Annotated in this window: 50 protein-coding genes, 1 tRNA gene and 4 pseudogenes (1 of these 55 running past the window's edge); 4 read left to right on the top strand and 51 right to left on the bottom strand. The window is 28.6% G+C overall.

Going from position 1 to position 57,671, the window contains the following annotated elements:
* The 46 genes and pseudogenes from rlmD to HCG70_RS04870 form a co-directional block, all read right to left on the bottom strand.
* Positions 1 to 270: the start of a 23S rRNA (uracil(1939)-C(5))-methyltransferase RlmD gene (rlmD, locus tag HCG70_RS05095; RefSeq protein ID WP_055291573.1), read on the bottom strand. The gene continues 1,101 nt to the left of window position 1, outside the view; the window shows 270 of its 1,371 coding nt (coding positions 1-270); it begins with the start codon at positions 268 to 270; the stop codon falls past the left edge of the window.
* A 414-nt stretch (positions 271 to 684) separates the two neighbouring features.
* Positions 685 to 2,097 carry a pyruvate kinase gene (gene pyk, locus HCG70_RS05090; RefSeq protein ID WP_055275256.1) on the bottom strand — a complete coding sequence of 471 codons (1,413 nt, stop codon included), beginning with the start codon at positions 2,095 to 2,097 and terminating at the stop codon, positions 685 to 687.
* A 67-nt stretch (positions 2,098 to 2,164) separates the two neighbouring features.
* Positions 2,165 to 3,124 (bottom strand): 6-phosphofructokinase, encoded by a 960-nt coding sequence (gene pfkA / locus HCG70_RS05085; RefSeq protein WP_042397640.1) that lies wholly within the window; start codon positions 3,122 to 3,124, stop codon positions 2,165 to 2,167.
* A 475-nt stretch (positions 3,125 to 3,599) separates the two neighbouring features.
* Positions 3,600 to 4,829 (bottom strand): annotated as a pseudogene (locus HCG70_RS05080) (OB-fold nucleic acid binding domain-containing protein); the annotation flags it as partial.
* A 294-nt stretch (positions 4,830 to 5,123) separates the two neighbouring features.
* Positions 5,124 to 5,993 (bottom strand): LAGLIDADG family homing endonuclease, encoded by an 870-nt coding sequence (locus HCG70_RS05075; protein ID WP_221697528.1) that lies wholly within the window; start codon positions 5,991 to 5,993, stop codon positions 5,124 to 5,126.
* Between the two features lie 69 nt (positions 5,994 to 6,062).
* Positions 6,063 to 6,308, bottom strand: a pseudogene (locus HCG70_RS05070) (hypothetical protein); the annotation flags it as partial.
* A 98-nt stretch (positions 6,309 to 6,406) separates the two neighbouring features.
* The gene (locus HCG70_RS05065; RefSeq protein ID WP_055275249.1) at positions 6,407 to 6,946 is read right to left on the bottom strand and encodes a helix-turn-helix domain-containing protein; all 540 of its coding nucleotides are present in this window, start codon (positions 6,944 to 6,946) and stop codon (positions 6,407 to 6,409) included.
* Positions 6,947 to 7,609: 663 nt separating this feature from the next.
* A pseudogene (locus HCG70_RS05060) lies at positions 7,610 to 8,428 on the bottom strand (DNA polymerase III subunit alpha); the annotation flags it as partial.
* A gap of 430 nt (positions 8,429 to 8,858) precedes the next feature.
* Positions 8,859 to 9,320 (bottom strand): helix-turn-helix domain-containing protein, encoded by a 462-nt coding sequence (locus HCG70_RS05055; RefSeq protein ID WP_055275247.1) that lies wholly within the window; start codon positions 9,318 to 9,320, stop codon positions 8,859 to 8,861.
* Positions 9,321 to 9,371: 51 nt separating this feature from the next.
* A pseudogene (dnaE, locus tag HCG70_RS05050) lies at positions 9,372 to 10,634 on the bottom strand (DNA polymerase III subunit alpha); the annotation flags it as partial.
* 98 nt (positions 10,635 to 10,732) lie between these two features.
* Positions 10,733 to 11,683, bottom strand: a complete 951-nt coding sequence (gene whiA, locus HCG70_RS05045) for a DNA-binding protein WhiA (RefSeq protein WP_042397649.1) — start codon at positions 11,681 to 11,683, stop codon at positions 10,733 to 10,735.
* Positions 11,684 to 11,811: 128 nt separating this feature from the next.
* The gene (gene yvcK / locus HCG70_RS05040; protein WP_042397651.1) at positions 11,812 to 13,143 is read right to left on the bottom strand and encodes a YvcK family protein; all 1,332 of its coding nucleotides are present in this window, start codon (positions 13,141 to 13,143) and stop codon (positions 11,812 to 11,814) included.
* Positions 13,140 to 14,024: an RNase adapter RapZ gene (gene rapZ / locus HCG70_RS05035; protein ID WP_195955675.1), complete on the bottom strand. Its 885-nt coding sequence runs from the start codon at positions 14,022 to 14,024 to the stop codon at positions 13,140 to 13,142. The genes yvcK and rapZ overlap by 4 nt, the downstream gene beginning before the upstream one ends.
* A 458-nt stretch (positions 14,025 to 14,482) precedes the next feature.
* Entirely contained in the window at positions 14,483 to 15,397 is a 915-nt protein-coding gene (gene murB / locus HCG70_RS05030) for a UDP-N-acetylmuramate dehydrogenase (protein WP_042397657.1), read from the bottom strand.
* Between the two features lie 79 nt (positions 15,398 to 15,476).
* Positions 15,477 to 17,342, bottom strand: a complete 1,866-nt coding sequence (gene uvrC, locus HCG70_RS05025) for an excinuclease ABC subunit UvrC (protein WP_195948915.1) — start codon at positions 17,340 to 17,342, stop codon at positions 15,477 to 15,479.
* Between the two features lie 140 nt (positions 17,343 to 17,482).
* A complete protein-coding gene (locus HCG70_RS05020) occupies positions 17,483 to 19,036 on the bottom strand; it encodes a penicillin-binding protein 2 (protein WP_221697527.1) in 1,554 nt (517 codons plus the stop codon).
* Positions 19,037 to 19,039: 3 nt separating this feature from the next.
* A complete protein-coding gene (locus tag HCG70_RS05015) occupies positions 19,040 to 20,260 on the bottom strand; it encodes an FtsW/RodA/SpoVE family cell cycle protein (protein WP_042397666.1) in 1,221 nt (406 codons plus the stop codon).
* Positions 20,261 to 20,273: 13 nt separating this feature from the next.
* Positions 20,274 to 20,723, bottom strand: coding sequence for an FHA domain-containing protein (locus HCG70_RS05010; RefSeq protein ID WP_042397669.1), 450 nt, complete (start codon positions 20,721 to 20,723; stop codon positions 20,274 to 20,276).
* Positions 20,724 to 20,798: 75 nt separating this feature from the next.
* Entirely contained in the window at positions 20,799 to 23,624 is a 2,826-nt protein-coding gene (uvrA, locus tag HCG70_RS05005) for an excinuclease ABC subunit UvrA (RefSeq protein ID WP_221697526.1), read from the bottom strand.
* A gap of 292 nt (positions 23,625 to 23,916) precedes the next feature.
* Positions 23,917 to 24,855 carry a sensor histidine kinase KdpD gene (locus HCG70_RS05000; protein WP_242833235.1) on the bottom strand — a complete coding sequence of 313 codons (939 nt, stop codon included), beginning with the start codon at positions 24,853 to 24,855 and terminating at the stop codon, positions 23,917 to 23,919.
* A gap of 185 nt (positions 24,856 to 25,040) precedes the next feature.
* Positions 25,041 to 26,657 (bottom strand): ABC transporter permease, encoded by a 1,617-nt coding sequence (locus HCG70_RS04995; protein WP_042397674.1) that lies wholly within the window; start codon positions 26,655 to 26,657, stop codon positions 25,041 to 25,043.
* Entirely contained in the window at positions 26,650 to 27,363 is a 714-nt protein-coding gene (locus HCG70_RS04990) for an ABC transporter ATP-binding protein (protein WP_042397677.1), read from the bottom strand. The genes HCG70_RS04995 and HCG70_RS04990 overlap by 8 nt, the downstream gene beginning before the upstream one ends.
* A 42-nt stretch (positions 27,364 to 27,405) precedes the next feature.
* Complete coding sequence (locus HCG70_RS04985) at positions 27,406 to 27,699, bottom strand: hypothetical protein (protein ID WP_055291757.1); 294 nt, start codon at positions 27,697 to 27,699, stop codon at positions 27,406 to 27,408.
* Between the two features lie 20 nt (positions 27,700 to 27,719).
* The gene (locus tag HCG70_RS04980) at positions 27,720 to 28,601 is read right to left on the bottom strand and encodes an ABC transporter permease (protein WP_042397683.1); all 882 of its coding nucleotides are present in this window, start codon (positions 28,599 to 28,601) and stop codon (positions 27,720 to 27,722) included.
* The gene (locus tag HCG70_RS04975) at positions 28,594 to 29,517 is read right to left on the bottom strand and encodes an ABC transporter ATP-binding protein (protein WP_055275234.1); all 924 of its coding nucleotides are present in this window, start codon (positions 29,515 to 29,517) and stop codon (positions 28,594 to 28,596) included. The genes HCG70_RS04980 and HCG70_RS04975 overlap by 8 nt, the downstream gene beginning before the upstream one ends.
* A gap of 261 nt (positions 29,518 to 29,778) precedes the next feature.
* Positions 29,779 to 30,480 (bottom strand): response regulator transcription factor, encoded by a 702-nt coding sequence (locus HCG70_RS04970; protein ID WP_042397689.1) that lies wholly within the window; start codon positions 30,478 to 30,480, stop codon positions 29,779 to 29,781.
* A 122-nt stretch (positions 30,481 to 30,602) separates the two neighbouring features.
* A complete protein-coding gene (locus HCG70_RS04965) occupies positions 30,603 to 31,547 on the bottom strand; it encodes a choice-of-anchor A family protein (RefSeq protein ID WP_302537889.1) in 945 nt (314 codons plus the stop codon).
* 72 nt (positions 31,548 to 31,619) lie between these two features.
* Entirely contained in the window at positions 31,620 to 32,423 is an 804-nt protein-coding gene (locus HCG70_RS04960) for a hypothetical protein (protein ID WP_221697525.1), read from the bottom strand.
* Between the two features lie 325 nt (positions 32,424 to 32,748).
* The gene (gene uvrB, locus HCG70_RS04955) at positions 32,749 to 34,722 is read right to left on the bottom strand and encodes an excinuclease ABC subunit UvrB (protein WP_055275227.1); all 1,974 of its coding nucleotides are present in this window, start codon (positions 34,720 to 34,722) and stop codon (positions 32,749 to 32,751) included.
* 108 nt (positions 34,723 to 34,830) lie between these two features.
* A complete protein-coding gene (locus tag HCG70_RS04950) occupies positions 34,831 to 36,099 on the bottom strand; it encodes a PDZ domain-containing protein (protein WP_221697524.1) in 1,269 nt (422 codons plus the stop codon).
* A gap of 15 nt (positions 36,100 to 36,114) precedes the next feature.
* Positions 36,115 to 37,380 carry a S41 family peptidase gene (locus HCG70_RS04945; RefSeq protein ID WP_055275223.1) on the bottom strand — a complete coding sequence of 422 codons (1,266 nt, stop codon included), beginning with the start codon at positions 37,378 to 37,380 and terminating at the stop codon, positions 36,115 to 36,117.
* A gap of 151 nt (positions 37,381 to 37,531) precedes the next feature.
* Positions 37,532 to 38,422, bottom strand: a complete 891-nt coding sequence (gene ftsX, locus HCG70_RS04940) for a permease-like cell division protein FtsX (RefSeq protein ID WP_221697523.1) — start codon at positions 38,420 to 38,422, stop codon at positions 37,532 to 37,534.
* Complete coding sequence (gene ftsE, locus HCG70_RS04935) at positions 38,412 to 39,098, bottom strand: cell division ATP-binding protein FtsE (protein ID WP_042401965.1); 687 nt, start codon at positions 39,096 to 39,098, stop codon at positions 38,412 to 38,414. Before ftsE ends, ftsX begins: the two co-directional genes overlap by 11 nt.
* Before the next feature lie 191 nt (positions 39,099 to 39,289).
* Positions 39,290 to 40,129, bottom strand: coding sequence for a YitT family protein (locus tag HCG70_RS04930; RefSeq protein WP_042401963.1), 840 nt, complete (start codon positions 40,127 to 40,129; stop codon positions 39,290 to 39,292).
* Positions 40,130 to 40,148: 19 nt separating this feature from the next.
* A complete protein-coding gene (locus tag HCG70_RS04925) occupies positions 40,149 to 41,000 on the bottom strand; it encodes a YitT family protein (RefSeq protein ID WP_042401961.1) in 852 nt (283 codons plus the stop codon).
* Positions 41,001 to 41,279: 279 nt separating this feature from the next.
* Positions 41,280 to 42,224: a transketolase family protein gene (locus tag HCG70_RS04920; RefSeq protein WP_221697522.1), complete on the bottom strand. Its 945-nt coding sequence runs from the start codon at positions 42,222 to 42,224 to the stop codon at positions 41,280 to 41,282.
* Positions 42,224 to 43,048: a transketolase gene (locus HCG70_RS04915; RefSeq protein ID WP_042401956.1), complete on the bottom strand. Its 825-nt coding sequence runs from the start codon at positions 43,046 to 43,048 to the stop codon at positions 42,224 to 42,226. The genes HCG70_RS04920 and HCG70_RS04915 overlap by 1 nt, the downstream gene beginning before the upstream one ends.
* A 259-nt stretch (positions 43,049 to 43,307) precedes the next feature.
* Positions 43,308 to 43,661 (bottom strand): type II toxin-antitoxin system PemK/MazF family toxin, encoded by a 354-nt coding sequence (locus HCG70_RS04910; protein ID WP_042401953.1) that lies wholly within the window; start codon positions 43,659 to 43,661, stop codon positions 43,308 to 43,310.
* Between the two features lie 8 nt (positions 43,662 to 43,669).
* Positions 43,670 to 43,930, bottom strand: coding sequence for a hypothetical protein (locus tag HCG70_RS04905; protein ID WP_042401949.1), 261 nt, complete (start codon positions 43,928 to 43,930; stop codon positions 43,670 to 43,672).
* Positions 43,931 to 44,272: 342 nt separating this feature from the next.
* Positions 44,273 to 44,884 (bottom strand): germination lipoprotein GerS-related protein, encoded by a 612-nt coding sequence (locus HCG70_RS04900; protein WP_052330754.1) that lies wholly within the window; start codon positions 44,882 to 44,884, stop codon positions 44,273 to 44,275.
* A gap of 98 nt (positions 44,885 to 44,982) precedes the next feature.
* The gene (acpS, locus tag HCG70_RS04895; RefSeq protein ID WP_055277898.1) at positions 44,983 to 45,363 is read right to left on the bottom strand and encodes a holo-ACP synthase; all 381 of its coding nucleotides are present in this window, start codon (positions 45,361 to 45,363) and stop codon (positions 44,983 to 44,985) included.
* 50 nt (positions 45,364 to 45,413) lie between these two features.
* Positions 45,414 to 45,719: a DUF6514 family protein gene (locus HCG70_RS04890; RefSeq protein WP_055277897.1), complete on the bottom strand. Its 306-nt coding sequence runs from the start codon at positions 45,717 to 45,719 to the stop codon at positions 45,414 to 45,416.
* 455 nt (positions 45,720 to 46,174) lie between these two features.
* Positions 46,175 to 46,534: a single-stranded DNA-binding protein gene (locus tag HCG70_RS04885; protein ID WP_042401942.1), complete on the bottom strand. Its 360-nt coding sequence runs from the start codon at positions 46,532 to 46,534 to the stop codon at positions 46,175 to 46,177.
* An 89-nt stretch (positions 46,535 to 46,623) separates the two neighbouring features.
* Positions 46,624 to 47,478: a YihY/virulence factor BrkB family protein gene (locus HCG70_RS04880; RefSeq protein WP_055277896.1), complete on the bottom strand. Its 855-nt coding sequence runs from the start codon at positions 47,476 to 47,478 to the stop codon at positions 46,624 to 46,626.
* 77 nt (positions 47,479 to 47,555) lie between these two features.
* On the bottom strand, positions 47,556 to 49,856 hold the full coding sequence (locus HCG70_RS04875) for an ATP-dependent DNA helicase (protein WP_221697521.1): 2,301 nt from the start codon (positions 49,854 to 49,856) through the stop codon (positions 47,556 to 47,558).
* Between the two features lie 171 nt (positions 49,857 to 50,027).
* Entirely contained in the window at positions 50,028 to 50,615 is a 588-nt protein-coding gene (locus HCG70_RS04870; protein WP_042401935.1) for a DUF1836 domain-containing protein, read from the bottom strand.
* A 445-nt stretch (positions 50,616 to 51,060) separates the two neighbouring features.
* Between HCG70_RS04870 and HCG70_RS04865 the strand changes: the two genes are divergently transcribed.
* A complete protein-coding gene (locus tag HCG70_RS04865) occupies positions 51,061 to 51,306 on the top strand; it encodes an AbrB/MazE/SpoVT family DNA-binding domain-containing protein (protein ID WP_042401932.1) in 246 nt (81 codons plus the stop codon).
* A gap of 73 nt (positions 51,307 to 51,379) precedes the next feature.
* Here HCG70_RS04865 and rsmI read toward each other — a convergent pair whose 3' ends face one another.
* The 4 genes from rsmI to HCG70_RS04845 all read right to left on the bottom strand — a co-directional run bounded on the left by rsmI (position 51,380) and on the right by HCG70_RS04845 (position 54,981).
* The gene (rsmI, locus tag HCG70_RS04860; protein ID WP_042401975.1) at positions 51,380 to 52,225 is read right to left on the bottom strand and encodes a 16S rRNA (cytidine(1402)-2'-O)-methyltransferase; all 846 of its coding nucleotides are present in this window, start codon (positions 52,223 to 52,225) and stop codon (positions 51,380 to 51,382) included.
* A 5-nt stretch (positions 52,226 to 52,230) separates the two neighbouring features.
* Entirely contained in the window at positions 52,231 to 52,971 is a 741-nt protein-coding gene (locus HCG70_RS04855; protein ID WP_042401929.1) for a tRNA1(Val) (adenine(37)-N6)-methyltransferase, read from the bottom strand.
* Positions 52,972 to 53,233: 262 nt separating this feature from the next.
* On the bottom strand, positions 53,234 to 54,457 hold the full coding sequence (locus HCG70_RS04850) for an NlpC/P60 family protein (RefSeq protein ID WP_042401926.1): 1,224 nt from the start codon (positions 54,455 to 54,457) through the stop codon (positions 53,234 to 53,236).
* Positions 54,458 to 54,678: 221 nt separating this feature from the next.
* Complete coding sequence (locus HCG70_RS04845; protein ID WP_042401923.1) at positions 54,679 to 54,981, bottom strand: hypothetical protein; 303 nt, start codon at positions 54,979 to 54,981, stop codon at positions 54,679 to 54,681.
* A 143-nt stretch (positions 54,982 to 55,124) separates the two neighbouring features.
* On the opposite strand from HCG70_RS04845, the gene HCG70_RS04840 reads away from it, so the two are divergent.
* Positions 55,125 to 55,200 (top strand) — tRNA-Pro (locus tag HCG70_RS04840).
* Between the two features lie 60 nt (positions 55,201 to 55,260).
* Positions 55,261 to 55,902 carry an HAD family phosphatase gene (locus tag HCG70_RS04835; RefSeq protein ID WP_074431767.1) on the top strand — a complete coding sequence of 214 codons (642 nt, stop codon included), beginning with the start codon at positions 55,261 to 55,263 and terminating at the stop codon, positions 55,900 to 55,902.
* A gap of 114 nt (positions 55,903 to 56,016) precedes the next feature.
* Here HCG70_RS04835 and HCG70_RS04830 read toward each other — a convergent pair whose 3' ends face one another.
* Positions 56,017 to 56,763 (bottom strand): peptidylprolyl isomerase, encoded by a 747-nt coding sequence (locus HCG70_RS04830; protein WP_042401920.1) that lies wholly within the window; start codon positions 56,761 to 56,763, stop codon positions 56,017 to 56,019.
* A gap of 139 nt (positions 56,764 to 56,902) precedes the next feature.
* Between HCG70_RS04830 and HCG70_RS04825 the strand changes: the two genes are divergently transcribed.
* Positions 56,903 to 57,364, top strand: a complete 462-nt coding sequence (locus HCG70_RS04825; protein ID WP_042401918.1) for a peroxiredoxin — start codon at positions 56,903 to 56,905, stop codon at positions 57,362 to 57,364.
* The last annotated feature ends 307 nt before the right edge of the window (positions 57,365 to 57,671 follow it).

Genomic DNA, 57,671 nt, shown 5'->3' with positions numbered 1-57,671 from the left:
ATTATATGTAGAATGCTGTAATTTGCATCCTCCACATCTTTTATGTATGTTACACTTTGCTTCACATCTTTCTGATGATGGCTCTATTATGTCTACTAATTTACCATATGCAAAATTCTTTTTAACTTTTACTATCCTTGCATTAACTCTTTCTCCTTTTAATGCGCCTTCTACAAATACAGGAAAAGTATCATTTACTTTTGCTATTCCTTCTCCTTCATATCCTTGTGAAATAATATCAAGTATATATTCCTTATTTTTTTCTATCAAATCTATCACCTATCAATCTTCTTATGTTATTCTAACAAACTATTAATATTATATACCAAACTACTAATGTAATAAACATACCATATCTTTTTTATGTAAAAAAAAGACACCTTTCGGTGCCAAATAATGAAATCAGTTGCCTTTACCATTTTAATTCTTTCGAACTTACTCTGATATTATCAATTATACCCTAATTTATCAAGTCTATTTGTAAACTTTTTGTTAACTTTTTATAAAAAATAGTATTTTTGATATGATATCTTGCAGTTTTTAAGCATTTTATATTTGCTTATGAATAATTTTATGCATTTTTTCTTTCTAGAATAACTTAAATAATAAAATTTTCTTTGATAATACTTTATAAAGAACAAAAAAATAAGAAGTGCAAATTTACACTTCTTATTTTATGTTAAATTATTCTACTACACTTACTTTTAAAAGGTTAGTTGATCCAACTTGATCTAATCCAGCAGCTATTACAACTGTGTCTCCAGCTTTAGCAAATCCATTTTCAACTGCTATCTTAGTAGCGTTAGCCATCATAGCATCTGTTGAATTTTGGTCTTCAGCAACTACTGGGTAAACTCCGAAGCAGAATGCTAAGCTCTTAGCAACTTTTTCACATGGAGTTACAGCTACGATTGGGCATTCTGGTCTGCATTGAGAAATTCTTCTTGCAGTTGCTCCACTCTTAGTTGAAGAAACTATTGCAGCAGCGTTTAATTCGTTAGCAGCATTGCAAGCAGCTCTTGAAATAACTCCTGATACAGCTGGAATGTGAGATTTAGCTGTTGAAACAGCTGTTTCATAGTTTAATTTAGTTTCAGCTTCAACAGCTATTTTAGCCATTGTTTGAACTGATTCTACTGGCCAATCTCCGTTAGCTGATTCCCCAGATAACATGATTGCATCTGTTCCATCTAATATAGCATTAGCTACGTCAGAAACTTCTGCTCTTGTTGGTCTTGGGTTTCTCATCATAGAATCTAACATTTGAGTTGCAGTTACAACTGGCTTTCCAGCAGCGTTACATTTTTCGATCATCATCTTTTGAACAGCTGGTAACTTTTCAAATGGAATTTCAACTCCTAGGTCTCCTCTAGCAACCATTAATCCGTCAGAAACTGCTAATATTGAATCTATGTTATCAACACCTTCTTGGTTTTCGATCTTAGAGATGATTTGGATGTGTTCTCCACCATTTTCATTTAATATTTGTCTGATTGTTTCAACGTCTGAAGCTTTTCTTATGAATGAAGCAGCTACAGCATTTACTCCGATTTCACAACCGAATTTTAAGTCAGCTATATCTTTTTCAGTTAAAGCTGGTAACTTAATTGAAACTCCAGGAACGTTAACTCCTTTGTGAGTTGCAACAAATCCAGTGTTTTGAACTGTACAGTGGATTTTGTTTCCTTCGATTGATTCAACTGTTAATCCTACTAAACCGTCATCGATAAGGATAGTGTCTCCTGGTTTAACATCATTAGCTAATCCAGCATATGTTACTGAACACTCTTCAGTGTTACCAACTACGTCTCCACCTGCATGTACAGTGAATTTAGCCCCTGCTTGTAATTCAACTTTCTTAGGTTCAAATTTACCAGTTCTTATTTCTGGTCCTTTTGTATCTAACATAACAGCGATTTCTTTGTTGTACTTCTTAGCTAATTCTTTAACTAAGTTAATTCTTGCTGCATGTTCTTCGTGATCTCCATGAGAGAAGTTATGTCTTGAAACGTTCATTCCTGCTTCAATTATTTGTGATAATATTTCTGGGTTTTCACTAGCTGGACCGATAGTGCAAATGATTTTAGTCTTTCTCATTTAAAACTCTCCTTTTAATCTCTAATTTAATGTATTTTAAAATAAAATATTGGCAATATTAATTAAATTATTTAGAAATCTCTTCTGAAATTTCATATAATTTTTCATCAAATGTTCTGTTTAAAGCTAAAGCTTCATCTATATCTTGGTCAAAGATTTGATTGTTCTTTATACCAACAACTTTTGAAGTTTTACCTTCCATTAAAAGTTCAATTGCTTTTGAACCCATTCTTGAAGCTAATACTCTATCAAAAGCACTTGGAGCTCCACCTCTTTGGATGTGTCCTAATACAGTTGCTCTTGTTTCAATTCCAGTTTGAGCTTCAATATACTTAGCTAATTCAGAAGCTCCACCAACACCTTCAGCAAGTAAAACTAAGTTATGCATTTTTCCAGCTTTCTTACCTTCTAAGATAACTTTGCATAATTCATCTTTATCATATCCTTTTTCTGGTGTAATGATGTATTCAGCTCCACAAGCTACACCTGTGTGAAGAGCAATATCTCCACAATTTCTACCCATAACTTCTACGATAGAAACTCTTTCGTGAGAAGTTGATGTATCTCTTATTTTATCTATAGCATCAACTACAGTATTTAATGCCGTATCAAATCCTATTGTGTAATCAGTGTAAGTTAAATCATTATCGATTGTACCAGGTAAACCTATAGTTTTTACTCCTAATTTTGATAATAACTTAGCACCAGTGAAAGATCCATCTCCACCGATAACTACTAAAGCTTCTACACCATTATCAGCAAGAATTTGTACCGCTTCTTTTCTTACTTCTTCTTGTTTGAATTCTAAACATCTAGCAGTTCTTAAAATAGTACCGCCTCTTTGAATTATATCTGAAACAGATGATCTATTCATTGGGAATAACTCACCATTTATTAATCCAGCATATCCTCTTTGTACTCCCATAACTTCAATACCATTATGTATTGCAGTTCTTACTACCGCTCTTATTGCAGCGTTCATTCCTGGAGCATCTCCACCACTTGTTAAAACAGCTATTTTTTTCATAAAATATTCCTCCTCGAAACTACTAAGGACTCTGCATGTCCACACACTTTGAAATATTCCTTATTATTCTTTTATTGTTAAACTTTTTACCACCTTTTTTATTTTACTTGTAATCTCTTCTTATTGCAACTAAAATAAATATTCTTATGTCTAATTTTATCGTTTATTTACATTATTACCTGTTTATTTTGCCCTTAATCAATTAAAATTATATAAACATTTTTTTATTTTTGTATCTTTACACATATTTCATATTAACACTTTTTTTATTATTTTTCATTAGAAAATAGAAATTATTATCAATCTTTGTTATATAATTAACATACTTCACAGGGTAGTTTTGGTTATTTTTAGTTGAAATTTATATTGAAAAACTTTTATTATCTTATTTTATTTGTGAAATGTTACAAATTTTCAAAAAAAAATATTATCTTGCTCAAAATTTTTGAATCAAGATAATATTTTTTTAACAATTTTACTCTACAACTTTAACATTTGAATCTCCAAAAACTTTTTTTAATTCAAATACTACTTCACTATTTAAATCAACCCACATATCTCGTGGCATTCTATAATTTTTTCTATCATTGGCAGTAAATACATACAAGGCAGAATCACCTTTATATTCAGAAACTACGTCAATTAGCTTTTGTTTCATTGCCTTAGCCATTTGCAAATCATCAACCCTTATATATACTTTATCACTGTTTACTTTCTCTAAAGGTTCTATACTTTCACAAATAAGTTTTGGTTCTTCATCTTCTTTTATATTCACTCTACCATTAATAACTACCATTGAATCTAAATTAATTAAGTTTCTAACTTTATCTAATGTTTTAGGAAAAACAACTACTTCAATAACTCCAGTTAAATCTTCTAGCTTTAAGAAAGCCATTATTGAATTATTTCTAGTTACTTTTTGATTTACCTCTGCTAATATTCCTCCCAATATTACTCTTTGATTATCTTGAATTAAGTGATCATCATCACCTAATCCATCCATAATAGCTTCATATGATTGGAATATAGTTTCAATTGTAGTAGATGTCATCACCTTTAAACTTTTTTCATATTCATCTAAAGGGTGACCTGATATATAAAGCCCTGTCATTTCCTTTTCCATTGATAATAAATTATTTTTTGCAAATTCTTTTATGTCTGGATATTTTACTTCAGGCTCTTTTATACTCTCATCTGCTATACCAAAAAGACTAATTTGCCCATCTATATTTCTCTTTTTCTCATTATATATGCTATCCATTACTTTTTCATAAACAGCTAGTAATTTTGATCTATATATTTTAAACTCATCAAATGCACCTGCTTTTATTAAGCTTTCTACAGCCCTTTTATTTATTGTTGATAAATCTATCTTGCTAATGAAATCAACTAAAGACTCAAAGTTACCTTTGCTTTTTCTAGCCTCAACTATTCCATCAACAACATTTACCCCAACATTTTTTATTGCTGCAAGACCAAATCTTATACTGTTTCCTTTTACAGTAAACTTTGAATAGCTTTCGTTTATATTTGGAGGTAACACTTGTATACCTAAGCTTTCTGCAAATTTTGTATAATGTGCTACTTTTTCACTTGTTCCCATAACAGAATTAACCATTGCTGCTATGGTTTCTACTGGATAGTAATGCATTAAGTATGCTGTCTGATAGCCTATTACTGCATAGGCTGCTGCATGTGATTTATTAACATTAATGTTATTATAAAGCTTTTATGCTTTATACTTCATATTTCTATAAAGATCGGACTATATCATTATCCTAATCACTTTAGGATATAGGGCACTCGTGGATATTTCACCATATAAAATTTACTTAGGCTATTTTATCTAGTCTCTGAACCTTTAACCTATTTCTAGGAGACTTGGCTGCGGATTAACCAATCCTTAAACTTTTTACTATACCTTAGATAATTACTCTAAGCCCCTAATCATATTACTATATTAGGTTAGTATTTAAGGCTCTAAGGTCTTCCCCGCAATTCACCCTATTTGCTTTACAGCTCCTACTGTAAAGGCACTCTTTATTTCGTTCCACTTATTATATTTTCTTTCTAACTTTATAGTTGATTTATCATACAAATAGTTAAATATATTATCAAACTCTTTTTTTGCATTTATTTTTAGACACTTTATCTTTTCTGTCTTTGTATCATATAATTTCACATAATTAAATTTAGTTTCTCTTTTAATTTCATTAAGAAACGATTCAGTTCCTAGAATCATAAAGCAATATGTTGGATAAATATATTTTATAATTCCTTCATTAGCTTTATAATAACTAGTATTATGAGATAATATTATACTTCCATCTCCATCAAAATAACCTCTTATAAAATGCCTTATTAAAGCCTTATCAATATTAGGCAATTTATCCATCGTTAGCGATTTATTGGGATATAATCCTATTTCCCTCAATCTAGTTGCCATTATTTTAGAGGAAAAACTTAATGAATATCCTTCTTTAGAATTTTCAAAACCACCCTTCTTGGTACGCCTAATATCTCCAGTAAATTGAAGCTCATTAGCCATAAACTCTAGTATCTCTAAATCATTTATAGATACTACTATATTATTATGATTTTCATCTCCAACAAATCCATCAGCATAAATAAATCCTAATATATATGCTTTAGCTTCTATATCAATACAAGCAAAATAACATTCATCTAAAACATATCTATTTTTTAATCTAGTATTTATACCTTCTTCTTTTAAAACACGTCTTACAGCTCTATCTGATACATTTAAATTTTTTGAAATATCTCCCATACAGACGCCTTTATTTTTATAATAATAATTTACTATTTTGTATTTATCATAACCATTAAGTTCTCTATAATTTTTAAACAAACTTATATTCACCTCTATGAATATAATTTCTAAATTATAGGTAAATTATACATAATAATCATTAACTTTCTTATAGAATGCATACGAAGCAAAGTCCATCATCTGGTCGAAAATTTCATTTGCCGCTTTTTCACTTATGCCATTTCTCAGACAACCTGGTACTTCTACATTACCATTTTCATCTACTATTCCATATATAAAATTCTTTCTTTCTTGCTCCATTACACTGTGCTTTTTCTTTGACATGGCTCTTCTAACCATATCACTTCTTCCAAGTGAGTATCCACCTAGATCTCTAACAATCTGCATAACTTGTTATAGTGATAGGTAACTCTACCTTCGTCTTAACGGTCAGGTTTTGTTTTCCCCCACTTCACACCGTACATGCGACTTTCATCGCATACGGCGTTCCATTAATTATTACAAATGTATTTCATTCTCTCGTATTTTCTTTTAAGATATAGTGTTGAATCATTATACATATATTCAAATAGTTCTCTTGAAAACTTTTTTCCACCTAAGAAGTAACATATATTTTTACTTTTAGTATTAAATATGCTCAAATCACATCTATTTAACTCAACTAGAATTCTATTTACTAGATTATTACTCCCAACAAACCCACTCCTAAATCTCCTTATATCTGTTATTCCATCTCCATCAAAAACTCCTCTTATGAAATCTCTAATATATACTTTAGGTATATTATCTGGAAAAATTTCAAATCCTGTTTTTTGAGGTACAATACCATAATTACTAAGACTTTCACACATATGCCTTGATGTCAAACTCACATAATAACTTGGATTTTTCCCACATTTCATTTTTGCTTCATTTATCCATTTTCTAATAGTTGCTTCATTTGCTCCTATGAGACAAGCTACTTTTTGAGCTGAATAACCAACTAAATAATATTCTATTGCTTTCTTTTTTGTTTCAACACTATATTTCACTTAGACAACCTCTAATTGTATTATTTTCCAAACAATTAGAGAATATACATTTGCTTAACTAACTATGCCCCTTCGCTCCATAAAAATTACTTTACTTCATCACTACTACAGGCTGCTGCCCTTATTCTTTGTGAATCATTTCCTATTCACTAGTACCATCGGATTTCAACATCCTTAACATTTACTGAATAAGTTCAAACGTTCCTATCATTCTATCTTTACATATTAACTTAGGCCTTCTCTATGAACCGTCAAGTGCCTTTTTGCTATCTTAAGGTAAGCTAAAAGCAATTATTTTTTAATAATTATAATTTAAATAACCAAGAATACTTAAATTACACTTGAATCTAAATACTTTCTCTTCGTACTTTAATGGTTAACGATTCTTCAAACGAGAATTTCTTTCGTAGCCATATTAATTTTATAGACCCCCGATTACTTCTCTAACCACTTCCCAGGTCTGATTTTCACCGACTTCAACGAGCTTCATACATATTCATGTTGAACTAAATATGCATGTCGTAGTATTAGGGAAGAACTACCTTAATTAGTTCTTAAAAGGTATTTCACCTTTAATATCAAATGATAAGTTAGATAAATATTTATCCCTACAATTTTATACTACATTTCTATAGTTTTTGTATTTGTAGAACGTTTCGCACCTTGATATACCATTACCCCATATGTGACATCCAGTATACTTTCAAGTTCTGGTGTCTCATAATGCACACTGTCTTTATTTCTTTTACCTTCTATATATCTCGGAATCTCAGCCATAGGACCTGGTCTATATAAAGATATACCAGCTATGATATCTTCTAAGCAGTCTGGCTTAAGTTCCTTCATGAATGATGTCATTCCTGGAGATTCTAATTGGAATACACCAGCTGTTTTTCCTTCACCAATCATGTTATATACATTTTTATCTTCAAAATCTATTTTATCTAAATCAATATCTATTCCTTGATTTTCTTTAATCATCTTAACAGCATCACTCATAACTGTTAAAGTTCTTAAACCAAGGAAATCCATCTTTAGAAGTCCTAGCTCTTCTAATGTTGTCATATCAAATTGAGTTACTATCATTTCATCATTTCTTTGAAGTGGTACATATTCAACCAATGGCTTCGATGCTATAACCACCCCAGCTGCATGCGTTGACGAATGCCTTGGTAACCCTTCTAGAGTTTTACTAACATCAATTAATGTTTTTACTCTATCTTCTGTCTCATATGCAGCCTTAAGCTCTGGATTTAAATCTAATGCCTTTTCTATTGTTATTCCAAGCATTGTAGGAATCATTTTAGCTATTCTATCTACTTCTGCATAAGAGTAGTTCATAGCTCTTCCTACGTCTCTTAAACACAATCTAGCCGCCATTGTACCAAAAGTAATTATCTGTGATACATTTTTAACTCCATACTTTTCAACAACATAATCTATTACTTCCTGTCTTCTTTCATAACAAAAATCCGAATCTATCTATTACTACCCTCTCTTTCGAGATACTTAAACACTACTTTTGTAGTGGGTATAGACTATATCTTCACCCACCGACCTTTATACGGTTTGGGCTGCCCCACTTCGCTATGTTTCATAAACATAGCTACGTCCCCTTGGACTAGTCGTTGAACGTTTCCCTCTTCAGGACTTCGCTGCTTATTACCCAATCTATTAATTTTTCAACATTCACGTTTAAGCTTATTTCATCTTTACGTTGTAGTATCAATAGCTCTAAGGGCTTTCAAGCAATTCGAGGCTCTTTAAGTATATTATTTCTAATATACACGACTATTAAGTTAAAATGTAGATTTTAAATTTATATATTTGATATATTTTCTATCTAGATAAATTGTAGAATTATCATATAAATAACTCATTATATTGAATGTTTTTAGACGCCCACCATAACTTATATAATAGTTATTTTTCTCATCATTATATCTTTAACTAATTTTTCGCTATTTATTAATATTCTACAATATTTACAACTACCATAAACCGAGTTAGATACATACGATTTAATTTTATAATCTGAACCTATACATTTCTTGAATTTTTCTAAATGCATCCTATCTAAATTAGCTATTGCTATTCCCAATTTACTTCCAGTTACATATCCATCTGCATAAATAAACCCTAACCAATATGCCTTTTCTTCAGTATCTATTTCAGAAAAATAATCATCATTCACTGAATAAACTAAATGACTATCCCTTAAATTTCTAGTACTAACTTTCCATCTTTTTAACGCATCATAGATACCACATAAACTACATCCAAGTTTATCTGCAATTTTACTACATGATAATTTTTGATCAATATATAAATTTATAATTTCAAACTTATACTTATCCAACTCATATCGCTTCAAATTTCTACACTCCTAAGAATTTAATATATTCTTAGTATAAACTTATTTCTAATCTGGCATACTAACTCTTTCCGGATTTAAAAATCTTTCAAAGAGCAAGCTATACTTTATCGGATTAATTTTTGTTATTCCCAGAGTATAAGCAACTATAGAGCCTGCTGCCGATCCCCTTCCTGGTCCCGTTGGTATTCCATGATCATTTGAATACTTAATAAAGTCCCAGGTAATCAAGAAATAATCAACATATCCCATTTGATTAATTACACCAAGCTCATAACTAAGCCTATCAACATAAGTCTTTGCTTCCTCATTAGTTTCAGCAAATTCCTTTACATCTTGAACATTAATTAACTTATTCCTAAATTGTTCAAAGACATCATATCTTTCAACAAGACCTTCAAAACACACCTCTTCAAGATAATCAAAGTGAGTTTTATATTCCTCAGGAACTGGGAAATTAGGTAACTTAGATACATGGAATTCATAATCAAAATTACATTCATCTGCAATTTTAATTGTATTTTCTAATGCCTCTGGAACATAAGAAAACATATTCCACATTTCTTCTGGTGATTTCAAATAGAACTGATCCGAAGGATATCTTCTTCTATTTACATCTTCAACAGTTTTACCTGTTTGAATACACATAAGGATATCATGAGCCTTAGAATCCTCTTGTTTAATATAATGGACATCATTAGTTGCAATTAAAGGAATTCCAGTTTCTCTAGCTAACTTAATATTACCTTCTGTAACCTTTCTTTGCTCCTCCATTCCATGATCCTGAATTTCTAAATAAAATCCATCTTTAAATATGTCCTTATACATCAAAGCAACTTCTTTAGCTTTTTCATAATCATCTCTTAATAAATTTTTTTGTACTTCTCCACCAAGACAAGCACTTAAAGCAATTAAACCTTCACTATGCTCTCTTAAAAAATCATGGTCAACCCTTGGCTTATAGTAAAAACCATCAATTGAAGCAGCTGATACTATTTTCATTAAATTTTCATATCCAACTTGATTTTTTACTAATAAAACTAAGTGATATGTACCATTATCCTTATCATTAATTTTAATATCCATTGATTTACTTGCTACGTAAACCTCACAACCAAGAATAGGTTTAATTCCTTGTGCTATAGCTTCTTTATAAAAAGCTACACAACCATACATTACACCATGGTCAGTAATTGCTATACTTTCCATACCTAGTTCCTTAGCTCTGCTAATAACCTTTTTAATTTTAGCCGAACTATCAAGTAAACTATACTCAGTATGTAAGTGGAGATGACAGAACTTTTTATTTTCCAATAAAACACCCCCGTTTGAATTAGTTAAAAGTTTTTAATTAAGAGTTAATAGTCTATTGTATAAATCCCCAAATGATTTATATATTAACTATTAACTAACTAATAGTTTCCACTTCTAATTTCTTCTGCTATTTTTTCTATTTTTCTTAGCCTATGATTAATTCCAGACTTACCAACTGGCGGATCTAGCATTTCTCCTAGCTCTTTTAGCGATTCATCTGGATAGCTTAATCTAAGTTCTGCAACTTCTTGAAGATTTTTAGGCAATCTTTGAAGTCCAATACTATTTTGAATAAGCTTAATACTTTCAACCTGTCTTACTGCTGCATTAACTGTTTTACTCAAATTAGCTGTTTCACAGTTTACAAGTCTATTTACGTTGTTTCTCATTTCCTTCATTATTCTTATATTTTCTAATTCAAGTAATGAAGTATGAGCTCCTACTATGTTTAAAAGGTCAACTATTTGCTCACCTTCTTTAATATATATTATAAAACTATTTTTTCTTTGAATAACCTTTGAGTTTAATCCAAAGGAATTAATTAGTTTACATAAATCAATTGCATATTCTTCACTATGAGTTACAAACTCTAAATGATATGTCTTTTCAGGATTAGTTACACTTCCCCCACCAATAAAAGCTCCTCTAATATAAGCTTTCTTATACTCTTCAGTCTTTACCATTTCAGGATCAATTTTATAATCAATAGTTAGTACTCCATCTATTTCCTTGAAAATCCCTGTTTCTTGAAGTAAGTCCCTAACCCCCATATCTTCTTCTATTAAAACCATGTAGATATTGTTCTTCTTTAATGAGTTACTCTTTTTAACCATTAATTTAGAATGTATATCAAAGTGTTCCTTTAGCAAAGTGAATATATGTCTTGCTGAAGCTGGATTTTCTGTTGTAATTCTAAAGCTAAGACCTTTTCCACTAAATCCTATAGTTCCACTACCTTTCATTATTGCTGAAAGCTCTGCTAATGCTTCCTCTTTCGATATATCAGTATATCTGCATATTTCTCCTTTTACTTTCGCTGAAAACGACATAAATTCTTTCTCCTAACTAACTATAAATATATAACACATTATATCATAAACTGTTCCTACTGTGTCATAATATAATAATGGAAAATTACTTTAAAGAAAAATAGAGGATATTGCCTATGCAATATCCTCTATTTTTCTTTATTATTTTTAATTTTTTTAGAAACGTACATATACTCCATTATCTTCTTTTTATCATATAATAGCTTTTTATCAAGAACAGTTGTCATCAATACTTGTGCCAAATATTCTGAATCATGTTTTACATATCCCTTAGTTATTTTAACCAAATCTGTTTCTACTACCTTAACACCTAAGTCCTTTATATTATCATAATCTAGCTCAACTAATTTAGAACCTTCACTTAAATATCTTTCCTCTATATCCTTAGGAATTGTCCCATTATTTGCAATAACATATTCAACACTATTTTTACCACTATACTTCATTAACGTTTTTATATGATCAGAAACAGTAAAATCATCAGTTTCCCCTGGTTGAGTCATTACGTTAGAAATATAAATTTTAATTGCATCACTTTTATTTATACACTCTGCAATATCCTCTACTAAAAGATTTGGAATTATGCTTGTATACAAACTTCCCGGCCCCATGACTATTGCATCTGCCTCGCTTATAGCCATTAATGCATCTAATAAAGGCTTTGCCTTTTCAGGTTCAATCTTTAAGTTTTTTATTTTACTTTTTTGTTTAATAACTTCATCAGGTATTATAGATTCACCCTCTACAATATTTCCATTTTCAAGTTCTGCAATCAACTTCATATCATCTAAAGTAACTGGTAATACTTTTCCTGTTACAGCAAGTACTGAACTCATTTTTTGAACTGCCGCTTCAAAGTTATCGCTTATCCCATCCATGGCAGCTAAAAATAAATTACCAAAACTTTGTCCCTTTAAAGTTCCTTCTGTAAATCTATATTGAAGTAAATCCTCCATTATTGGCTCAGTATCAGCTAAAGCTAAAATACAGTTTCTTATATCCCCTGGTGGAAGCATTCCAAGGTCAGCTCTAAGTTTTCCTGAGCCTCCCCCATCATCACCAACTGTTACTATTGCTGTTATATTATTAGTATATAATTTAAGTCCTCTCAGCATTGTTGATAAACCTGTTCCCCCACCTATAACAACAATCTTTGGTCCTCCTACATGAACTCTCTTTTCATCAACTAAATCCTCAATATTTTTATCAGTTATAGTTATTTTAATTTTTTCATTATTTATTAATGCAATAAACGACTTTATAAATTCTGATAAAGCTATATACATAATTAAAAGTCCTATTAAGCTTAGAAATAAGTATAAAACTTTAAATGCTATACTTTCTCCTACCTGTGAAAAAATTTCAATAAACCCTACTACCGATAAAACCATACCAATAAAGCCTAAAAAAATCCATCGTTTAATTTTTATACCAGGCTTCATCAAAAACTCCATTATCATAGTTTTTTATCCCCTTTATGAACATCTTCTTTAATATCTCTATGTTCTATATAAACATCATAATTTTTTTCATGTAAATTCTTGTAAATTTCATTTGCAATAGCAACTGATCTATGTCTTCCCCCTGTACATCCTATTGATATAATAAGCTGTCTCTTTCCTTCTTTTTTATAATTAGGAATTAAAAATTCTAACATATCAATTAGCTTATATAAAAAGTTCTTTGTTTCATCTTGTTCTAAAACATAGTCTTTAACTGGAGTATCTAATCCTGAGAAAGGCTTTAATTCCGGTATATAGAATGGATTTGGTATAAATCTAACATCAAAAACTAAATCAGAATCAACAGGTATACCATATTTAAATCCAAAACTTAATACTGTAATAGACATTTGCTTTTCTGGAAGAGTTTCATCACCAAAATACTTAGTCATTTCTTCTCTTAAATCTCCAATTTTATATTTTGATGTATCTATAATGATATCTGCTTTATCCTTAACCTCTCTTAATTTTTCTCTTTCTAACTCTATTCCAGTTATAACTCTTCCTCCACCTGATAATGGATGGCTTCTTCTCTTTTCTTTAAATCTCTTTACTAAAACTTCATCAGTTGCATCTAAAAATAGTATTTCATACTTAAATTGATCTTTTTCTAGTTCTCTTAAACTTTGGAATAAATCATTAAAGAATACTCCACCTCTTATATCTATTACTAATGCAACTTTATCAATTTTACCGTTACTTTGTGAACAAACTTCTGCGAATTTTGTAATTAATGTTGGTGGTAAATTATCTACACAAAAATATCCCATATCCTCTAAACTTTTTGTAGCTTCTGATTTACCTGCACCTGATAAACCTGTTACTATAATGAATCTCATATAATACCTCCAAAAACTTCTGCTTTATTTAATCTTATGATATAACTTTACTAACTCTGAACTTATATAATTCTGTATAGAATAATTATATCAAAACAACTTTGCTTTTACACGATTTAATTAACTAAATGTAATATTTAGAACACTTCATAAATTATTTTTAATGAAACTCCTTCTCCTATTCGTCGAATGAGTAAGTTTGCCTTGCCAAATATAAAATTTGGAGGCTCAATTATATCAAAACAACTTTGCTTTTACACGATTTAATTGAGTAAATAGAATATTTAGAAACCTTCACGAATTATTTTTAATGAAACTCCTTCTCCTATTCGTCGAATGAGTAAGTTCTCCTTGCCAAATATAAAATTTGGAGGCTCACTTATATCAAAACAACTTTGCTTTTACACGACTTAATTGAGTAAATCTAGGCATAAAAAAAGTTGCCCTAAGGCAACCCTTTACTCTTCACCAATTATTCTAACTTCTGGATGAAGCTCTACTCCAAATTGTCTCTTAACTTCATCTTGAATATATTTTATTAAATCAGTTATATCTTTAGCTGTAGCATTTCCTTTATTGATTACAAATCCTGAATGTTTTTCAGAAACTGCTGCTCCTCCTATAGAATAACCTTTTAAGCCTGCATCTTGAATAAGTTTTCCTGCAAAGTACCCTGTAGGTCTCTTAAATGTACTTCCTGCTGATGGATATTCAAGTGGTTGTTTTGATTCTCTTTTATTTGTTAAATCATCAACCAACTCTTTTATTGTCTTTACTTGCCCCTTTTCTAATTTAAACACAGCTGATAATACTGTATATCCTTTTTTCATAACTATTGATGATCTATATCCAAAGTCTAAATCCTTATTTGAAAGTCTTACAATATTGCACTCTTCATCAATTATTTCAGCACTTTCTATAACATGAGCTATTTCTCCATCATAAGCACCTGCATTCATAAATACGGCTCCACCTATAGTTCCTGGAATTCCACAAGCAAATTCAAATCCAGTTAATGAATTTTCCATAGCTTTATCAGAAACTGCTTTAAGCATAGCTCCACACTCTGCTTCTATTTTATCTCCATCTACAATAATAGTGTTAACTTCTTTTAAAGAAATTACAACACCTCTAAATCCACCATCTCTAACTAGTATGTTAGAACCATTTCCTATTAAATAAAAAGGAATTTTGTTTTCCTTACAAACTTCAACACTCTTTATTACCTGCTCTTTTGATTTTGGAATCAATAATATATCTGCTGGCCCACCAACTTTAAAATTAACATAACTACTTAGTTTCTCATCTATCTTAATATCATTTTCATCATAAAATTTCCCAAACAACCCTACAAATTTATCGTATTTATTCATGACAAGCTCCTTAAAATTATAAAATATTTACAATTTAATAGTATAAATTAATTTATACTATTAAACAAGTGATTTAGCTTTAATTATTACCATTAAAGTAATTATAAATACTTTGTGCTGATTTTTTATCTATAGATTGTGTATCTAAAAGTTCTTCTATCGTTGCCTTCTTTATGTTATCAACGCTTCCAAACTTCATTAATAATGCTCTTCTTCTTTTTTCTCCAACATTAGGTATATCATCTAAAATTGAATGTAAAGTTCTTTTATCTCTTAAGCTTCTATGATATGTTATTGCAAATCTATGCACCTCATCTTGAATTCTTCTAATAAGCTGCATTAAATTTGATCCTCTATTTATAATCAGCTCTTTATTATTATATACTATCCCCCTTGTTTGGTGTTTATCATCCTTAACTAGTCCACAAACTGGAATATCTATATTTAACGATTTTAACACCTCTAAAGCAATATTAACTTGACCTTTTCCACCATCCATCATTATTAAATCAGGAAATGTTGAAAATTTTCCTGCTGATAGCTTTAAATCTCTTTGTTGAATAGCTTTTATTTCATCTAACCCATGATTAAATCTTCTAGTTAATATTTCACGCATACTATCATAATCATTGGCACCCTTAACTGTTTTTATCTTAAATCTTCTATAATCACTATTCTTTGCTCTTCCTTCTTCAAATACAATCATTGTTCCAACAGAATCTACACCCTGTATATTAGAAATATCATATGCTTCTATTCTAGAAGGCCATTCATCTAAACTTAATAGCTCTTGAAGTTCTAATAAAGAAACTCTATTTAATTCTTTATCTTTTAAATATTTATCTTTAAACTTTTCTAAGGTAATTTGTGCATTATTTTTAACCATTTCAAGCATATCTTTCTTTTGTCCCTTTTGTGGTACTTTAATCCATACCTTAGAACCCCTTTTTATGGTCAAATATTCTTCCATTAATTCTAACTCATTAATTTCTGGTACAAAAATAGTTTTCGGTACCTTTGCTGTTCCTCCATAAAAGGTAGCTATGAATTCTTCTATTATTTCACCAATTCCTTCATTTGCAGTATTTTCAAATATGAAATGCTCTCTTCCGATTATCTTACCATCTCTAGAGAAAAATACTTGAATACAACTATCTTTTTCATCTTGCTCTATATTAATAAAATCTTCGTCACCTTCCATAGTTTTAAAAATCTTTTGCTTTTCAACTATAGCTTCTATAGATAATATTTTATCTCTCAATGCTGCTGCTTTTTCAAATTCTAATTCTTCAGCGGCTCTTTCCATTTCATCCTTTAGCATTTTAGTTACATAAGTTTCTTTACCACTTAAAACATCTATTATATCACTAATCATCTTCCCATATTCTTCTTTAGTAATATGGCCACCACATGGCCCAAAGCATTTTTTAATATGATAATTCAAACAAGGTCTTACCTTCTCTCCATTTTCTCTTATTGCAAGTTTACAAGTTCTTAATGGAAATATCTTATATATTAAATTAATAGTTTCATAAACTGCTGCCCCATTAGTGTAAGGTCCAAAATATTTGCTTCCATCCTTAGCAAAATTTCTAGTAACAAACACCCTTGGATAATCATCTTTTATAGTTATTTTTATGAATGGATAAAACTTATCATCCTTTAGCAGAATATTATACTTAGGACTATACTTTTTTATTAAGTTGCACTCTAAAATTAAAGCCTCCATTTCTGAATCTGTAACAATATACTCAAATTCGGAAATATTTTTAACCATTACACGCACTTTTTCAGAATGATTTTTTGAGTTTTGAAAATAACTTTTAACTCTATTTTTTAGTATTTTTGCTTTTCCTACATAAATTACTTCCCCTAAAGAATTTTTCATTAAATATACTCCAGGTTTATCTGGCAAATTCTTTAAATGATATTCAAAATCAAACATTTTAGAATCCTCCCCTCTTTAGTTTAGTAGATAATAATTAAGAGTTAAAGGTTACTCTAAGCAAACCTAAACTTAATTATACTTAAGCTTGCTTTTGTCCCCCTTAACTCTTATATTAGCACATAATTTTTTTATTTATTTTAATAGCCTAAAACCGCCTGTCTTACAACTTTACTTGCAACAGTTGCTGCTTTACCTGAACCAGTTCCACCATTTTCAACAATTACTGCAACTGCTATTTTTGGATCGTCCATTGGTGCTACTGATATAAACCAACTATGTGGTGTTGCTTCGCTACCATCTGGTAAAGTATAATCAGCAGTACCTGTTTTCCCTCCAGCATTAGTTCCTTCAAATGCTGGCCACTTACTTAAATTACTGTTAACTAAATTAACCATATAATCTTGTATTGTTTCTGCTATATCACTAGACATGACTTGTTTTAATTGTTTATCATCAATAGTTTTAACTACATTTTGATCTTTATCTACTATAGCCTTAACAAGTTTAGGCTGCATCATTACTCCATCATTTCCAACTGTAGCTGCAACTAAAGCCATTTGCATAGGTGTTGCTAAAACACTACTTTGGCCTATACCACTTTGTGCTATATTCCCAATTTCTGAACTATCTAAAGATGGAAATCTACTTGCAGTTATAGATATACCTGGCCCTTTTATTACAGAGTTGAATCCATAATCCTCTGCAGTAGATTTAAGTGCATCATTTCCTAATTCCATAGCTAATGTACCAAATACAACATTACTTGATACTTTATATGCTTGCTTTAAGTCTATTGAACCATAAGCATTATTTCCAAAGTTACTTAAAGATCTTCCATCAGGAAATTTAATTTTTCCTTCATCACTAAAAGTTCTATCAACTACTGATGGAATATTTTCTAATGCGCTTGTTAATGTTACAGTCTTAAATACAGATCCTGGAGGATATAATCCATTGATTGCCCTATTTATTAACGGTGAGTCTTCTCCACTTCCACTATTAGCTGCATTCATTTCATCTGCTAAATTATTAGGATTAAATGTTGGTTTTGATACCATTGCTAATATTTCTCCTGTTTTAGGGTCTAATGCAACTACAGCACCTTTATTATTACCTAATGCATCTGATGCCACTTGTTGAAGTGTTGTATCTAATGTAGTTACAACTCCATTTCCTACCTTAGCGTCTTCTTCTGTTAGTAAGCTAAAATCTATCTTATCTTTAAATTCTTTAAAATTCTCTGTAAAGTTAAAGCTTCCTGTACTTTCCTTATCGCTCTTTATATTTTCTACTAACCCATTTAAATCAATAGTATCTAAGAACTTTCTGAAATTATTACCAAAAGCATTATAAGTAGTTAATTCACTATCATACTCTTCTTCAAGACCAGTAGTTCCATATACAGCACTTGTATAACCTAATGCATGCACATATAAATTACCATATAAATAATCTCTTTTTTGTGAAGTTTGATTTAACCTTTCACTTGTAGTTAATGCAGTCCCATTTCTATCATAAATGGTTCCTCTTAAAACTTCATTCTTTTTAGCTATAACCCTTGTGTTACCTGCCATTTCATTAATTTTAGGACTTTTAATTAGCTGAAAATATGCAATATAGGATATCAATGCTATAAAGAAAACTAAGAAAACTGTCATTACATGCTTAACACTTTTTGCTAAATCATTCATATCCTATGCCTCCTCTGATATTTTTTGTAATATTCCTAATGCAAAGAATATTGTTAATACTGATGAACCACCATAACTTATAATAGGCAATGTTATACCTGTTAATGGGATAACAGCAAATATTCCTCCTATTATAACTAATGTTTGACATGCTATCATTGTACTAAAACCAACTGCAATCAATTGTGAATAACTGTCTTTTGTAACAAATGCTGCTCTTATACCTCTATAAAATAATAGGAAATATATTATCATTAATCCAATTGCAAAAATTATTCCAAATTCCTCACATATAATTGCATAAATCATATCACTTTCTTTAACAGGCAAATTTTCAAAATGACCTTGCCCTAATCCAACTCCAAAAAGTCCGCCTGCAGCAATAGAATACATTCCTTCAACTATTTGATAAGATGATCCTAATGCATACTTCCATGGATCTAACCAAATCTTAACTCTTTCTCTTACATGCCCAAACATAGCATATCCAGCTACTGATCCTATAGCTGCTAATCCTAAAGCAGTAAATACATATTTTCTCTTTGATGTTGCAACATAAAGTAATGTTATTGAAATACCAAAGAATATTAAGGCACTTCCTAAATCTCTTTGAAGCACCATACACCCCATTGAAAACCCTGCAACTAATGCTGGTTGCCATAATTGCTTGGCATCTCCTTTAAAGTTATTTTTAGCTTCATAACTTGATAATGCAGCTGCTAAATATAATACTAATGCAATCTTTCCAAATTCTGAAGGCTGAAAAGATATCGGTCCTATTATTATCCAGTTCTTTGCCCCATATAATTCTGTACCGAATATTAATGCTAATGGCATTAATATTAAAGTTATTATCATATATATATTCTTATATTTTACAAAACTCTTTAAGTCTGGCAATATTACTACTATCAATATATAGGCTATTATTCCTAAAGATATCCAAACTAATTGTTTAATAGCTGTAACTGTATTTATTCTATATAATGTTGCTACTCCTACTACTGCTAATACACTTGCAAAAATTAAAATAAATTTATCGCCATCTGGATAAAACCTTCTAATTACAAAGTGGGAATAGCCTATTAATACACATAAGACTACCCCCATTATTAATGCAAATTTGTCAAAAGGTTGTTGTAAAAAACCTAATGCTGTGAAAAGTAGTAAGCATAGCAGATATACTAATCTAAGTAATCTTTTTTCTCGCTTTATTGCTTTCATATCATCACCTCTATTATCTGCCTGACTTTAAAACTTTAAAAATAGCACTTCCTATTTTTACTTCATCATCAGCAACTAGCTTATACTTTTCCTGTATTCTTTCATTATTTACATATACACCATTGGTACTATTTAAGTCTTCAACATATAAATTATTATTTTTAGCATATATTTTTGCATGGTTACCTGATACAAAAGGCTCGGTTAATACTATTGTATTTTCTGGCTTTCTACCTAATGTAATAATTCCTCTTATAGGAACTACTGACCCCTGTTCTAATGTAGAATTAACTCCAGTTTGAATAACCTCAATACCATATCTTATACCTGAGCTATTATTTCTTGCTTTTCCACCAGTCTTAACATCTTTATACATTATCTTTAACGCATAATATATAATGACATATAATAAAATTATGAAAACTATACCAAATGTAAAAGTAACCAACTTTCCAAAACTCATACCTTCACCTCAAATTAACGTATATTTACCATTATATATTAAATCTTATTGTAAAAAATAACAAGTCATCTAAGACTAACTTAATAACTTCTTAAGATATTTCCCTGTGTGTGATTTGTCGTTTTTAACTATTTCTTCTGGTGTTCCTTGCGCTACTAATGTACCACCTTTATCTCCACCTTCTGGCCCTAAATCTATTATATAATCGGCACATTTTATCATATCTAAATTATGTTCTATAACAACAACTGTATTTCCCGCTTCAACTAATCTTTGTAGTATTTCAACTAATCTACTAACATCATCTACATGAAGTCCTGTTGTTGGTTCATCTAAAATATATAAAGTCTTTCCAGTACTTCTCTTTGATAATTCAAATGCAAGCTTAATTCTTTGAGCCTCACCACCTGATAATTGAGTTGAAGGTTGACCTAATCTAACATATCCTAATCCTACATCTTTTAGTGTTTGAATCTTATTTTTTATCCTTGGAATATTTTCGAAGAATTCTAATGCCTCTTCTACAGTCATATTTAAGACATCATCAATATTCTTACCTTTATATTTAACTTCAAGAGTTTCTCTATTATATCTCTTTCCTTTACATACTTCACATGGAACATATACATCAGATAAGAATTGCATTTCTATTTTTATTATTCCATCACCAGAACATGCTTCGCATCTTCCACCTTTTACATTAAAGCTAAATCTTCCTGGCTTATATCCTCTCATCTTAGCCTCTGGAGTTTGTGAGAATAATTCTCTTATTATGTCAAATGTACCTGTATATGTTGCTGGATTTGAACGTGGAGTTCTGCCTATAGGACTTTGATCAATATCTATAATCTTATCAATATTTTCATATCCTGTGATATCTTTAAACGCACCAGTTGGGTTTTTACTCTTATTAATTATTTTATTTAATCCTTTATAAAGTATTTCATTTACTAATGTACTCTTACCAGAACCTGAAACACCTGTAACCATTGTTAAAACTCCTAATGGGAATTTAACATTTAAATTTTTAAGATTATTTTCCTTAGCACCAGTTACAGTAATAAAATTTCCATTACCTTCTCTTCTTACCTCAGGAACTTTAATTGATTTTTCTCCTGTTAAATATTGACCTGTAATTGATTCTTTACATGCCATAATTTCATCAACTGGACCTGCTGCAATTATTTGACCACCATGTTCTCCTGCTCTTGGTCCTATATCTACTATATAATCTGCTTCTCTCATAGTATCTTCATCATGCTCAACAACTATAACTGTATTTCCTACATCTCTTAAGTTTTTTAAAGTTTGAATTAATTTATCATTATCTCTTTGATGTAATCCAATACTAGGTTCATCTAGTATATATAAAACTCCCATTAATGCTGATCCAATTTGAGTAGCAAGTCTAATTCTTTGTGCTTCCCCACCAGAAAGAGTTCCTGAACTTCTTGAAAGATTTAAATAGTCTAATCCAACATTAACTAAGAATTGTAATCTGCTTTTTATTTCTTTTACTATTTGATCACTTATAATTCTTTCCTTTTCAGATAATGTAATTGAATTTATAAACTCAAGCTCTTCCTTAATTGACATTTTAGTAAATTCATATATATTTTTATCTCCAATAGTAACCGCTAAAACTTCTTTGTTAAGTCTAGCCCCTTTACATTTCGGACAAGCATTGTTGCTCATATATTGTTCTATTTCACCTTTTATAACATCTGAGTTAGTTTCTTTATATCTTCTTATAAGTGAATTAATTTCTCCATCATAAGAATATGCGTATTTTGCCTTTACTCCATCCTTAGTATAAATAACAGATAACTTATGTCCATTAGTTCCATATAATAATAAATCTAAATGTTCTTTAGATAATTCCTTTACTGGCCTATTTAAATCTAAATCATACTCTTTACTTAATGCTTGCAGTATAGCATATGTCCATGAATCTTCCTTTAGTCTTCCTTCTCCCCAAGTAGCTATAGCCCCTTCCATAACACTTAGGTTTTTATTCGGAATTACTAAGTTTGGATCTATTTCCATTAAAGTTCCTAAACCATCACATTTGTCACATTTTCCATATGGTGCATTAAATGAAAACATTCTTGGTTCAAATTCTTGCATGCTAATTCCACAATCAGCACATGCAAAATTTTCACTAAATAATATATCTTTATCACCAATTACATTTATTATAACTAGACCTTCTGCTAATTTTAATGCAGCTTCTAGTGAATCACTTAATCTACCTTCAATTCCTTCTTTAATTACAAGCCTATCAACAACTGCTTCAATATTATGCTTTTTAGTCTTTTCAAGTTTTATTTCATCTTCAGCTAATTCATATATTTCGCCATCTACTCTTGCTCTTACATATCCATTTTTCTTTATATTATCTAATATTTTTTCATGAGTCCCTTTTTTTCCTCTTATAATTGGAGCTAAAACTTGAATTTTAGTTCTATCCCCAAGAGCCATTACTTGATCCACAATTTGATCAACAGACTGCTGACTTATTACCTTTCCACATTTAGGACAATGTGGAATACCTATTCTTGCATATAGCAATCTTAAGTAATCATAAATCTCAGTAATTGTCCCCACTGTAGATCTTGGATTTTTGCTAGTTGTTTTTTGATCTATTGATATTGCTGGTGATAAACCTTCAATATAGTCAACATCAGGCTTATTCATTTGCCCTAAAAATTGTCTTGCATAAGCAGATAAAGATTCAACGTATCTTCTTTGTCCTTCAGCATATAACGTATCAAATGCTAAAGAAGATTTACCTGAACCAGATAATCCAGTAAATACTATTAATTTATCTCTGGGAATTTCTAAGGAAACATTTTTTAAATTATGTACTCTTGCACCTTTTACTATAATCTTATCTTTCATTTTTCTACCCTCTTCGATATACTTCATTATTTTATTTTTGTCATAATTTCTTTTCTTTAATCCCGAACAAATATTCTCTTTATTATATTTTAGGTTTATTGAAATTTATTGTCAATAAAATTCATGATTAATATTTATACGATTATAATTTGGTTTTTATATCTTTGCATCATCCAACATACTTACTTAAAGTCTCAATAATATTTTTTTCTTGTATATCATCTGTTTATAAAAAAATACAAGCAAATACTTTTCTTTAAATTTGCTTGCATTAATTATAACTATTTTTATCTTATTTCCATAAAATTTGTATTATTAATTCTTCGTTTTTTAAAGTGGAATTTATACTATATCCCAATTTTTCTACTAAGACCTTAGTTATATACAACCCTAATCCTGTATTTCTATCACTTCTTGATTTATCCACAGTATAAAATCTATCAAATAATTTATCCACATTTTCTTCTGTTAAAGCTGTTGTCTTGTTAATAAACTCTGTTATTATTACATCATCCTTTTGTTTCAAAGTAATTTTTACATAACTTTCACCATGTTTAATCATATTTCCTATTAAATTAGTAAAAATTCTTGTAATAGCTCCTTCATCTGATATAATATCTCTAACATTTTCATCTACTTCAATAATCGGATTAATATTATTATTAATAAAATCATTGTAAAATGCAGCTATATTTTCGCATAATATGTTTTTTAAATTTACCTTTTTATAATTAAAGTTATACTCATTTCCCTCTATTCTAGATAAATCATAAAAGCTACTAATAAGATGCTGCAATGATTTTGCCCTATTTTCTACAATATCTATATACTCATTTTTTTCCTCTTCTGATATGCCTTCTAATCTTATCATTTGCAAATATCCCATTATTGATGTTAATGGTGTTCTTAAATCATGTGACATATTCGATATACTAGCTCTTAATTCTTCTTCATTTTTGTTTTTTTCTGCCACAATCTTTTGTTTTGAGTCAAATATTAGATTTATATCTTCCACTAAACCTTCTACATCTTTATCTACAGATTTGGTTTTTATATTTGCATATTCATCTAAATTATTATTAATTTGCTTACTTATTCTTCTAAACTCTCTTTTATATCCTATAATAACAGCTATTAAAACAATAATTATTGCTATTAAAATACATGTTATTCCCATATTTTCTCCTATTCTATATATCAATTCATTATATATACCCCTAGATATACTCATCTATAATTAAACCTCTTAATCTATTTGCATATGAATTCAAATCTAATTTTATAAATATCAAAATTCAATTTATTCTTTAAGTATATTATATACTCTATGCTTAATCCTTCCAACACTATATAAATATAAGCAAATTACCTCAATAGAATATTCTAAAAAATGAATATTCCACAGAGGCAACTCTTCTATAATCTATTAAACTTTTCACTACCTATATTATTCAATACCTTAATTGAAACAAATAAAGCTATTAAAAATATAATTAATACTGAACTTAAAATAATCATCATATTTGTAATATTGAATACTTTAACTAATACAACTGATACTGCTACAACTACTAATATTAATATCAATATTCCCAAAATAGTAATCATTACACTTGCGCTTTGCTTTACTACTGTTGTTGGATTTGTCCACTCCATCTTTGGAAAATATAAATTAATTATTATTCCTAATATAGCTGATACAATTGCAAATACTATACTAATTACTAAGTTAAATATTAAATACTTTATATCAAACTTTAATCCTATATAAAAAAATACATTTGCTATAATTGATGCTGGAATTGTTATTATTAAATTAGTTATTATTTTACCCTTAAAGATATCATTAGGTTCTATTGGCAATGATTTTAATATCCATAACCTATTTCCTTCTAATGATATTGATGAATTTGTTGTACAAGATAGTCCAATAGTAAATACTAAGAAAACTAATATTGCAACTGGAATCATATTAGCTATCTCAGGATACCCCAAAAATTCCACTAACGTTTCTTTACTTACAAATAACGTTGCAATGGATGCTGCAACTAATAATACCATCCCAAACGCTGTATTCATAACATAAATAGGTGTTGCAAAGTATCTTCTTAGTTCTTGCGTAATCAATGATTTTATTACACTGCTTGCTTCTAACTTTGACACCTTATAATTTGCCTTTTTATAGCTTTCTGATAATTTCCCATTTATAACTTTAAATGTCTTACTAAATACCAAAATAAATATTAAAAATGGAACTATTGATATTAGTATAAACTTTATTAAAGCAAATATATCATAATTTACTAAAGCTTCTTTTAAATACATTGCTGGTAGATATATGCTAGATAGTCCTTTTACTATTGAGTCACTATTTGCAATAAATTCATTAATATAATTTTGCATATTCATTGAAAGCATCATAATTAATAAAAATGCTATCATACCAACAACTGTAGTTACTATATTTTTATGCTTAAATCTTGATGATACAAATGTTATAGCAACAGCTATTATTGAAGCTGATATTATTGGAATCATTGGTATAAATATTAACCCTATTATTAATATAATGAAGAAAATCCATGACAAACTTCCATTATAGATAAAATATACTATTGAAGCCGGTACTATTACAAGTGCTGTTCCTATATAGTTTATAGACATTAAACTTAATATTTTACTAGTTAATATTGTACTATTTCTTATAGGTAAAGCCATTAATAAATCGTAATCTTTTGAACTAAATAATGTTCCTTGCGCTTTATATATTGATGTTATAAAGCTTAAAATACATGAAAATAATACAGCAACTATTAATATTAAATCTAAATATCCCATTGGTTTTAATACTGTAGCTAACGCTATTGAATATGTGGTTGACATAAAACATATTACTGCTGCTATTAATAACAATGTAGCTGTAGTAATTAATAACTTCTTCTTTTCATTAGAAGTGCTAACCCCTTTAGATAAAGAATTAATTCCTGTGCTATTTATAAATGAATTTTTTAATAAAATAAATAAATTACTCATTATCAATCAACTCCATAAATACTTCTTCTAAAGAATTATTACCTTTAACTTGTTCAGTGCTACCAACTGCAACTATTTTCCCATCTTTAATAATTGCAATCTTATCACATAATTTTTCTGCTACCTCTAATACATGAGTTGAAAAGAATATTGCACTACCCTCATTACAAAGTTCTCTCATTATTTCTTTAAGTGTATGAGAAGCCTTAGGATCTAATCCAACAAATGGCTCATCTAATATTAATAACTTTGGTTTATGAATTAATGCTGATATTACTGCTAACTTTTGTTTCATACCATGGGAATATGAAGAAATTAAATCCCCTAAATATTTAGTTAACTCAAGCTTATCTCCATAATATTTAATTAATTTCTCTCTTTGTTCTTTACTTATTTTATAAATATCTGCAATAAAGCTTAAATATTGTATTCCAGTTAAAGCTTCATAAAGATCTGGATTATCTGGAATATATGCCATTACTTTTTTACATTCTATAGGATTTTTCTTAATAGATTTACTATCTATTAATATATCCCCTTCACTAAATTCTAATATTCCAACTATAGATTTAATCGTTGTTGTTTTTCCTGCACCATTGTGACCTATAAATCCAAATATCTCCCCACTATTTACAGTTAAAGATATATTATCAACTGCTTTTTTGCCCTTTGAATATTCTTTTGAAAAGTTCTTTATTTCTAACATACTATTTCTCCCCTTATACTTATTCCCCTTTTTATAATATCCTTATAAATTTGAAACTAATGTAAAAATTTGAATAACTATAGCTAATAATGATAAAATTATATTCCTTTTTATTTCTGCTGATTTACCATTTCCATTGGGTAAAAAACCAAGTCCATATAGCCCAATTGGTATAATAACAGCAATTATCTTTGGCATATAATTTTGTAATTTACCACTAACTGAAATCTGCATTCCTACTTTATTAGGTAATATAATAAATGATATAATTCCTAAAATAAAAATAACTATCCCAAAGCCTAATTTAATGTTCTTTTCTAATTTACTATTAATCATTTTTAATCTACTAACCTTTCTTATTTGATATCTTGCGACTTAAATATTTTTATTCCCACAAATAACGAAATTGCTATTGTTACTAATGAAATTATTACTGATCTTAACAAATCTCCATTTCCTGCTTTAATTGAAGTTGCTAATGCTGAATTATAAAATGGTAATACCTCATAAACTCTATCGAACCAAGGATATATTCCGTATAAAAATCCAGCTAACGTAGGAATCCCTATAAATATTGCTACTGTTATTCCTATTGTAGCTCCATTACTTTTTACTAATGTTGCTATAATCATAGCTAATGCTGCTACTGCTGAACCTGCAATAACTGATGCAACAAATGTTTTTATCATTCCTAATAGTTGTGAAATTTCAAAAGCTTTCCCCCAGCCATTCATGAGCGTTACTACTATGGTTGGTAGGATTGTCATAACAGCTAAAATTATTGTAACTGCTATAACCATAGATACAAATTTTGCTAGATAAAATTCTTCTCTCCTCTTACCGTAAGCTAAGAAATTTTTAATTGTACCTTGTGAGTATTCTTTTGCTATTAATGCTCCTACTAATATACCTATTATTATTTCTATAACTCCTGACCCAAATGAAGCATGGTATACTTCTATTGAAGTTGGATTCATCATATCTTTAGCTTGTAACTGAATTCCTAGTTGGCCTGGTGTTACTATTGCTTCACTTTCAGACATACTTGTTAATTGTTCCATAAGAACCTCTTTTTGATCTTGTGGCATATTTCCTAAACTATCATTAAGTATTTTCTCAAAAACCGATGAACACATAACTACTGTCAATGTAGATAATAAAACTGCAACACATATTAGTACTTTAAATGTTCTATTTTTAAATAGCTTATATAATTCTGCTTGTATTGCTTTAAGCATTTAAAACACCTCCAACTTTATTCATAAAGTATTCCTCCAAATTTTCACCTTTAACACTTATACTTTCAACAATAATTCCGGATCTTGATAATAACGAATTTATTTCACCAACATTATCCAAATTAGAAAATACCTTTATGTTACTATCTTCTAATACCTCATAATCACTTATTCCTAATTCTCTCTCTAACAAAATTACCGCTCTAGCTGTATCATCAACCCTTAAATCTATATATTGCCTACATTTTTCGGATAGTTGCTTAGCTGTAATTTCTTCAATTAATTTTCCATTTGAGATTATTCCATAAGTTGTTGCAAGTTCTGATAGCTCACTTAATATATGGCTTGATATCAATATTGTCATATCTTTTTCTTTATTTATCTTCTTTAATAATTCTCTTATTTCAACAATTCCCATTGGATCAAGTCCATTTATAGGTTCATCTAATATAAGCAATTTAGGATTTCCCATTAGTGCATTTGCAATTCCTAATCTTTGTCTCATTCCTAAAGAAAAGTTCTTAACTTTTTTCTTTTCAACATCTTTTAATCCAACTAATTCTAATACTTCATCTATACATTTCTTTCCTGGTATATTCCTTACCAATCTAGATACTTCTAGGTTTTCTCTTGCCGTCATATTAGTATAAAATGAAGGGGTTTCAATTAAACTTCCAACCATTGTTCTTGCCTTATTTAACTCATTTTCCTCATTTGCCCCTAAAAGCTCTATTTCTCCACCACTTTTATGAATTAATCCTGTAATAAGTCTAATTAATGTTGTTTTACCAGCACCATTTTGACCTATAAATCCATATATATCACCTTTTTTAATAGTCATATTAACATTATCTACAGCCAGTTGTTCACCATATTTTTTAGTAATGTTATATGTCTTCAATACAACTTTTTTCATTTTTATTTACCCCCTAAGTATTAATTTATCTATCACTTCTTTTTTTATTTAAATTCTTAATTTACTTACATTGTATATCCATAGTTGTAAGATACCTTAAAGAAAATATTAAGAAAGTATTAAGTTTCAAAGATAAAAAATAAGATTAAAAAATGGTTGGTAGAACTCATTAAATTTTCTACCAACCACTATTTAAATTGTATAATTACATTTTTTAAATATATTATTTCCTATTGTAATTTTCTTTCCTACAAATATTAACTATTCAGACTTTAATTTAAATCCAATTCCCCATACTGTTTGTATATATTCATTTTCCTTATCTATCTTAGATATCTTGGCTCTTAAATTACTAATATGTACATTAACAGTATTATCATCTCCAATGAATTCATCTTTCCAAACTGCCTCAAATAAATTTGCCCTTGTAAACACTTTGTTAGGATTACTAATTAATAGCTCTAATATATCAAATTCTCTAACTGTTAAATTTATGTTTATTCCATTTACCTGTACTTGTCTACTATCTATATCTAAAGTTAAATTTTTATGAGTTAATTTATTATTGCTATTTGTTTTAGAACTAGAAAATGCTTTATACCTTCTTAATTGTGCCTCTACTCTAGCCAAAACTTCATTTATATCAAATGGCTTACTAATAAAATCATCCGCCCCCATTTTTAATACTCCAATCTTATCTTCTGGAGTTGTCTTAGCTGACTCGACTATTATTGGCATTAAATAATTCTTTCTAATTTCCTTTATTAACTCTTCTCCGCATATCCCTGGTAACATTAAATCTAAGATTATAAGATCATATTGACTTTTCTCAATGCACATCTTTGCTTCTGATCCCGAATATGCCCCTCTTACATCATATCCATTTTGACTTAGTATCTTACATAACAGCGCATTTATATCCCAGTCATCTTCAACTACTAATATTTTGTTACTTGCATTCATAAATTCTCCATCCTCTATAACAAATAATTATATAAATTATATCAAAAAATTATATCTCTATAAATTAGTATTACTAAAGCCTGTAGAAATTATTTTCTACAGGCTTTAGTTTATTATTACATTTAATTAATTTTCAACCTTTTTCCTTTTGATACTACATTATTATCTTTATCTAAAACTTGGAATTCAAACATTCCTTCTGTTAAATCTTTTCCTGTTAATTTCTTTGTTCCTTCTAATATTACTGATGTTGATTTGCTATCTTCTAATTTCCCTGTAAAGTCCCACTTATGAGACTCCTGGCCATCATTTTTAACTTTATTAGCAATTAAATTTCCATTTAATGCACCATATTCAATATTTGCATTAGTAGCTAATATTGTTCCCATGAAATAATCCCCAGTACCAACCTTCGCATAATCACTAGTAGTAAATAATTTATCTTCTCTTAAGCTATCATATAAATTCCACAAAACATTATTTTCTTTCCCTATAACTTGCTCTGTGTTTCCATGGTCATTAATTTTAGTTACTAAATTTGCTAAATAATCTTTATCTACACCAGTCATATCTACATTAATAATTAATGTTTGCCCTTCAGCTATATTTATCTTTAGATTTCTCTTATTATTTCCATCACTAATTTCATTAGCTTTAATATTCAAATAATAAAAACTACTATTTCCATCAGTGGTTATCTCTTGATTTTCACCATTTAAGCTCCCTAATTTTACTCCACTTGATGTTGGATTATCTGATAATGCTTTTGAAATTTTTTTCAAATTATCTAATTCAGCATCAATATTTATATACGGCTTTGAACCTTGTTCTTCCTTATATACTTCTATATTTTGAAGTCCAGTACCTCCAATTCCTATACTAACCTTATTTCCATTATCGGTTATCTGTGTTGGAATCTTGTTTCCAATAACAACATTTCCATCACTCTTTATTTGTGTAATATTATCCGCACTATTTTGAATGTAATTCTCCTCATTCAATTTTAATGATGAAGACTGGCTAGCCCCAAATCCTTGTCCCCCTGCATCTAAATCTTTAGTTGCTATATTTCCATTAGTATGAGCTGATAAAATAGCTTCTGTTGAAAAAATATGAAAATCAAATGCTGGTGTAGTATATTAAATACCATCCTTTACATATCTAAAAGTATTTTTGCTCTTATATTCTTCTGTCAATTTCTTAGTTGCATCCAAAACATTTATCGCTTCAAATTCAATTGAACTTTTTGTAATTTCTTCACATTCATCGATTTCAGATATTCCTAATACTTCATCAGTAACTTCAGTTGAATTTTGTATATCATCTATTTTTTCACTATCTTCTTTAACTTCATTAGTATTTTGTATTTCATCTATATTTCCAGAAACCTTATCTGTACTAGATTCTATATTAACTGCTATATTAACTTTTTCTTGTCCAATATTAACGACAATACTATCATTCACTAATTCTTCAACTTCTAAAATTGTGCCAATAATAGAAATATTAATTTCAGACGAATCAACTGCTTTATCATTCAGAGTTAGAGTATATACATTCTGACTATCAATCACAGGATTTGAAGTAAAATACTCTGGTTCATAATTTATTTTTACATTTTTAAAATTTAATGGCAAATCAATATTAACTTCATCTCCAGCTTGTATATTTTTATTGCTATTGGTATATTTTATATCTAATTCTACCTCATCATTTGCACTAAGGTTAACTACTGAATTAATGTCAGTTATCATTGAATTAATTTTTAATACACTTAATATATTTATATTCAAATTAGTTGCAAATACATTTGAAGTATAAAAAATATTAAACAATAACGTTATTACTAACATTAACGCTACCTTATTTTTTTCCCCATAACATAATCCCCCCTTATAATAACCATCAGTCAAAATAACCTTATGTAAAATTTTAACAGTCAACTGGTATTATATTCCGTTTTTTTTATCAAATAAATAATCCTATATAATAAAATAAAACTACATACTTATGATTAACTCTTCGTATTATTTTTTCACTTTATTCCTTAAGGTTAATAGGGGTATAAAAAAACTGATTCCTACACTAAATAGGAATCAGTTAATATATATTTGCTATGAAATTTATGATGAATGGATATATTGAAACTATATCTATTCATTAAGTTTTCAAAACAGTTCAAACACAGTATATCATATATACAATTATTTTAATTATGAGATTTTTAAATGACTTTCATAAAAATACTTAATGCAATTTCCTAGGAAATTATTTTTCCTTTAAATCATTAATCATATCTCTAAGCTCAGCTGCTCTTTCAAATTGAAGATTTTTAGCTGCATCTTTCATTTCTTCAGTATATTGCTTAATTAACTTCTTCTTTTCCTTCTCAGTTAAAGTAGAAGATTCTTTACTAATCTTATATTCTGAAGATTCCTCTGCAACTTTAGTTGCTTCAATTACATCTCTTATATCCTTAATAATTGTCTTTGGTACAATACCATGCTCCTCATTGTACTTCATTTGGATTTCTCTTCTTCTATTTGTTTCTTTAATAGCTCTATCCATAGACCCAGTCATTTTATCTGCATACATAATTACTTTACTTTCAGAATTTCTAGCTGCTCTACCTATAGTTTGAACCATAGATGTTTCAGAACGTAAAAATCCTTCCTTATCTGCATCTAAAATTGCAACAAGAGCAACTTCTGGAATATCCAGCCCTTCCCTTAATAAGTTTATTCCAACAAGAACATCGAATTCACCTAATCTTAAATTTCTTATTATCTCCATTCTTTCAATAGTCTTTATATCAGAATGCATATAAGTAGTTTTAATACCTAATTCAGTTAAATACTTAGTTAAATCTTCAGCCATTCTCTTAGTTAATGTTGTTACTAAAGTTCTAAATCCTCTTTCTGTTGTTTTAATTATTTCTGCATAAAGGTCATCTATTTGTCCTGTTACAGGTCTAATTTCAACTATAGGATCTAACAGTCCTGTAGGTCTGATTATTTGCTCTGCAATATTAGTCGAATGATCTAATTCATATTGAGCTGGTGTTGCAGAAACAAATATAAGCTGATTAATTTTACTTTCAAATTCATTGAATTTAAGTGGTCTATTATCATAAGCACATGGAAGTCTAAATCCATATTCAACTAATGTATCCTTCCTAGATCTATCCCCTGCATACATTGCTCTACATTGTGGCAAAGTAACATGACTTTCATCTATAAACATTAAATAGTCATCTGGGAAGTAATCTAACAAAGTCTTCGGTGGAGTACCTGGTGCTCTTCCATCTAAAACTCTTGAGTAGTTTTCTATCCCACTACAATATCCCATTTCCTTAATCATTTCTATATCATAATTAGTTCTTTGTCTCAATCTTTGAGCCTCTAATAATTTATCTTGAGATGTTAGCTCTCTTAATCTATCTTCTAATTCATCTTCAATTTGTTTTATTGCCTTATTTAAAGTTTCTTGAGATGCCGCAAAGTGAGAAGCTGGGAAAATAGCAACATGCTCTCTTTCTCCTAATATCTTTCCTGTTAATATATCAAATTCTCTTATTCTATCAATTTCATCACCAAAGAACTCTATTCTAATTCCCTTAGTTGAAGATGAAGCTGGAACAATATCTAATGAATCTCCTCTAACTCTAAATGTACCTCTAGAAAAATCAATATCATTTCTCTCATATTGAATTTCTATAAGCTTCTTAATTATTTCATCCCTTTCCTTTTCCATTCCAACTCTTAAAGAAATAGTTAACTTCTTATATTCATCTGGATTACCTAATCCATATATACAAGATACTGATGCTACTATTATTACATCTCTTCTTTCAAATAATGCTGATGTAGCCGAATGCCTTAGCTTATCTATTTCATCATTTATAGAAGCATCTTTTTCAATAAAAGTATCAGTTTGTGGAACATATGCTTCAGGCTGATAATAATCATAGTATGATACAAAATATTCTACTATATTGTCTGGAAAGAACTCCCTAAACTCTGAACATAATTGTGCTGCTAATGTTTTATTATGAGCTAAAACTATAGTGGGTTTTTGTACCCTTTCTATTATATTTGCCATTGTATATGTCTTACCAGAACCAGTTACTCCTAGTAATGTTTGATATTTTTCATTTTTCTCTATACCTGCCACTAAACTATCTATAGCTGCAGGCTGATCTCCAGTTGGTTTAAACTTAGAATGTATCTTAAATTTTCCCATGTATATCAACTCCAAATTTTTCTTATTCACATAAGTACATTTTACTTTTTATCTTCACCATTTTCAAAACTTTTATAACAAAAAGTAGAGGTTAGTATAAACTTGCCTCTACTTTTTGTTTTTAAGTTCATCAATTATATTCTTTAAATCATCAGGTTTTATTTCAAATATATCTTCCTTTTTAACCATTTTTGGTACTAAAAGGAGACCTAATCTTTTGTTTCTAGGTTGTACAATATATTCTAACACTTGTCCTGAATTATTTTTTATTTTAATTGGTATATTAAATATTGTATCTTTAGCAGCTTTAAATATATCTACTTCTGATTGTATATTTTGTCCATTAATTTCAATAATTTTATCCCCACGCTTAATGCCAACTTCATATGCCGGTGAATTTGGAGTAACTTCAAGAACCATTATTCCTTCATCATCGCTTACATATAGACATTCACCCTTTTTCTCTACATTAGTTTCATACCTCATAATTAATTCATAAGCCAAAGGCAGATAAATAATGGCAAATATCTCTCCTAATATATTAATTCCTGCAAGTTGCGCTATTAACATAATAGAAACACCGTAAACTAAAATTGCTCCACCACATCTTAATGCTTTTACCTTTTTCTCCTGAGTAAAGGTGACATTTCCATAACCCATCATTCCATACAACGGAATAGCTGCTATCATTGTAGTTGCTAATATCGCTAATGTTTCACTTCTATTAACTATAGGCCACCATGATGATACATTTAAATAAACTGAATCAGTTGTTGATGCACTATTTGAAAAAATCATCAATATAGCTATTGGAACTGGCCAATATCTGCTAAATGAAAATCCACCAACTATTTTATCATCTTTCTTTGTAAATACAGGAATTGCTCCTCTATTCCCATCGATTATTATTAAAATTCCCTCAAGTACATACATTACTCCAATGAAAGTAGTTAATGATAATATGTTGATATTCATAAACAACTTCATTCCTGAAATATTGCTAATTATCTTTAAGCAAATTCCTATTATTCCTAAAATTGCTCCTGAATATGCATATGATATATATTTCTTTTTATAAAATAAAGATAATATTGATATCATAAATATAAATTCTATACCTGAATTTTCACTAAATGTAACTCCAAGTACGGATAATATAACAGTTCCAATTGCACCTGCCAATATTCCTAATACAATCTGGGATAATGTTAGTTCAAGAGGGGTATTCATCCCCTCTCCTAATGTCATCTTTTGTATAGACACAATTCTAACATTTTTGAAATAAAATATTATCCCAAATATTAAAATCATAAGTAAATGCATTGGCTCAATAATTGCTATTGCTATAGACTGTAAACTATGAATTATTAAATCCATCTTGAGCCTCCTAAATTAATTCTTTTCTTTTATTACCTCTAAGGCTTTTTGAAATTGTGGATCAATGCTTCTATCATAATCTTGGTCTAATATATCTTGTGGAATTTCCACAGTAATGTCTGGTTCAATACCAGTACCATGTATATTTTCCCCATTTGGAGTATAATACTTTGAAGTTGTAACCTTAAGTCCTCCCATTTCATTTGGTAAAACTTTAAGTTGTTGAACTATTCCTTTACCAAATGTAGTTGTTCCTATTGTTGTAGCAGCTTCATGATCTCTTAATGCTCCTGTAACAACCTCTGATGCACTTGCACTACCTCCATCAACAAGGACAACTAATGGTATTCCTATAGCATCTCCACCTATTGAATTTGAGATTACTTTTTTATTATATTTATCAATTGTATAAGTTACTACTTCTCCTTCTGGAATAAAATTAGAAGCAATTTCAACACATTCATTTAAGTATCCACCTGGGTTTCCTCTTAAATCTAATATTAGTTTTTTCATTCCTTGGTCTTTTAATTCATTTAATTTTTCACTAAACTTATCACTTACTTCTTCATCACTAAAAGTGCTTATTTGAATATATCCTATTCCATCTTCAAGGATTTCACCTTTTACTGATTCAGTTTTAATTTCAGCTCTTACAATTGTTACTTCAAAAGGCTCTTCAACCCCTTCTCTACTAATAGTTAAAGTAACTGGAGCCCCTTCTTCACCTCTAACTCTTGATACAACAGCTTCTGTATTTAAATCTGTAACTTCATAATCATCAACTTTTAATATTATATCTCCAGCTTTTAGTCCAGCTTCTTCTGCAGGTGAACCTTCAACTGGCGCTATTATTGTAACCTTGTTATCTCTAACACCTAACTGAGCTCCTATTCCATAAAAACTACCTTGGCTAGATTCCATAAATGCATTAAACTCTTCATTATCCATATAAACTGTATATGGATCTCCAACTGCTTCTGCCATTCCCTTCATTGCACCTTCAAGTAGCTTTTCATCATCTAACTCTCCATCATACATTGAAAACAGCATGCTTCTTAAAGTAAATAAATTTGAATACTTTCCTGAATCCTCAATTGCCTCTAAATCAGCAACTGCCTTTTCTGGAACTGATCCAATTACAATACCTTTAGTTGCCAACATATTACCTAAGTAAAATACCCCTAAATACGATCCTACAAGAAATGCTACGACTATTAAACCTTTTATAATTTTATATTTCTTTTTCTTTGGTTTAATTTCCTCTCCATTTAAATTCTCCATAAATATTCGTTCCTTTCTATATTTAATATATTATATTTACTTATTTTTACCCTTTATTTGCTTAAAACTACAACCCATAATAAATTAATGAGTTGTAGTTTCCAAATAATTTCTATATATATATTTTTGCCTAATAAATAAATTCTATATACTATACAATTAAGAATTTTCTTAATGCAAATATACTTCCTATAGCTCCAACTACTACCCCTCCACCAACGAAGCAAGCTAATAATGTAGTTAAAACAAATTGTGGTTGTACTAGATTTACTATAAACATAGATGATACTATCCATCTAAATATGCCATTATATGCAAAGTATAATAATATACTTGATAATAATGAACCAATTGCACCAATTACTATACCTTCAATAACAAATGGCCATCTAATAAACCAGTCTGTTGCTCCAACAAACTTCATAATTCCAACTTCTCTTCTTCTTGAGTATACAGTAAGCTTTATTGTATTCATGATTAAGAATACAGATACACCTACGAATACTACAAATAGACCAATACCTACAATTTGAACTACATCAACAAATTTGCTTATTGTATCAATAACATCTTGTTGATTTCCTATTCCTTCAACACCAGTCATATTTTCAACACTCTTTATTACATCTTCTGCAGAAGCTGGGTCTTTTAAATTAACTATAAATGAGCTTGGTAATGGGTTATTATTTAAATCATAACCTTCTAATAATCCTTCATTACTTCCTAAATTCTCTTTTAAATTTAAAAATGCTTCATCTTTTGATTCATATGTAACTTCACTAACTTGTTCTTGTTCCATTAATTTTAATTCTATTTCTTTTTGATCAACTAATTTTATGTCATCCTTAAGATATACTTGGATTTGAATTTTAGATGCTACATCTTCTATACTTTTATTAAAGTTTAATGCTAATAAAGTAAACGTACCAAAAACGAAAAATGTTATTAACACTGTAATCATTGCAGCAATACTGATTGTCCTATTTCTTTTTATGCTTTTAAATGCATCAACTATAAAATAGTTTAACGTACTAATTTTCATTTTCGTACATCCCCTTCCTATCATCTCTTACTATAGTTCCCTTATCAATAGCTATAACTCTCTTTTGCATATTATCAACTATGTCTTTTGCGTGAGTAGCCATTAATATTGTTGTTCCTGCTCTATTTATATCTTCTAATAAATCCATGATTTCTTTTGCTGTTTCAGGGTCAAGGTTACCTGTAGGTTCATCAGCTATTAATACTGATGGATTATTAACTATAGCTCTTGCTAATGATACTCTTTGTTGTTCTCCTCCAGATAATTCATTAGGAAACATCTTATACTTATGAGATAAGCCAACTAAAGATAATACCATAGGCACTCTTCTTCTAATTTCTCTTTGTGATGCTTCAACAACTCTCATTGCAAAAGCAACATTTTCATATACATTTAAAGTTGGTATAAGTCTAAAATCTTGGAATACCATCCCTATCTTTCTTCTGTAATATGGAACTTGTTTTCTAGTTACTTTAGATAGCTCTTTATCTGCAACTATAATTTCTCCCATTGTTGGATCTACTTCTTTTAATAACATTTTTATGAATGTAGATTTACCTGCGCCAGAAGGTCCAACTAAAAAAACGAAATCTCCTGAATTAATTTTTATATTTACATTCGATAAAGCTTTTACATTGTTGTCATATACCTTTGACACGTCCTTAAATTCAATCATAAATACACCTCTTTATATCATTAACTTCTATCTCTTGACAAACTATAAAGCCATTATAACATACAAACGCCTATAATACCAACATTTAAGGTGCATTTACCTTATATTACTATGTTTAAACCCAACTTAGTATTATATTATTAAAGTTGTTTTTTAAGGTATATCTTCAATAAATAGACTTAAATTTTATATTATTCGTAAGCTTTAAAACCTTCTCCTAAAACTTCTGTAGAATCATTTACTGTTAAGAAAGCAGCTGGATCTATTTCTTTTACATGTTTTTTTAATGCAATAAACTGATTTGAATTTAAAACTGTATATATTATCTTTACATCGCTTCCAGTATATCCACCATTTCCATTAAGTACAGTACATCCTCTATCAATATTTTTAATTATGTGATTAACTATTTCTTTTTCCTTTGATGTTATTATAAATACTTGCTTACAAGTATTAAATCCATCTATAAATTTATCAATTATTAGACCTATTAAAATAACACTAAAGAATCCAAATAATCCTTTATCAACCCCAAACACACTAATTGCTAATAAACAAACAAACGAATCTGTAAGTAAAACTGATATTCCTATACCAATTGGTGTAAACTTACTTATTATAGCTGCTATAATGCTAGTTCCTCCAGTAGAAGCTCCTTGATGAAACACTATTGCAGCTCCCATTCCTAAAAGAATTGAACCAAACACACTTGCTAAAAACATATTTTCAGTTAAAATGCCTGGTTTTAATATTTTTTCAATTATCCACATAAATACAGATAACATTACAGTAGCATAAATACTTTTTGCTCCAAATGATTTCCCTAGGACAATAAATGCTAATATAAATAATAGTATATTAAGCACAAGAACAACAATACTAGTATCTAATCCTGAAACCTTATTTACAACTAGACCTATACCAGATACTCCTCCTGCAGCTATATCACATGGAAAGAAAAAATATTCTAGTGCTATAGCTGTTAATGCTACTCCAATTGTTGTTAATAAATACTCTTTAATCTTTTGCATACATATCTCCCATCCTTATTTAATTTTCATCTATTCCCATAAATCCTTCACCCATAACCTCATGAACTTCTCCAACTGTGATAAAAGCATTTTTATCAATTTCCCTAATTTTGTTTTTTAGCTTTATGAATTCACTTCTATCTAATACAGTATATAATAGTGCAGTATCCTTCCCAGTAAATCCTCCAACACCTTTTATAAAAGTACATCCTCTTTCCAAATCATTCAATATGAATTTACTTATATCCTTATTTTTATCACTTATTATGGTAATTTCACTTTTAGTCTTAAATCCAGCTATTATATTATCTATGACAACTCCATTAATTATTACTGATAATAATCCATATAACCCCATATTTATTCCAAAAGTTATTGCCCCTAATAAAGTTACTAAAAAATCAACCATTAATAATGATTTTCCTATTTCTATATGGAAAAATTTATTTAATATTTTTGCTATTATATCTGTTCCACCAGTTGAAGCATTGGCATTAAACACTATTGCCATTCCCCCTGCAGATATTAATGTACCAAATATAGTTGCTAACATCAAATCATTAGTAATATTTATTGGTATAAAAGTTTGCATTAGCCACATTGATACTGATAATAAAACACTAGAATATATAGTTTTAGCACCAAATTTAGCTCCTAAAACTATTAATGCAATAACAAATAAAACTGCATCCATCATTAAAACTAATGGTCCGATAGATATAAAAGGAATATAATGATTTATTACAATGGCTAATCCTGTTATACCTCCTGCTGCTATATTATTAGGCTCAAAAAAATAAACAACTGAAATTGCAACTAGAAGTATACCAATTGTAATCAGAGCAAATTCTTTAATATTTTTCTTTTTCATCTAATTACCCCCTTACCAAAATAAAATTACTTGTATTATTTTCCCTCATTATATATATTTTATCCTATGCAATTTAACACACTTCTCCATTATATACTTTATTTAACCATAAAAAAACTGCGATTTTTTAATCGCAGTTTTAGTGGTAAATAGCTGTTTGTGGTTTATCTTATAGCTAAATGCTGTAAATAACAACATAATGCTCCTAGATAATAAATCCTAAACTTCGAATGTAGTTAAAACTCCATCTGAAATTAAGAATTAAGTATATATTTAAATCTATTTTTTTAGAGTAATTGCGTCTTTAACTTTATTAACTATATCTTGAGCTGTTAAATTGTATGCCTTTAATAATTCATCTGGCTTACCACTTTCTCCAAATACGTCATTAACTCCAACCTTTAAAACTGGCACTGGATACTTTTCAGTAACAGCTTCTGCCACTGCAGAACCTAATCCACCAATTACACTGTGCTCTTCTGCAGTTACAATTACTCCAGTTTCTTTAGCAGCTTCAATTATTAATTCGCTATCTAAAGGTTTGATTGTATGTATATTTATAACCTTAGCATTGATTCCCTCATTTGCTAAAATGTCTTTTGCTTCAATTGCTGCATCAACCATAATTCCTGTTGCAATTATAGTAACATCTTTTCCTTCTGATAAAACAACACCTTTTCCTAATTTGAATTCATAAGTGTTCTCATCATTTATAACATTAACTGCAGCTCTTCCTAATCTTACATAACAAGGACCATCATAATTTGCTATAGCTTTAATTGCTGCCATAGTTTCAACTGCATCTGCAGGTGATATAACTACCATGTTTGGTATACTTCTCATTAATGATAAGTCTTCAACTGTTTGGTGAGATGCACCATCTTCTCCAACTGTTAATCCAGCATGTGTTGCACAAACTTTGACATTTAATTTAGGATAACAAATTGAGTTTCTTATTTGTTCAAATGCTCTTCCTGCTGCAAACATTGCAAAAGTACTTACAAATGGAACTTTTCCACAAGTAGCTAATCCTGCAGCAACTCCCATCATATTTCCTTCAGCAATACCCATATTAAAGAATCTTTCTGGACAAACTGCTTTAAAGTCAGCTGTCTTAGTAGATTTAGATAAATCAGCATCTAATACTACTACATTTTCATTTTCTTTTGCTAATTCTGCTAATGCTTTTCCATATGCTTCTCTTGTAGCGATTTTCTTACTCATTATCTGTCTCCTCCAATCTCAGCTAAAGCTTTCTCACATTGTTCCTTGCTAGGTGCAGTACCATGCCATGCTGCTTCATTTTCCATGAATGACACGCCCTTACCTTTTACAGTTTTACAAATAACTACTGTAGGCATCCCCTTATAATTTTTTGCTTTTTCTATTGCATCTATTATTTCATCATAATTATGTCCATCAATAACTAAAACATTCCACCCGAAAGCTTCAAATTTCTTATCTATTGGTGATGGATTCATAACATCTTCTACATTTCCATCTATTTGTAGTCCATTAAAATCTACAAAAGCAGTTAAGTTATCTAATTTATAGTGAGCAGCTGCCATAGAAGCTTCCCAAACTTGACCTTCTTCTAATTCACCATCACCTAAAATAGTGTATACTCTATAATCTTTATTATCTATCTTTCCAGCTAAAGCCATTCCAACTGCTGCTGAAATTCCTTGCCCTAAAGAACCAGTTGACATATCAATTCCTGGTAAACATTTCATACTTGGATGACCTTGTAATCTTGAACCAAACTTTCTTAAAGTACTTAGTTCTTCTACTGGGAAAAATCCTCTTCTTGCTAAAGCACTATATAAAACTGGTGCTGCATGTCCTTTTGATAATACAAATCTATCTCTATCAGGATTCTTTGGGTTATTTGGATCTATGTTCATTTCTTTAAAGAAAAGAGTTGTAACTATATCTGTAGCAGATAATGATCCTCCTGGATGTCCTGATGCTGATTCTGTTAACATTGAAACTATATCTTTTCTAATTAATTTAGATACTGATTTTAATTCTTCTACATTATTAACCATTTATAAGCCTCCATTATAACAATTTATATTAATATTCTTTATTATACTCTATAATTATGTAAATTACCCAAATTTATTTTATCATAAGGTTAATTATTTGTATACACTATTTTTATAAAAGTATACAATATTCATTTCAATAGTGTACATTATATATCTTGTTTATTGATTCATATAATTTTTAATGTAAATAAATATATAAAAAAACTGTATCAAAATTCATTAATAGAATTTTGATACAGAATCTCTAATAAATTATTTAAGCTAGACTTATACTAATAAGTAATGATTTATCTACTTTTTTCATATCAGTTTCAGTCATATGACCTATTTTTTCTTTTAGTCTTTTTTTATCTAAGGTTCTTATTTGCTCTAAAAGAACAACAGAATCTCTATTTAGTCCGTATTCTTCTGAAGAAATTTCAACATGTGTTGGAAGTTTAGCCTTGTTAATTTGAGAAGTTATAGCTGCTACGATAACAGTAGGACTATATTTATTCCCTATATCATTTTGTATTATAATAACTGGTCTAATTCCACCTTGCTCAGAGCCTATAACCGGACTTAAATCTGCATAAAAAATATCCCCTCTTTTTACAACCATAGTAGTCATTAAAAATATCACACTCCGCAAAGCCATTTCTCATATTCATTTATATCATCATATTGGTATTTAAGTGACTTTTGTGATGAATTACTGTATCCTGTTATCTCTAAATTAATTTTCGACATTTCTTTATATCCCTTTTTCATTAATTCAAAGAACTCACATGATTCGTTCTCCTCACTATATACTATTAAATTATCTTTAATAAATTTACTACTTTTTTCAAATTCATTTTCAAATTTGCGGTTTATTGTATTATCTATTTTTTCTGACATGAATTCCCTCCTAAGAGTTCTATTTTCTATGTATAAGAAAATTATATTTCAAATAATGTCAATTTGTAAATAGAAATGTCACTATATATCGCAAATTTCGTAATTTTTTACAATTTTTCTTATTTATAAAGTAATGTTGTAATTATTTTTTACTAATCCCTATGTACTTAATTTGTCACTATAAATACATCTTGATTTCATTAAATACTGTAATTGGCTAAATTTATAAATTTGATTTTCTACAATATTTCATCTTTTGCTTTTTAGTGTTATCTTCTTTCTAAGTTTTTTGTTATGTGTAGCGTGAATATATTACAATTCACCGCTACACAATGCTTGTCCTTAGTCAAATTTCTCTTTATCAAACCCTTTAACTTCTTTAAAATCATCATATATTATTCTTAAAGAGTCATTCCCATTTTTATCATATACTATAATACCTATTGGTGTTTTAGTTTTCTTATTAATAAAAATTCTTGCAGTATTAAAATGTTCATTCTCTAAAAATAATTCTGTATCAACCTGAATATATATTTTATCCCCCCACTCTTCTTGTCCTTCTTTTATTGAATCACTTTTAAGTGGATATGATAATATTTTATTCATAAATGCTAATGAGTGAAGTATATCCATCCCTTCATCTATTACATACTCATTACTATCTGAACTATCTTTTACATGAATACCATCTTCTTTATATACTTTTACTTTTTCATCTTCAAATTCTATTCTTACACCATCCTCGCTAGAATAATATTGAATAGTATCTTCTCTTTCTTCCCCTTTTGTGTTCTTAATTATGTACTCAACTTTCGTTTCATAACACTTAATATTTTTCAATTCTCTGATTATATCTTCATTGTTTGGTAAAAACTTAGCCCTAAAGATAATAACAAGAACGATAGATATAAAAGGTATTATTAATAATAATGAAATGATTATTTTCTTTTTCATAACTCCCCCCATAATCACTATTTCATTATTACTAATATTAAGTAAATGTATATTTTATTCATAATTTATTATTAAGTTAAATAAATATATTTTTTTAATTATGTAGATTGACGATCTTCCAAAACTACAAAAGCAATTGCCATAGTTTTATTATGAGAAATAGAAACATTAAATAAATAGTCTTTAGATTTTATAACCTCTTCTATTTTACTAGATACCCTTACTATTGGTTTTCCTAACTCATCTCTAAATACTTCAATATCCCTAAAGCTAAATCCACGAATTCCTGTTCCTACTGCCTTACTAACAGCTTCTTTTACTGCGAAATTCCCAGCAACACTTTCTACTCTAAGTGTATTTTTTGATAGCTCTTCAACTTCCCTTTCTGTAAATACCTTTTCTAGAAATCCAGGCGTATTATCAATGGCATTTTTTATTCTGTCAATTTCAATTATATCTGTCCCAACTCCTAATATCATAAAACACCTCTTTAGTTTAAATATATTCTTCTAATTTATTTTATGTAAATTTAAACCCCAAAGTCATTTACACATAAGTCAGCATACTCACCTACTATATCAACTAAGTGAATTGGTGAAACTAAATTATTAAATAATAACATTAAAATATCTTCTGCTTTTCTTTGATTACTTGCCACTATATCAACTATATCTCTTTCTAAATTTATTACTTCTCCTTCTTCAAAATCTTGTCTTTCTATCTCAATTCCAAAAGCTTGTCTATTTCTAATGCTGTTTTCAACGATTCTATAAATATATCTGCTTTCTTTGTCATCAAAATTAACTATTTTACTTAAAGACTTCTTTATTCTCATGATATACCTCTCCTCAACATATTATTTAATAATTAAACAATAACACACATTGCGTTAAAATTATGTCAAACTGTGGTATTACCCTCAATAAAAATTCCCTTACTATTCAACATAAATGTAATTTATTACACTTTTTTTAGTAACTATTCTTACATTCTATACATCCTCAAGTAATACTTTTGAGTTAATTTTTGTCGAAAGATATTAAAAATAGAAGTTTTTTATAAAAACTTTATATTATTTAAACTGCAAACCAATAATTTACAATCAAAATCTTATTCTATCTACAAATAAAAAGTAATAACCTTATTCTAAAATAAGATTCAAATGGCAAGTTTCAAGTTAAGGAATAAATTCAACTTATGCTAAATTTAAAATATAATTTAAAAACTCCCTAAGGAGTTTCATCCTTAACTTGACGCTTGCCACTCTATATCCTTCTAATTTTCAAAGTCTTAGTCTTCACCACTAACTTCATTGTTTTCTTTTACTTCTCTTCTGTTTCCTACAAATTTAAAATCTTCGGCAACAACTTCAGCTATATATTTCTTATTTCCTTGTTTATCCTCATAACTACCTGTCTTTAGCCTTCCACTTAAACTTATATAACTTCCTTTAGTCATATATTTACAAACTACCTCAGCTTTTCTTCCCCATATAGTTACTGGAATTAAATCTGCTTTTCTAGTTCCATCTGCTGATTTGAAATTTCTATCTACAGCAATTATAAATCTAGTAAAAACCTTTTCGCCATTTTCTATAGTTTTAAGTTCAGGGTCTCTTATAAGCTTTCCTAATAACACTATTTTATTCATTTTATTACACCTCCTGAATATTTCACCTTTGAGTATAACCACTTAAAGATTTTATATTCAAATAAATGTAATTTTTAGTATCTAATAACCTATTTTATTTTTAAATTTCCTCTTCTTATTCCAATAACAGAATTTATTTCTCCACCAGTTATAAATATTATGGATGTTATATACAACCAAGTAATTAATATAATTACTGCTCCTAACCCACCATAAATCTTTGAGTAGTTACTAAAATTATTTATATAAAATGAAAAACCTAAGGAAACTATAAGCCATCCAATTGTGCATATAGCTGCACCCGGAAATACATCCTTCCATTTTAGCCTTTTCGATGGTGTATATCTGTATATTCCTGCAAATATACAAATCATAATAAATATTACCATTCCATATCTTATGAAGTTCCATATTTGTGATACTATTTCAGGAAAAGGTAAATATGTCGTTAATAAATTCCCTATTAAGCGTCCAAAGACAAGCATTACCAATGTCAACATAATTACAAATGCTAAAGCAAATGTACAAATTATAGCAATTATTGCTCTCCTAATAAATGATCTTGTTTCCTTTATTCCATATGCTTTATTTACACCTTTAATAACAGCTCTGAACGCTGACGATGCAGCCCATACTACTAATAATAAAGAAGCTCCTAATAATCCAGTATTTTGTTTTTCAATTACCTCTATAATTATATTATAAATAAGTTCAAATGCACTAGTCGGCAATATAGCTCTCAATCCTCCTAGTACCTCCATAGAATCCAAGTTGCTAAATCCTATTAATGTTAATAAAAAAATTAAAAAAGGAAAAAACGATAATATCATATAATATGCTAGCTGTGCGCCTAACGCAAAAATATCATCATCTCTAATTTTGACTATAAAATAAATAATAAAGCCAAAAAAATTTTTGACTTTACTGCCCTCCTTATTTGACATAGCACCACCATATTCCCTTTCTATTTACTCTTTTATAATATGTATATACTCTTTTATATACATAATGACTATGTTGTTTATTTTAATTTATAATCTTCTATAATCCAATCTGATGGCAAAATAAATCTATATTTAGGATTATTATACCGATTATCTATTAATAAAACTCTTCCTTTATCTGTCTCAGTTCTAATTACCCTTCCTACTGATTGAAGTACCTTATTTATACCAGGATAAGTATATGAATAATCAAATCCATTAGTGTCAAAATACTCTTGTATTATATTATTTTCTATAGAAACCTTTGGAAAACCTACTCCTACTATAATAGCTCCAATTAACTTATCTCCAGGTAAATCTATCCCTTCAGAAAACATTCCCCCAACAACAGTAAAGCCAACAACCTTATTCTCTAAAGAAAACTGAGCCAAATACTCTTCTTTTTGTGCTTCTGACAGACTTTCTCCTTGAACTATTGTACCATCTTTACCATATATATCAACATATCTTTTGTATACTTTTGCCAAATAATCAAACGATGGCAAAAACACCATATAATTTCCTTGCACTTCATTTATAAACTGATTGATAATTTTACATAATATATCTATGTTTCTCTCTCTATTAACATATCTCATATCTAAGCTATATAAATAAGTTAATAAATTCTCTCTATTAAACGGAGAATCAAATTTTACTCTAAAACTATTTTCATCTCCACCTATTAAGTCTACATAATATTTTATTGGAGATAATGTGGCTGAAAAAATAACACTTGAATATGCACTTTTTAATGTTTGTTTTAAATTTAAAGATGGATTTATACAAAATATCTTTATTATAAACTCATTCTTTTCTTGTTTTAATATAGTAGTATATTCCTTATTATATAATTCACTAACTGCTATAAAACTCCTAGCACTATAATAAAAATCCAATACATCATCATATCCTAAAGTTCCTTTGCTTTTAATTAAATAACTTTCAGCTTCATTAATAAATGTTCGTAATAACTTAATTAAATCTTTATACACCACATTATGATATAAAAAATCTTTATTTACCTCTTCTAACTCTCTTCTTATTAATATCATTTCCTTATTTATAGCATTAGATATTTTATATAAATTGGGCACTTTTCCCTTTATAACTTTGTTTACAGTCATAACTTTACTTTTTTCTAGTTGACAACTATACATATCTCTTGCTCTATTTACAAGATTATGTGCTTCGTCTATCAATAATATATTTTCTTCATTACGCTCCTCAAATATTCTTTTAAGTTTTACTCTTGGATCAAATGCATAATTGTAATCACATATTATTCCATCACACCAATCACTTAAATCTAGAGATAATTCAAATGGACAAACCTTATACCTTTTTGCATACTCAATAATATCTTTTCCAAAAAATTTATTATTCTCTTTTATTAATGATATTATTACATCATTAATTTTTGTAAAATAATCTTTAGCATATATACAATCATCCGGATTGCATTTGACTTCATCATTTAAACATATTTTTTCTTTAGCTGTAATTGTTACTACCTTAAATTCAAGGCCTTCTTTATATAGTTTTAAATATGCTTCCTCGGCTACAGTTCTTGTAATTGTCTTAGCTGTTAAATATATTATTTTTTGTCCTCTACCCTCTCCAATACTCTTTAAAGATGGAAAAATAGTAGATATAGTCTTTCCTATACCTGTAGGTGCCTGTGCAAATAAAATTCCTTGCTGTTTTATACTATTAAAACAATTTACAGCTAATTCCCTTTGTCCTTTTCTATATGATTCAAAAGGAAATTTTAAATCTTTAATACTTTTGTATTTAATCTTATTAAATTTTTCTTTAACAGTAATTACTTCTAAATACTTATTAACTAGAAAATAAACAAATTCTTTTAATTCTCCAAAATTATATGTCTTATCAAAAGATCTAACTTCACTTGTATTTATATTAAAGTAGCTTAATCTAATATCTATTGTCTGTAAATTATTATCTAAACAGTAAATATACCCATAAAACTTTCCTTGAGCCCAATGAAGCATATTATAATCTGAATCAATACAACTTAAATCTTTATATGTTGATTTTATCTCTTCAATAATAACCTTTTTATTTTCTTTTATAATACCATCCGCTCTACCATCTACTAATAAGTTTATATCATTAATTATAAACTTATGCTTTAAGGCTACTTCTTTTTCATAATCTTCATATATTGTTTCATTATCCTTTTGAAGTATACTATGTGCTATCGTTCCTTCTACAGCTCTTCCCCTAGACACAAACCTATCATCTAAACTACCATTTTTTAATACATATTCAATAATACCTCTTACAGATTCCTTAAAAAGTAATTTATCACTCATAATTTTTCCTTCCTTATTTTATAAATTTATTATAACAAAAAAGCTACCAATTAAATCGGTAGCTTTAATAATAAATAACTTTTAAGTCAAATGTGTATTTTATTCTCTTTCAATTTAACTTCAAAATTTAAGTGAAGTTAAATTAAATAAATCTAAGATTTAGAATCTCATTTATGAATGGTATCCATTTACAATTTTTTGAACTAACTTCTTAATAGCACTTGCTTGTGCTATTAAAGATAAAACAACAACAAAAGTTCTTATACTATTTTCATCTTTTTCATCAAGATTTAAATCTTTTATAATAGAATCTAATTTATCATCGTTTATAGCAGTAGCATCTAGATATTTTTGAAAACTTTCACCTTGTGTTTCAAAAAATAGCTTATAAGCTGTTTCCCAATCAATAATATCATCAGATCTATCATTAATTTCATTAAATGCTAAGCTAAAAACCTTTTTGATTTCTTCTGTTGTAAGAATAGGCCTCATATAACTTAATAATACAAGTTGTACTAAGTGAATCTTAGTATACCCTCTTTTTTTACCGTCTTCTGGTTTACTAATTACCTCACTTTTTATATAATTTTGTACTATATTATTAGTGTATTTATCTTCTACAAACTTATCATTTAAAAAATCTATAACCTGAGATAAAAAAAGGTCATATTTAGGTAAGTCATCATAAGGAATCATTGATGTATTAGCTATTTCTTCTGCAACTTCTTTTATATAGTTATTATCAATCTTATTAACCATATCATTTCACCTCATCTTTCTCTATTTTTCAGTAATTATATTATATAGTTATTATAAACTTATTACAAGTTAATATCGTCTATCTTATATGTTATTTTTTTATGACATATCTTTAATTTTCGTCATATATTAGAAAAATATACCTTTTAACGTTAATTTACTTTTTTTTCTTATTTTATCATCTTATATTTAATAATTTTAAATTAATAAACCCTTTTTCTACAAAATATGTGTACAAGCAGTATATTAAATCATTTATTTTGTCATTTATTTTATAAAATATTATTGACTTTTCAAAAATATGGTAGTATAGTTTATTTATGAATTAATTTAAAGAGAAATTTGTAATTAAAACTTTTTTTAAAGTTTTTTATTGACTTTTAATTACATATCTGCTAATATTAATCTGCTAAATGTCGAAACTTGTTTAAGGAGGAATTTTTTTATGAAATCAACTGGAGTTGTAAGAAGAGTAGATGAGCTAGGAAGAATAGTTATCCCAATAGAATTAAGAAGAACTTTAGATATAGCTGAAAAAGATGCTTTAGAAATATATGTAGATGGTGAACAAATCATATTAAAGAAATATGAACCAGCTTGTATCTTCTGTGGTGATGCTAGAGATGTTATAAACTACAAAGGTAAAAACATCTGCAAAAACTGCATGGAAGAATTAAAACTTGGAAAGTAATTTCAAAATTTAATTTACATATTTAAAACGATAATTAGGTGGAGTACCTTAAGGCACTCCACCTTTATTATGTTTATATATCTATAGCAATTTTGTACACTTCTTTTTTAGGAAGTTCCCTTTCCTTAGCTACAAGCTTTATTGCTTCTTTTTTATCAATTCCACTATTTATTAAATTAATTAAATGTTGTTCTACTGTTATTCCACTAAGTTCTTGCTCTTTTTCAGCCCTAATTTCACTTTCACTTTTACCAGCAATAACTAAAACAAACTCTCCTCTTGGTCTATTTTCTAAAAACCAATTATATGCTTCTTTAATAGTTCCTCTATATATATCTTCATGTAATTTCGTTAATTCCCTACATACTGCTATATTTCTATTACCCAATGCCTCTTCTAAATAAGCCAATGATTCTATTAGTCTATGTGGTGATTCATAGAAAATTAAAGTTTCTTTCTTATCTTTTATTTCTTCTTTTAGTATTTTTCTTTCTTTTGTTTCCCTTGGTATAAATCCTCTAAATATAAATTTAGTCGTATCTAAACCAGAATATACTAACGCAGTAGTAATTGCTGTTGCTCCTGGCAATACTTCAAATGCAATATTATTTTCTATACATTTTCTAACTACAACACTTCCAGGATCTGATATTCCTGGTGTACCTGCATCAGTTACTATTGCAATATTTTTTCCTAATTCTAATTTTGATACTATTTCATCACTTTTTCCTTGCTCATTATGTTGATGATAGCTAAATAGAGGTTTTTTTATATTAAAATGATTCAATAACTTTAAAGTTTGCCTTGTATCCTCAGCTGCAATTTCATCAACATTTTCTAATACCTCTAAAGCTCTTAGAGTTATATCTTTTAAATTCCCTATTGGTGTTGGTACTAAATATACCTTTCCATATTCCATTTGCATTACATCCTTCCATAAATACGATTTATCTCTTCACTGTAATTTCCATTATCATCATATACATATAAAGTTTCTTCCCACTTTAAGAATGCCCCACCATCTCTTTGCCCTTCAACTAAAACTATATTAGGTGCTTTTTTTGTATTAGGCTGAACCAATCTAACTCTTTTAGGTTCTATCTTATACTTTCTCATTAATCCAAAAATATCTGCTAACCTTTCTGGTCTATGTACTATAAACATTCTTCCATTATCCTTAAGAAGCCTTCTTGCTGATACAATTACATCTTCTAAGTTACACATTATTTCATGCCTAGCAATAGCTAATTTATCATTTGGATTTAAAATCCCTGCATTATTTAATTTATATGGTGGATTTACTGTTACAACATCAAATCTTCCTAATGAATCTAATAAAGCTTTATCCTTTAAATCCCCTTGAACAAATTTAACTATATCACTAGTATCATTAAGTTTAGAGCTTCTATTAGCCATTTCAACCATATCATCTTGTATTTCTAAGCCTATAACTTCTTGAGGCTTATACTTTCCATATACTAAAAATGATACTATACCAGTACCAGTACATAAATCTATTACTCTATGCTTCTTTTTTACATTTGCGAAATGAGATAATAATACAGCATCTACCCCAAATCTGAATCCTTGTTCTTTTTGTATTAATTGTAGTCCATTTAATTGTAAATCATCAATACTTTCATCTTTGCCTATATTAACTTCCATAACACACCTCTATTAAATTGCCTTGCAATTTAGTTAATAGTTTATATTTAATAGTTAAGGATTAATTTCAGCTGAGCTGAAGTTAGAAAAATATATACTTTAAGAAACTCACATAGGAGTTTCACCATTAACCACTAACTCTTAACTAATAACTAACTAAGTTGTTTCGCAATATTTTTCAATTGTAAACTAAGTACTTTTATTATACATATTATATACAAAAAAGACTAGAATTAATAAAATCCTAGTCTGTAAACTCAAATTATACTACTCTTCTCGCTGTATAGAATTTATATACGCTTGAAACTTTAACTACATCCCCAGTACTTGGTGCATGTATCATTTGTCCTCCACCTATATATATACCAACATGTCCAGTATGAGGGAATACTAAATCTCCTGGTTGAAGGTCGCTATAAGCTACAGGTGTACCTACATTTATTTGATCATATGTTGTTCTTGGTAAACTTACTCCTGCAGCATTTTTAAATACATATTGAGTAAATCCCGAACAGTCAAATCCACTTGGAGATGTCCCACCCCATACATATGGTGTTCCAAGGAATTTATATGCATAATCTACTATTGCATTACCAGTTGCAGATACTGTTGAGTCACCTCTATTTGGTTTACTTGCAGCATTTGCAGCATCTATTGCAGCTTGAAGCTCTGCAACTTTAGCCTTTGCAGCTTCGATTTTTTCATTAACTTCTTCTTTTACTATGTTACTCTTAAGCTGATTATCTCTTATACTTCTTAATTGAGAAATTGCACTGTTTAATTGATCAATTGAACTTGATGAATTCTCAATAACAGCATATTGTGGTGTAACTAATTGTCTCTCTGAAACCGCTAAGAATTCTCTTTCAAACTCAGCTTGTTCAGCTTTAGCTTGTTCAACTAAAGTTTCTTGTTCAGCCTTTTTAGCTTCAAATTCACTTAATGATTTTTGAGTTTCTTCATTTATCTTTACAAGTTCTTCATTTTTCGCATCTAAGCTCTCAATTTTTTGATTAAGAGAATCTTGTTTTTCTTCAAGTTCTTTAACTATCTTTTTGTCTATGTTTACTAATCTGCTAGTTGATTCAATCTTAGATATTAAATCATTAAAACTGTCAGCACTGAATAATAACATTATGTAGCTACTTTGTCCACCTGATTTGTATAACTCTCTAATTCTCTTTCCTAGCACTTCTTCTGTGTTAGCTATATCCTCTTTTGCAGTTTCTATTTCTTTTTCAGTATTTTCTACTTCAACTTTTATTTGCTCTATTTGAGTATTATTCTCGTCAATAGTTGCAACTAAAGGTTCTATTTCTGCATTTAAACTATATATTTTATTATTAATATCCTCTATCTTTTTCGTAAATTCATCATATTTGTTCTGGTTTTCTATTACTTCTTGATTTGGTGTAGCAAAGGCAGGCATTGCTGAAGTAATAACTAAAGTAGCAGCTAATAATGCTGATAAAATTTTCTTCTTCATATTTATCTGTAGGTCTTTAGACCCTCCCCCTCTCCTTTGGTTTCTTTACCATTATATCACTTATGGAAACTTTGGACAATGGTAAATTTTAAAAATGCCTATTTCACTGGCATGTAAATGTATACCTAGAATTATTTTTTTCCAATTCAATACCCTTTTAAATCATACTTTTTATAAACATACCTTATATTTATATAGATTTTCATATATATTATTACTAATTATTTTCTTATTTTCTTATTTAATATATATTGAAATGTAGATAATATAGCTATACATACTACAAATATCATTACAATAGTCTTACTAATATCCCCTACTACAAACGTTGCAATAGAGCATATTACTCCAATTACTCCAATTAAAATATTCGTATAACCACTTAATTTCATAGATTTAGCTTCTTTATATAATTCTGAATCCTTAGGGTCTATATTTTTTATATACTTATTATTTAATAAGAATGTACCTAATAAAATGAATCCTAAGCTTCCTAAAATCATTACTATAATTGTAAAATTCATATTTACACCACCTTCTTAATATTTACTAATATAAAATTATATCATAATATTATTTTTTAACATAATGCTAAAATAATTATCAAATATTTTAAATAAAAGTATTGACATAATTATTAATTATTCATATAATATTAAATGTGCTGCGGGGTGTGGCGCAGATGGGAGCGCGCGTGGTTTGGGACCATGAGGTCGCAGGTTCGATCCCTGTCACCCCGACCAAAGAGATAGGTTTAAGTCTATCTCTTTTTTTTATAAATAAATATATTAGGAGATGATTACTTGAATAATATAAAAGCTGCTATATTTGATTTGGATGGAACTCTTGTTGACTCTATGTGGGTATGGCAACAAATAGATATAGAATATTTATCTAAAAAGGGACATGCTGTTCCTAATAATTTAAATGATGAAATCACGCATTTAAGTTTTACTCAAACAGCTGAGTATTTTAAAAAAAGATTTTCTCTTGAAGATTCTATAGAAGACATAATGAATGATTGGAATACAATGGCATATAATCACTATAAAAATAATGTAAAGCTAAAACCTGGAGCTCTTCAATATTTATTAAACCTAAAAAATAAGGGAATAAAAATTGGACTAGCCACTAGTAATTCTATGAATCTTTTAACTGTTACATTAAAAAGTAATAATGCATTTGAATTATTTGATTCTATTACAATTACTGATGAAGTCAAAAAAAGCAAAAGTAACCCTGATATATATTTACTTGCTGCTAAAAAACTTAATGTTGATCCTAGCGAATGTATGGTATTTGAAGATATCATAGCTGCTGCTCGTGGTGCTAAATTAGCTGGCATGAAAGTTACTGGAGTATTTGATGAACATTCTAAGCACCAAACTGATATATTAAAAGAAGAATGTGATAATTACATATATAATTATGAAGATTTAATTTAAATTAAAATGACCACACATTAGTATTCATTTATCTAATTAATAGATAAAACACTAAAGTGTGGTCTTAATTTATGTTAACTATTTAAAACTTTCTTATTTATTTAAAAGAAATAATTAAGATCTTTTAACTTCATATTTAGCTTCAAGTTCTTTCATTACATCAACATATTTCTTTTCTTGGCTTTGTTGAATTAATTGTTGAACAATCTTATCTTTTACTTCATCAAATTCAGAAGTTTTTGGCTCATTTTTAGCATCTACTTTAATTAAGTGATATCCAAATTGAGTTTTAACTGGTTCACTTACTTTTTCTAAATCTAATGCAAAAGCAGCTTCTTCAAATTCAGGAACCATCATACCTCTACCAAATACTCCAAGACTTCCACCTTGTGCATTAGATGGGCATGTAGAATATTCTTTAGCAGCATCTTCAAAAGATAATCCTTCATTTTCTATACGATTCTTAATTTCATTACATAATTCTTCATTGTCAACTAATATATGCTTAGCAGATACTGTAGCTGGTTGTTCGAATTGTGCTTTATTTTCTTCATAATACTTCTTAGCATCTTCATCAGTTATTGTCACATCTGATAATACTTTGTTTATTGTCATTTGAGTAAGTAAGTCTTTTTCTACTTGAGCTAAACTAGCCTTATATTCTTCAGTTTCATCTAATTTCATTTCTTTTCCTAATTTATTCATTAATTCGAAAGAAATCATTTGTTCTAATAATTGTTTTTTCCCCATTTCAGAATTGAACATTGCTCTTTGTTCTTCAGGATATCTCATTATTATTGAATTTAAATCTTTTTCTGTGATTTCAGTACCAGAAATTACAGCTAACACTTTGTTTTCCATATCTATTTCTCCTTTTTTCTAATTGATACTTACAATTATAACAGATTTTTACCAATGTATATAGTTACATTTATTTATTGATTATATTTTTTTACTATTATATAATAATAATTATTATATAATTATTAGGAGGTTAAGTATGGTAGAAATTAATTCTGTAGTTCCTGATTTTACATTAATGGGTTCTGATAATCAAGAACATAAATTAAGCCAATATAGAGGCAAGAAGGTAGTTCTTTATTTCTATCCAAGAGATAATACACCTGGCTGCTCAACTGAAGCATGTGACTTTAGAGATAACAATAATACATTTATTGATAAAAATGCAATTATTATAGGTATAAGCAGAGATTCTTTAAAATCACACGCTAAATTCATTGAAAAATTTAATTTACCTTTCATCCTTTTAAGTGATGAAACAGAAGAAGTATGTAATCTATTTAATGTTATTAAAGAAAAAAATATGTATGGAAAAAAAGTTATGGGTATTGAAAGAAGTACTTTTATCATTAATGAAGAAGGTATCCTTGTTAAAGAATACAGAAAAGTTAAAGTAAAAGAACACGTATCTACAATCCTAGAAGATCTGGAATCACTATAAAAAATATTAATAAACAATATTTTAGTTAATAGTTAAAAGTTAATAGTTAGTAGTTAATGAAGAAATTCAAGTTAGCTGAATTAAAAAAATATATTATTTAGAAATTCTGTAGAGTTTCTAAATAAACTACTAACTCAAAACTATTAATTCCTAACTAATTAAATTGTTTCTAAATTTAATATTATTAATTTATACAAAAATAAAAGCACTAACATAAGTTAGTGCTTTTTCCTGGTGGCTCGACCAGGAATCGAACCAGGGACACGAGGATTTTCAGTCCTCTGCTCTACCGACTGAGCTATCGAGC

This window comes from Clostridium sp. K04 (genome assembly GCF_019734375.1).
GTDB lineage: Bacteria > Bacillota > Clostridia > Clostridiales > Clostridiaceae > Clostridium > Clostridium saudiense.
The sequence above is the reverse complement of the archived record's forward strand: the minus strand, read 5'-3'. Positions and strand labels throughout refer to the sequence as shown.

What these genes read in the sequence shown, in the direction of transcription:
- HCG70_RS05015 (WP_042397666.1), bottom strand. Translation starts at nt 20,260, where the DNA reads ATGAAAGCAATAAAGCGAGAAAAAAGATTACTTAGATTAGTATATCTG.
- HCG70_RS04870 (WP_042401935.1), bottom strand. Translation starts at nt 50,615, where the DNA reads ATGGTTAATAAGATTGATAATAACTATATAAAAGAAGTTGCAGAAGAA.
- HCG70_RS04910 (WP_042401953.1), bottom strand. Translation starts at nt 43,661, where the DNA reads ATGACTACTATGGTTGTAAAAAGAGGGGATATTTTTTATGCAGATTTA.
- rapZ (WP_195955675.1), bottom strand. Translation starts at nt 14,024, where the DNA reads ATGAGATTCATTATAGTAACAGGTTTATCAGGTGCAGGTAAATCAGAA.
- uvrA (WP_221697526.1), bottom strand. Translation starts at nt 23,624, where the DNA reads ATGAAAGATAAGATTATAGTAAAAGGTGCAAGAGTACATAATTTAAAA.
- HCG70_RS04950 (WP_221697524.1), bottom strand. Translation starts at nt 36,099, where the DNA reads ATGGATTTAATAATTCATAGTTTACAGTCTATAGCAATAGCAATTATT.
- HCG70_RS04855 (WP_042401929.1), bottom strand. Translation starts at nt 52,971, where the DNA reads ATGGAAGTTAATATAGGCAAAGATGAAAGTATTGATGATTTACAATTA.
- HCG70_RS04970 (WP_042397689.1), bottom strand. Translation starts at nt 30,480, where the DNA reads ATGAATGCAAGTAACAAAATATTAGTAGTTGAAGATGACTGGGATATA.
- HCG70_RS04985 (WP_055291757.1), bottom strand. Translation starts at nt 27,699, where the DNA reads ATGATTAATAGTAAATTAGAAAAGAACATTAAATTAGGCTTTGGGATA.
- ftsE (WP_042401965.1), bottom strand. Translation starts at nt 39,098, where the DNA reads ATGATTGAATTTAAGGACGTGTCAAAGGTATATGACAACAATGTAAAA.
- acpS (WP_055277898.1), bottom strand. Translation starts at nt 45,363, where the DNA reads ATGATATTAGGAGTTGGGACAGATATAATTGAAATTGACAGAATAAAA.
- HCG70_RS04975 (WP_055275234.1), bottom strand. Translation starts at nt 29,517, where the DNA reads ATGAAAAAAGTTGTATTGAAGACATATAACATTACTAAAAAATATGGT.
- HCG70_RS04830 (WP_042401920.1), bottom strand. Translation starts at nt 56,763, where the DNA reads ATGGAAAACAAAGTGTTAGCTGTAATTTCTGGTACTGAAATCACAGAA.
- HCG70_RS05020 (WP_221697527.1), bottom strand. Translation starts at nt 19,036, where the DNA reads ATGAATGATTTAGCAAAAAGTGTTAAGCATGTAATGACAGTTTTCTTA.
- HCG70_RS05000 (WP_242833235.1), bottom strand. Translation starts at nt 24,855, where the DNA reads ATGAGTATATCTAGGGGTATATATAATGAATTGATATATAGAATAGGA.
- HCG70_RS04875 (WP_221697521.1), bottom strand. Translation starts at nt 49,856, where the DNA reads ATGAGTGATAAATTACTTTTTAAGGAATCTGTAAGAGGTATTATTGAA.
- pfkA (WP_042397640.1), bottom strand. Translation starts at nt 3,124, where the DNA reads ATGAAAAAAATAGCTGTTTTAACAAGTGGTGGAGATGCTCCAGGAATG.
- whiA (WP_042397649.1), bottom strand. Translation starts at nt 11,683, where the DNA reads ATGTCGTTTTCAGCGAAAGTAAAAGGAGAAATATGCAGATATACTGAT.
- HCG70_RS05010 (WP_042397669.1), bottom strand. Translation starts at nt 20,723, where the DNA reads ATGAGTTTTGGAAAGTTGGTTACTTTTACATTTGGTATAGTTTTCATA.
- HCG70_RS04880 (WP_055277896.1), bottom strand. Translation starts at nt 47,478, where the DNA reads ATGTCAAATAAGGAGGGCAGTAAAGTCAAAAATTTTTTTGGCTTTATT.
- pyk (WP_055275256.1), bottom strand. Translation starts at nt 2,097, where the DNA reads ATGAGAAAGACTAAAATCATTTGCACTATCGGTCCAGCTAGTGAAAAC.
- HCG70_RS04915 (WP_042401956.1), bottom strand. Translation starts at nt 43,048, where the DNA reads ATGGTTAATAATGTAGAAGAATTAAAATCAGTATCTAAATTAATTAGA.
- HCG70_RS04825 (WP_042401918.1), top strand. Translation starts at nt 56,903, where the DNA reads ATGGTAGAAATTAATTCTGTAGTTCCTGATTTTACATTAATGGGTTCT.
- HCG70_RS04990 (WP_042397677.1), bottom strand. Translation starts at nt 27,363, where the DNA reads ATGTTAGAAATAAAGAACTTTTCAAAAGAATATTCAAAGGGCAAAAAA.
- HCG70_RS04900 (WP_052330754.1), bottom strand. Translation starts at nt 44,884, where the DNA reads ATGAAAAAGAAAATAATCATTTCATTATTATTAATAATACCTTTTATA.
- uvrC (WP_195948915.1), bottom strand. Translation starts at nt 17,342, where the DNA reads ATGTTTGATTTTGAATATCATTTAAAGAATTTGCCAGATAAACCTGGA.
- yvcK (WP_042397651.1), bottom strand. Translation starts at nt 13,143, where the DNA reads ATGATAATGGAGTTTTTGATGAAGCCTGGTATAAAAATTAAACGATGG.
- HCG70_RS04905 (WP_042401949.1), bottom strand. Translation starts at nt 43,930, where the DNA reads ATGTCAGAAAAAATAGATAATACAATAAACCGCAAATTTGAAAATGAA.
- HCG70_RS04980 (WP_042397683.1), bottom strand. Translation starts at nt 28,601, where the DNA reads ATGCTTAAAGCAATACAAGCAGAATTATATAAGCTATTTAAAAATAGA.
- uvrB (WP_055275227.1), bottom strand. Translation starts at nt 34,722, where the DNA reads ATGGGAAAATTTAAGATACATTCTAAGTTTAAACCAACTGGAGATCAG.
- HCG70_RS04885 (WP_042401942.1), bottom strand. Translation starts at nt 46,534, where the DNA reads ATGAATAAAATAGTGTTATTAGGAAAGCTTATAAGAGACCCTGAACTT.
- murB (WP_042397657.1), bottom strand. Translation starts at nt 15,397, where the DNA reads ATGAATAAATACGATAAATTTGTAGGGTTGTTTGGGAAATTTTATGAT.
- HCG70_RS04920 (WP_221697522.1), bottom strand. Translation starts at nt 42,224, where the DNA reads ATGAGTAAGAAAATCGCTACAAGAGAAGCATATGGAAAAGCATTAGCA.
- HCG70_RS04945 (WP_055275223.1), bottom strand. Translation starts at nt 37,380, where the DNA reads ATGGAGAATTTAAATGGAGAGGAAATTAAACCAAAGAAAAAGAAATAT.
- HCG70_RS04925 (WP_042401961.1), bottom strand. Translation starts at nt 41,000, where the DNA reads ATGAAAAAGAAAAATATTAAAGAATTTGCTCTGATTACAATTGGTATA.
- HCG70_RS04865 (WP_042401932.1), top strand. Translation starts at nt 51,061, where the DNA reads ATGAAATCAACTGGAGTTGTAAGAAGAGTAGATGAGCTAGGAAGAATA.
- HCG70_RS04890 (WP_055277897.1), bottom strand. Translation starts at nt 45,719, where the DNA reads ATGAGAATAAAGAAGTCTTTAAGTAAAATAGTTAATTTTGATGACAAA.
- rsmI (WP_042401975.1), bottom strand. Translation starts at nt 52,225, where the DNA reads ATGGAATATGGAAAGGTATATTTAGTACCAACACCAATAGGGAATTTA.
- ftsX (WP_221697523.1), bottom strand. Translation starts at nt 38,422, where the DNA reads ATGAAAATTAGTACGTTAAACTATTTTATAGTTGATGCATTTAAAAGC.
- HCG70_RS04995 (WP_042397674.1), bottom strand. Translation starts at nt 26,657, where the DNA reads ATGAGTAATTTATTTATTTTATTAAAAAATTCATTTATAAATAGCACA.
- HCG70_RS04850 (WP_042401926.1), bottom strand. Translation starts at nt 54,457, where the DNA reads ATGAAGAAGAAAATTTTATCAGCATTATTAGCTGCTACTTTAGTTATT.
- HCG70_RS04845 (WP_042401923.1), bottom strand. Translation starts at nt 54,981, where the DNA reads ATGAATTTTACAATTATAGTAATGATTTTAGGAAGCTTAGGATTCATT.
- HCG70_RS04930 (WP_042401963.1), bottom strand. Translation starts at nt 40,129, where the DNA reads ATGCAAAAGATTAAAGAGTATTTATTAACAACAATTGGAGTAGCATTA.